The sequence below is a fragment of the Isoptericola nanjingensis genome (assembly GCF_050311635.1).
GTDB lineage: Bacteria > Actinomycetota > Actinomycetes > Actinomycetales > Cellulomonadaceae > Isoptericola > Isoptericola nanjingensis.
The window spans coordinates 220,686-275,301 of record NZ_JBNOZL010000003.1 but is presented as its reverse complement, the minus strand read 5'-3'; the positions used below and the strand labels follow the sequence as shown (position 1 = coordinate 275,301).

Genomic DNA, 54,616 nt, shown 5'->3' with positions numbered 1-54,616 from the left:
GTCGTCGAGAGCTTCACCAGCGGCGCGTCGACCTGGGCGACAAGCCGGTAGTCGTCGGTGAGCTCGTAGACGTCCGAGCGCATGAGCAGCAGGTCGCTCGTCGTCTTCACCGGCAGGAACCGCTCGCGCCCCACCTCGATCGCCGTCGCCCCCTCGAAGACGGCCACGGCCGCGCCCATCGCGGACTCGATCTGGACGACGGCGGGCGACGACGCGTCCGTCGGGTCCACGGTCTTCTCGTTCCGGATCAGCGGGAGCTCGAGCACCCCGCCGGTGCGGTCGAGCTCGGCCGCGAGCGCCTCGAGGTCGAACCACAGGTTGTTCGTGTGGAAGTAGCGGTGCACCGTCGGGTCGAGCGAGATGTCGACGTCGTCGGGGTGCGTCTGCGCCGTCTCGCGCTGCACGATGCGGCCGTCGCTCTTGCGCACGACGAGCTGGCCGCCCTTGACGTCGGCGGGCGACTTGAGGCACATCTCGGCGGCGTACGGAGCCCCGGACGCCGCGAACCAGGCGGCGATCGCGCCGTCGGGGGCGGCGCCGAGGTTGTCGGAGTTGGAGACGTTGGCGTAGCGGAAGCCCGCGTCCAGGAGCGCGCGCACGACGCCGGACGCGTGCAGGGCCGGGTAGAGGTCGCCGTGCCCGGGCGGGCACCACTCCAGGGTGGGGTCGGCGGGCCACTCGACGGGCTCGAGGGTGTCGGCGCGCAGTTTGGGCTCGCGGTTCTGGAGGAAGTCCAGCGGGAGGCCGTCGACGGCGATGTCGTCGTAGGGCGCGAGCGCGGCGAGGGTGTCGTCGCGGGTGCGGAACGAGTTCATCAGCACGAGCGGCAGGCGGGCGCCCGTCGCCTCCCGGGCGGCGCGCACCTGGCGGACGATGACGTCGAGGAAGGTGAGCACTCCGCCCTCCTCGCCCCGTGCGTCGTCACGCACCGTGAGCAGCGACTTCGCCTTGTCCATGCCCATGGACGTGCCGAGCCCGCCGTTGAGCTTGATGATCGCGGTCCGCGCGAGGGCGGCCTGGGCGTCGGCGTCAGGGACCGCGAGGTCGGCGTGCCGCGGCAGGTCGGTCAGGGGGTCGACGTCGGCCTCGCGCACGAGCCCGGTCTCCCCCGACTCCAGCAGGTGGTAGAAGCGGGTGAAGGTCTCGATCGCGGCGGGGGCGACGCCCTCCGCCTGCATCTTGGATCGGGCCAGGGCAAGTCCGCGGTCGCTCATGGGCAGCACCCTAACCGCGCCCGGGGAGGCCTGCGGGGAGCGTCCGGCCGCCCGGGACGCCTGCCCGGGGTCGGTGCTCGGACCCTTACTCGAAACGGGACGGGTCGCCGGCCCCGACGCGGACGACGTCGGAGTATCCCTCGGACCAGTCGACGACGGTCGTGGGCTCGGCCAGGACCTCGCCCGCGTCGACGACCGCGTCGACCACGTGGTCGAGCTCCTCCTTGACCTGCCAGCCGTCGGTGAGGGGCTGCTCGGCCCCCGGCAGGATGAGGGTCGACGACAGCAGCGGCTCACCCAGCTCGCGCAGCAGCGCCTGCACCACCCGGGAGTCGGGGATGCGCACGCCGATGGTCTTCTTCTTGGGGTGCGCGAGTCGCCGCGGGACCTCCGGCGTGGCCGGCAGGATGAAGGTGTAGGGCCCCGGGGTGGCCGCCTTGATGGCGCGGAAGGCGCTGTTGTCGAGGCGCACGAGCTGGCCGAGCTGGGCGAAGTCCGCGCACACGAGGGTGAAGTGGTGACCGGCGTCCAGGTGCCGGATCTGGCGGATCCGCTCCGTGCCGTCGTGCTGGCCGACGCGGCAGCCGAGGGCGTACCCGGAGTCGGTCGGGTAGGCGATGAGGCCCCCGTCGTTCAGCAGCGCGACGACCTGGCCGATCGCCCGGGGCTGCGGGTCGACGGGGTGGACGTCGAAGTAGCGGGCCATGCCGGGCAGCGTATCCCCGGGCCGTGCCACCCCACCCGGTGAGCGGTCGCCGCGCGGCGGTCGGGTCAGGCCGCCAGGGCGCGGCGGAGCTCGGTCTCGCTGGCGTTGCCCCCGGAGCAGACGACGCCGACGCGTCGCCCGGCGAACGCGGCGGGGTGGCTGAGGACGGCGGCGAGGGCCGCGGCGCCGGCGCCCTCGGCAACGGTCCGCGCGCCGGTGAGGTAGTGGCGCTGCGCGGCGGCGATGGCGTCGTCGTCCACGAGCAGGAAGTCCGCCAGCCTCTCGCGGAGCACGGCCTGGGTGAGGGCGAACCCGCACCCGACGGCGAGCCCCTCCGCGCGGGTGGCGTTGGCGGCGGTGCGCAGCTCGCCCGCGCGCCAGGAGTCGTGGGCGGCCGGCGACGCCGCGGCCTGCACGGCGACCACCCGCAGCCCCGGGGCGAGCGCGCTCGCGACGAGACAGGCAGCTGCGGCGCCGGAGCCCCCGCCGACGGGGACGACGAGCACCTCGAGGTCCGGCGCCTGCTCCAGGAGCTCGAGCGTCGCGGTGGCCACGCCGGCGACGAGGACCGGCTCGTTCGCCGCGCCCACGAGACGTGCCCCGGTGGCGGCGGCCACCTCGCCGGCGTGGGCCCGGGCGTCGTCGAAGGTCGCCCCGTGCAGCACGACGTCGGCGCCGAGGTCGCGCACGGCCCGCTCCTTCAGGGGGTTCGGGCGGTCGGGCATGACGATCGTGCAGGCCGTGCCGGTGCGGCGGGCGGCATGGGCCAGCGCCTGGGCGTGGTTCCCCGTGGAGTAGGCGACGATGCCGCGCCGGCGCTCGTCGTCGTCGAACCCGAGCAGGAGGTTCAGCGCCCCGCGCACCTTGAACGCGCCCGTGTGCTGCAGGTTCTCGTGCTTGACGACGAGGCTCGCTCCGGCGGCGCCGGCCGACGCGGCGGCGCGGTCGAGCTCCGGGTGGGCCAGGGCGGGCGTGCGGACGACGAGCCCCTCGATCCGCCGGGCGGCGGCCAGCACGTCGCGCATCGTCGGCGGCGCGGGCACCGCGTGGGCAGGCTGCGGAGTCGTCGTCATCACAGCAGGATCGCCCCGTGTCGATCGATAGGTCCAATGCCTGTTCTGACTGTCCGTCATCGATACGGCCGATGATTGGTCGTAGGCTGGCGCCGTGTCCGTCGAACCCGCTCCCCCGCCCCACCTCGACCTCACGCGCCTGCGCGTCCTGGCCGCCGTCGCGCGCACCGGGTCCGTGACCGCGGCGGCGCGCGAGCTGCACTACGCCCAGCCGTCGGTGAGCCACCACCTGGCGCGGCTCGAGGCGGAGGCGGGGATCGCCCTGCTGCAGCGCGCGGGCCGCGGCGTCCGCCTCACCGAGGCAGGCCGCCTCCTCGCCGCACGCGCGGAGGAGATCCTCGGCCGCGTGGAGGGCGCACGGCGCGAGCTCGACGCCCTGGTCGGCCTCCGCGCCGGCCGCGCCCGGCTCGCCGCGTTCCCCTCCGCGCTCGCGACCCTGGTGCCCGCCGCCGTCGCCGGGCTGCGGGCCGCGCACCCCGGGCTGGGGGTCGGCCTGGTCGAGGCCGAGCCCCCGGAGGCGATCGCCGCGCTCCAGGCCGGCGACGTCGACGTCGCCCTCGTCTTCCGGCACACCGACGCCCCGAACGCCCGGCCCGGCGCGGACCTGTCGCGGTTCGAGGTGACCGTCGTGCACTCCGAGCCCATCGCCCTCGTCCGGCGGACCACCGACGCGACCCCCGACGGACCGGACGCGTCGAGCCGCTCCGGCGACGTCCCGCCGCCGCTGGCCGACCTGCGCGACGCCGCCTGGATCGCGGGGTGCGAGCGGTGCCGCGCCGACCTGGTCGCGCGCTGCGCCACCGCCGGGTTCGCCCCTCGCATCGCGTTCGAGACCGACGACTACGTGGCCGTGCAGGCGCTCGTCGCGTCCGGCGCGGGGGTGAGCCTGCTGCCGTCGCTCGCGTTGCGGGCGCACCGGAACCCGGACGTCGTGGCGCAGCCCCTGCCCGGCGCCACCCGCGAGGTGCTCGCGCTCACCGTCGGCGCGCCGACCCCGGCGGCGCACGCCCTCGTGCAGCGGCTGGTGGAGGCGGGTGACGCCGCCCGCGACTAGCGTGGAGGCGTGCCTGAGCAGCTGGGACGGCAGCTGGAACAGCTCGGTGGCTGGTGGGCCACCGCCGACTACGACGTCGCCCGCGAGGTGCTGCAGCGCGGCGTCGGCGCGCTGCTGTGCCTGGCCTTCCTCCAGGCCCTGGGCCAGTTCCGCCCCCTGCTCGGGGACCGCGGGCTGCTGCCGGTGCGGCGGTTCACGGCGCGGGTGCGGTTCCGCGACGCGCCGTCGCTGTTCCACCTGCACTACTCCGACCGCCTGCTGGTCGTGGTGGGGGTGCTCGGGGCCGCAGGGGGCGCCGCCGTGGTCGTAGGGCTGCCGCAGGCCGGGCCGTGGTGGGTCACGACCGTCGTCCTGCTCGCGCTGTGGGCGGGCTGCCTCTCGCTCGTCTCGGTCGGCCAGCGCTTCTACGCGTTCGGGTGGGAGACGCTGCTGTGCGAGCTGGCGTTCCTGGCCGCCTGGTTCGGCTCCCCCGCCGTGCCCGTGCCGATCCTGCTCGCGCTCGCCGCCCGCTGGCTGCTGTTCCGGCTGGAGCTGGGCGCGGGCCTCATCAAGTGGCGCGGCGACCCCGCGTGGCGCGACCTCACCGCCATGGACCACCACCACGAGTCGCAGCCGATGCCCGGCCCGTTCAGCTGGCACGCGCACCACCTGCCGCGCTGGTGGCACCGCACGGAGGTGGTCGGCAACCACGTCACCCAGCTGCTCGTGCCGTGGCTGCTCTGGCTGCCGCAGCCGTTGCCGAGCGTCGCGGGCGGCGTCGTCGTCGTGACCCAGGGCTGGCTGGTGCTCACCGGCAACTTCGCGTGGCTGAACTGGGCGGCGATCGTGCTCGGCGCGGCCATGGTGTCCGACGACGCGTGGCGCGCGCTCCTCGGCGGCCTCGCCCCGGACCCGGCCGCCGGCCCGGGGACCGCGGTAGCCCCGGGACCGACCGGCTACCTGGTCGCCGTCACGGTCGTCGTCGCGCTCCTCGCGGCGCTGTCGGTGCGCCCCGCCGTCAACCTCGCCTCGTCGCACCAGAGGATGAACGCGAGCTTCGAGCCGCTGCGGCTGGTGAACGCGTACGGGGCGTTCGGGAGCGTGACGCGGCGCCGCGACGAGGTGATCGTCGAGGGCACGCTCGCCGACGAGCCCGGGCCCGACGACTGGCGGGAGTACGGGTTCCGCGGCAAGCCCGGGGACGTGGGCCGGCGCCCGCCCCAGGTCGCCCCGTACCACCTGCGCCTGGACTGGGTGCTGTGGTTCGTGCCGCTCGGTGCGCCCGCACCATGGCTCCCGACGCTGTGCCGGCGGCTGCTCGAGGCGGACCGGGCGACGCTCCGCCTGCTGCGCCACGACCCGTTCGACGGCGCCAAACCGCGCTGGGTGCGGATGCGGCTGTTCCGCTACCGCTACACGACGCCGGAGGAGCGGCGACGCTCCGGCGACTGGTGGGTGCGGCGTGAGCTCGAGGTGCTCGTCGACCCGGTGGACCTCGCCCTCTTGTCCCGGCTGCGGCGGTCGTGACACGATGCCGAGCGACGGGGAACCGGTTTCTCAGCGCTCGGTCCCCGGCGTACCCCTCGCACCGCGGGTCGACGGCGACCCGCCCGAGCCCCGGAGGCGACGTTGCCCGCACCGCACGAGAGCTCCCACCCGTCCCCTGCCGACCGTCCCGCCTCGGACCCCACGTCCGCGCCCCGCACCGTCCGACGCCGGTCGGTGCTGGCCCTGCCCGGGGCGCTGGCCCTGGGCGCCGTGCTCGCCTCGGCCACGCCCGCGTCCGCGGGCGGCCGCGGCCCGCGCCCGGCCGCGGCGACGCGGATCGTCGTGGCCGCTGACGGCACGGGCGACGCGACCACGCTCCAGCAGGCCGTGGACCTCGCGCCGGCCGGGTCGGCCGAGCGGGTCGAGATCCTCGTGCGACCCGGCCGGTACCACGGCCGTGTCGACGTCGGGTCGGACAAGGTGAACCTGACGGTCGTCGGGTCGACGGGCGACCCCGAGGACGTCGTCTTCACCGACGACCGGGCCGCCGGGACCCCGAAGCCCGGCGGCGGGACCTGGGGCACGACCGGCAGCGCGTCGGTCACGGTGTCCGGTGCCGGCTTCGAGGCCCGGCACGTCACCTTCGAGAACGCGTTCGACGAGGCCGCCCACCCGGACCTGCCCGGCCACCAGGCGGTCGCCGTCAAGACCCGTGCCGACCGCGTCGCGTTCGACCACTGCCGCTTCCTCGGCAACCAGGACACCCTCTACCTGGACACGCCCAGCGCCGACGTGCCCGCCCGCGTCTACGTCACGAACAGCTGGATCGAGGGCGACGTCGACTTCGTGTTCGGGCGCGCGACCGCCGTCATCGAGGACTCCACCATCAAGGCGCTGCGCCGCGACAGCACGCCGTCGGGGTACGTGTTCGCACCGAGCACCTCCTCGGGGTTCGCCCACGGCTTCCTCGTCACCGGGACCCGGTTCCTCACCAACGCCGGCGCCGGCACGTACTACCTCGGCCGCCCGTGGCACCCGAGCAGCAACCCCGACACCGACCCCCGCGTCGTCGTCCGCGACTCCTGGCTGGGCGTGCACCTGCGGCGCGACGACGTGTGGACCACCATGTCCGGCTTCGACTGGGTCCCGGGCAGCAACGCCGAGCACGCCAACACGGGCCCGGGCGCCCTCACCGGCCCCGGGCGCCCGCAGCTCACCGCCGCGCAGGCCGCCGCGCACACGCGTGAGACCTACCTCTCCGGCGACGACGGGTGGTCGCCGAGTCACGCCCGCTGAAGCCTCCGTACTACCTCGCCGCAGGCTGGACTACCTCGCCGCGATGAGTACTACCTCGCGGGAATCCGTACTACCTCGGCCGAACGGGCGTCCCTCACGGCCGCAACCCGTCCCCCAGCCACGGACAGCAACCACGTCGCAGGACTACACCAGCGAGTCCTGCCACGCCGCGTTGAGGGCCGCATAGTGCCCGTCCCCCGCCGCCAGCTCGTCGGGCGTGCCGTCCTCGATCACCCGGCCGTGCTCCATGACGAGCACGCGGTCGGCGATCGCGACGGTCGACAGCCGGTGCGCGATGATGATCGCCGTCCGGTCGGCCAGCAGGGTCTGCAGGCCGTGCTGCACGAGCCGCTCGCCCGGGATGTCGAGGGACGACGTCGCCTCGTCGAGCACCAGCACCGCCGGGTCGGCGAGGAACGCCCGCGCGAAGGAGAGCAGCTGCCGCTGCCCCGCCGAGACGCGGCCGCCGCGCTTGTTGACGTCGGTGTCGTACCCGTCGGGCATGTCCATGATGAACTCGTGCGCCCCGACCGCCCGTGCGGCGGCCTCGATGTCCGCCTGGGGGGCGCCGGGCCGCCCGAGCGCGATGTTCTCGCGCACGGACCCGCTGAACAGGTAGGCCTCCTGGGTGACCATGACCACGGCGCGCCGCAGGTCCGTCGTCGACAGGTCGCGCACGTCGACGCCGTCGAGCAGCACGCGGCCCTCGCTCGCGTCGTAGAACCGGGTCACGAGCTTGGCGAGCGTGGACTTGCCCGCGCCCGTCGTGCCGACCAGCGCGACCGTCTGCCCCGCCGGGAGCGTGAGGTCGAGGTCGGGCAGCACGACCGGGCCGTCGCCGTAGCGGAACGTGACGTGGTCCAGCCGCAGGGCGCCGCGCGCGTGCGGCAGCGCCACGGGGCGGCGCGGCTCGACGACCGTCGGCTCCTCGGCCAGCAGGCCCGAGACCTTCTCCAGCGCCGCCGTGGCGGACTGGAAGGAGTTGTAGAAGTTCCCGAGCTGCTGGATCGGCTGGAAGAACCGCTTCACGTACAGCAGGGCCGCCACCAGCACGCCGACGTCCAGCCCCCCGGAGTAGACCCGCCAGCCGCCGATCGCGAGCGCGATCGCGACCGCGACGTTCCCGATGAGCACGAGGCCCGGCTGGTAGCGGCCGTTGAGCCCCATGGTGTTGAGGTTGGCGTCGCGGTACTGCTCGCTGAGCCGGCCGTACTCCGCCTCCGTGGTCGACTCCCGGCGGAACGCCTGCACGGCGCGCATCCCCGTCATCGTCTCGACGAACTTCACGATGAGCCGCGCGGACGTGGTGCGCTGCTCGCGGTAGAACACCTGCGAGCGCTTCTGGAACCACCGGGTGAGCAGCCAGGCCGGCACGAGGGCCACCGCGAGCACGAGGCCCGAGCGCCAGTCGAGCAGGAACAGGCTCAGCCCGGTGAAGACCATGAGCATGAGCGAGGAGACGACGCCGGTGAGCCCGCCGTCGAGCAGCTCGCGCAGCGCCTCGAGGTCGGACGTCTGGCGGCTGATGATGCGGCCGGACGTGTACGACTCGTGGAACTCCAGGCTCAGCAGCTGCGTGTGCCGGAAGACCCGACGGCGCAGGTCGAGCAGCACCCCCTGGGCGATGCGCGCGGCCTGGCGGACGTAGGCCCCGGCGCACAGGCCGCCGACGACGGCGGCGACCAGGTAGACGGAGCCGACCAGCACGAGGGTGCCCACGTCGCCGTCCATGAGGTCGGGCACCGCGGAGTCGATGGCGAGGGACACGAGCCACGGGCCCGCCACCTGGCCGAGCGTCGACACCACGACCAGGAGGCCCGCGACGGCGAGGGCCCCGCGGCGCGGCCTCAGCAGCGCGCCCAGCAGGCGCAGCGACCGGGACCTGACGTCGCGGGACGCCTCGGCGTCGAGCCGGGTGGCATCGTCCGCGCTGGCGTCGGTGGGGCGACGGCGCTCGTCCGGCCCGGACGTCGCGGGCCGGGGCGATTCCGGCGTGCTGGGGCGGCTCACCGCTGGACCTCCTTCTCGTCGTGCCCGGTCCGGGCCTGCTCGGGGTGTTGCTGCTCGGCCTGGGCGCGGTCGGGCTCTTCCCGGCCTGGGTGCTCGGCGCACTCCTCCCAGTCCTGCTCCAGGCTGGAGATGACGTGCCGGTAGTGGGCGTCGGTGGCGAGCAGGTCGCGGTGGGTGCCCACGGCCGTGATCCGGCCGTCCTGCAGCACGGCGACCCGGTCCGCGAGCGCCACGGTGGACGGCCGGTGCGCGATGACGAGGCTGGTCGTGCCGTCGAGGACGTCGCGCAGGCGCGTGGTGACGGCCTCTTCGGTGGCGACGTCGAGCGCGGACAGCGGGTCGTCGAGCACGAGCACGGCGGGGTGTGCCGCGATGGCCCGGGCGAGCGCCAGCCGCTGCCGCTGCCCGCCGGACAGGGACAGCCCTTCCTCCCCGATGCGGGTCTCGACGCCCTGCGGCAGGTCGGCGACGAAGCCCGCCTGCGCCACCTCGAGCGCCTCGTGCAGGCGCCGCTCGCGCTCCTCCTCCGGCACGGCGTCGGGGCCGGCCTCCGGGACGCCGAGCAGCACGTTGTCCCGCACCGACGCGGAGAACAGCGTGGGGTCCTCGAACGCGACCGCGACGGCGCGGCGCACGTCGTGCCGTCGCAGGCGCCGCACGTCCACGCCGTCGAGCAGCACCTCGCCGCCGGTGACGTCGAAGATGCGCGGCACCACCATCGCGAGGGTGGACTTGCCCGAGCCGGTGAGGCCGACGAGCGCCGTCGTCGTGCCGACGGGGAGCTCGAGGTCGACGTGCGCGAGGACCGGGCGCGCCGCGTCCTCGTAGCGGAACGTGACGTCGCGGAGCTCGACGTGGCCTCGCGCCGGGCCGGGCTCGGCGGGGTCGGCCGGGTCGGCCAGCGGGTTCGGGGTCTCCATCACCTCGAAGAAGCGGTCGACGGCGGTGCGCGCGTTGAGCGTCATCGACAGGGTCATCCCGAGGTCGACCACGGGGCCGTTGATCACGGCCGTCGTCAGGAAGAAGGCGACGAGGCCGCCGACGGTGATCTGCCCCTGGGCGGCGAGCACCGTGCCGAGCACGAGGCAGACGGCCAGCGTGACCTCGGGGATGAGCTGCAGCGACGTGGTGACGGTGGCCTGGTTCCCCGCCTTGCGGATCTCCGTGCGACGCAGCTCCTCCGCCTGGTCGGTGAACGAGTCGAGGGCGTCGCGCCCGCGGCCGAACGCCTTGAGCACGCGGATGCCGTGCACGGACTCCTCGACCGTGGTGGCGAGGTCGCCCGACTGGTCCTGCGACAGGCGTGCGATGACGCGGTACCGCCGCGAGAAGCGGAACGCGATGACCGTCACCGGGATCGCGCCCGCGAGGTACACGAGGCCGAGCCAGCCGGCGGTGGCCAGCAGGATGCCCACGCCGACCACGATCGTCACGATGCTGACGACGAGCTGCAGGACGCCGAAGACCAGCCAGCGGCGCAGCAGGCCGAGGTCGCCCATGATCCGGCTCAGCAGCTGCCCGCCGGGCCACCGGTCGTGGAACGCGACGGGCAGGTCCTGCAGGTGGCGGAACAGCGCCATCCGCAGCTCTGCCTCGACCCGCGTGCCGGGGTACATCACGAGGTTGCGGCGCAGCAGGACGAACCCGGCCTCCGCGATCCCCAGCACGAGCACGAGGAGCACCGGCACCACGAGGGCGCCGAGGTCGTGGGCGGCGGCGCCCTCCGCGAGGGGGCCCTCGACGAGGGCCTGCAGCACGCGGGGGATCGCCAGCGCGGCGAGGCTCGCGCCGAGCGCCGAGAAGAGGCCGCCGACCATGCGCGGCAACGCGGGCCGGACGTATGGGTAGAGCCGGCGCACGGACGCGAACGTGGAGAGCTCGGAGCCCGCGGGGGCGACGGCCGCCGCGGGGACGACGGCGGCCGCGGGGGCGGCGCCCGGCCGGCCGGGCGGGCCCTCGGCGCGACCCGGCGGTGTGCCGGGCGCGGCGGGACGGCGGGGAGCGGAGGAGGCGGGGCTCCTCCTGGGACTTTCGGAGGGATCGGCGCGGCGTGCGCCTCGGCTGCGGCTGCGCGAAGTGCGCTTCGTGTCGGGCATCACATCCATTCTGTCACTCGCCTCCGACACGCTTGCCCCGATCACGCGGTGGGTCCCAGAACCGGGACACCGCTTACCGCCGCGTGATCCCGCCGTCCGGCAGGACGGCGGGGCCCGCGACCGGCCCCACGACGGGGCCGGCGAGGCTGCGGTCAGCCCACCGCGACGCGGTCGGCGGGGCGCCCGTCGACGTCCTCGGCCGCGCCTTCCGTGCCCGCTGTGCCGGGGAGGCCCGTCTGGTCGAAGAACGCCAGCTCGTGCTCGCACGCCGCGCGGAACGCCGCCGCCATCCGGTCCCGGGTGGACGCGTCGGACGCCGCGGCGGCGCGGCGCAGGATCGCGACGGCCTCCCGCGTCGCGCCCGCGAACGCGTCGTCCGCGTAGGTGCCCAGCCACGCCGCGTACGGGTGGCCCGCGTGGTTGCGGGCGGCCAGCCGCTCCCCCACGTCCTGGTAGATCCAGTAGCAGGGCAGGACGGCGGCCACGAGGGTCGCGTAGTCGTCGCCGGCCGCGCGCAGGTGGTCGAGGTAGGCGGCCGTCGTGGCGCTGGCGGGCACGTCCTGCGGCTCCCCGCCCAGCCAGCGCGTGTGGAGGTCGAGCTCCGTCACCAGGGCGCCGTGCGCGCCACCGGCCCAGAACGCCTGCTCGGCCCGCGTGGGCGCGAGCTCGCTCGCCCGCGCGAGGCAGCGCGCGTAGTCGCGCAGGTAGAGCGCGTCCTGCTCCAGATAGGTGCGGAAGTGGTCGGGGTCGAGGGTCCCGTCGCCCAGCGACCGGACGAACGCCAGGTCGTCGATCGCGGCACGCACGTCCGCGGCGTCGTCCCACCACCGGGCGACGACGTCCTCCGCGCCCGCACCGGCCGCACGGGCCGCACGGGACGGCGCCTGGGGTTCCGCGCCGCCCGCGCGCAGCCCCACCAGGTGGTCGACGGGGCCGTTCCCGCCGCCGACGCGCAGGGCCTCCCCCGCCCGGATCGCCCTGGTCAGCCAGGCCTTCGTGCCGCGCAGCGCCTCCGCCCAGTCGCCCGTGCGCGCGTACCGGGCGGCCAGCCCGCTGGACAGCGAGCAGCCGGTGCCGTGGGTGGAGGTGCTGGTCAGGCGCGGGCCGGGGAGCTCCACGAGCACGCCCTGCGGGCCGACGAGGGCGTCCGGGGCGCCCTCCTCCCTCGCGTCCGGACGCGCGAGCAGGTGGCCGCCCTTCGCCACCACCAGGACCCCGTGCCGGGCGGCCAGCCGTCGCGCCTGCTCGAGGGCGGCGGGCCAGTCCGCGGCGGGGGGCTCCTGCGCGAGGACCGCGAGCTCGGGCAGGTTCGGCGTCACGACGTCCACCCGGCCGAGCAGGTCCCGCACGGCGTCCTCGGCCGCCGGGTCGAGCAGCCGGTCCCCGCTGGTCGCCACCATGACCGGGTCCAGGACGACGGCGGGGCGCGCGGTCGTGCCCGACCGGTCGGACGTGGCGTGCGACAGCGCGTCGAGCCACGCGGCCACCGCCCGGGCCACCGGGGCCGAGGCGAGCATCCCGATCTTCACGGCGTCGACGGTCACGTCGTCGGTGACGGCGTCGAGCTGCGCGGCGAGGAACGCGGCGGGCGGCAGGTGCACGTCGCGCACGCCGCGGGTGTTCTGCACGGTCAGAGCCGTGACGGCGGCCATCCCGTAGCCGCCCGCGGCCGCGATCGACTTGAGGTCGGCCTGGACGCCCGCGCCCCCGGACGGGTCGGACCCGGCGACCGCCAGGACGCGGGGCCGGCTGCCCGTCCGGAGCGCCCTCGTCGGCGACGAGACGGGAGCGGGGGCGGCGTGAGCAGGGGTGGTGCTGCCGGCGCGGCCGGCGGAGCTGTCTTCAGGTGCGCGCGCACTCATGTCGACATCCCTTCGCTAGTACGAGCTAGATCAGGTTCGACGGGTGTGTTCTCAGCGCCCGCCGGCCGGCCGTGACGAAGTCGCGGCGATGACCGGTCGGGACGCACCCCGTGTCGTGGCGCCCACCGTAGCCCAGGTCGGCACCGGCGGGTCCGGCGTCCCGCGCGGGTGCGTCGTTCCTGGCTCCGCCGTCGTCCGGGCGGCCGCCCGGGGCGAAACTGCAGGTCCCGGCCGACGCCGCGGTAGGGTGCGGGGGTGCCCGTGGTCGTCCGTCGTGTGCGCGAGCTCCTCGTCGCCGGCACGACGCTCAGCATCGCGGCCGCCGCCCACCTGCTGGCCGGCGGCGCGCTCCCCGGGGCACCCCTCGCCTGGCTCGTCGTCGCGGCGCTCACGGCGCCGCTCGCGGTGTGGACCGCGCGCCGCAGGCTGACCCTCCAGCGCCTCCTGCCGGCGATGGTCGCGCTGCAGCTCGTCCAGCACACGACGTTGTCCGTGCTCGGCGCGGCGGGCACGGGCGCTCCCTCGGCACCGCTCCCGACCCCGGGCACCACCCTGGACGGGCACGCGCTCCACGCCATGGGCCCGGGCTCCCTCGCGCCCGCGACGGGCGGCGGGCTGCTGCATCACGCGGGCGACGCCGGGACGACGTCCTGGATGCTCGCCGCGCACGCCGCCGCGGTGCTGCTCACCGCCCTGCTGCTCGCGGCGGGCGACCGGGCGGCCCTCACCGTCGTCGGGCACCTGCGGCACGTCGCGCTCCTCGTGCAGGAGCCGCCGGTGCTGCCGGTGGTCCGCGAGCCCGCCGTCGTCGTCGGGCGCACCTGGCGCCCCCACCCGGCCCGCGTCCGCCGGCGCACGCCCCCACGAGGACCCCCGCTGCTCCCGGGCGCCCTCGCGCGCGCCGCCTGACCCTGCCCTGGTCCGTCGTCGGACGGGGGCGGGTCCCTCGCCGTCCCACGACCGCCTGACACACCTGACAGCCAGGAGCAGAAGAACCCATGTCCAGGACCACCCCTGTCATCACCCGTGCCCTCCGCCCGCGCCGCCTCGTCGGCGCGGCCGCGCTCGCCCTCCCCGCCCTCGTGCTCGGCGCGACCGCCGCGTCCGCGCACGTGACCGTGACCCCCGACGCGGCCGAGGCCGGGTCGTACGCCACCCTCACCTTCAAGGTCCCGAACGAGTCCGCCGAAGCGTCGACCACCGCGGTGCAGGTCGACCTGCCCACCGACACCCCCTTCACCAGCGTGTCCGTCGAGCCCGTGCCGGGCTGGACCGCGAAGGTCACCCAGGCGCCCCTGCCCGAGCCCGTCGAGGTGCACGGCACCACCGTCACCGAGGCGCCGGCGAGCATCGAGTGGACCGCCGACGACGCCGACGCCGGCATCGCGCCGGGCGAGTTCCTCCGGTTCACCGTGTCGGCCGGCGCGGTCCCGGACGGCGTGGAGGAGATCGTCCTCCCCGCCACCCAGACCTACTCCGACGGCGAGGTCGTCGCCTGGGACCAGGAGGCGTCCGGCGACGCCGAGCCCGAGCTCCCGGCCCCCGTCCTGCAGGTCGTCCCGGCCGCCGAGGACGGCGGCCACGGCGCGGCGTCGGCGGCCGGTGCCGGCGACGCCGCCACGGACGCGCACACCGACGCGGCGGCCGAGGACGGCGGCTCCGGCACCCTCCCGCTCGCGCTCGGCGCCGCGGGCCTCGGGCTCGGGCTGGTCGGCGCCGTCACCGGCGTGACCGCCCTCGCCCGGACGCGCGCACGGGCCACCGACACGGACGGCACGGACGGCACGGAGCAGCGATGAGCGCGCCGGACGGCCGCCCCGCCGCGCGACGCGCCCTCGCCGCGGCCGGGTCCTTCGCGCTCGCCCTGGGCCTCGGCGCGGCCGGCGTCGTCGGCGCGGCGGGGCCCGCGAGCGCCCACAACGTCGTCGTCGGGACCTCGCCCGCCTCGGGGACGACCGTGACCGAGCCACCGGAGTCCGTCGACGTGACGTTCGACGACGTGGTGCTCGACCTGTCCGCCGAGGGCTCCAGCACGGTGATCACCGTGACGGACGCCGACGGCACGGACCACGCGACGGGGTGCCCCACGACGCAGGACCGCACCGTGTCCGTCCCCGTCGCGCTGGGCGAGGGCGGCGAGTACACGGTCGACTGGCGGATCGTGTCGGCCGACGGGCACCCCACCAGCGGCGAGTACTCGTTCACCTACGAGCCGCCCGCCGGGACCGAGGCGGCCCCCGCGGCGGACGCGACGCCGTGCGCCCCGGCCGGGGGCGCGGACGAGGCGTCCGACGGTGCCGCGGAGGGCGCGTCGGCCGCCGCGGACGCCGGGGGCGGCGACGCCTCCGAGCTGGTCGTGGTGCTCGGCATCGCAGGCGGCGTCGTCGTGCTCGCCGGCGCGGCGGTGCTGGTGGCGCTGCGGCTCGCCCGACGTCGCGGCTGACGCGCCGCACCCCGCGACCTGTCAGGGCCAGGGCCGGAATGACCGCCGCGCCCTGGCCCTGACGGGTCGCCGTCGTGATGCTCCCGGGCGTCCGCGTCGTCGTCGGGTCGTCGTCGGTCGTCCCCGGACCCCGCCGGAGCCGCCTACGATGCCGAGCATGGATGCGGGGCAGATCGTCGGGATCGTGACGGGCCTGGTCGTGGTGGTCGTGCTGGTCACGGCGGTGGTCTTCTGGGCGGCACGACGCCGCAGGGCGGCGCGCGGGCGGGCAGAGGACCTCGAGGCGGAGCTGCAGCGCCTCGGCCTGGAGGCGGGCTCCGCCCTGGTGCGCGCGGACGAGCGGGCCCGCCTCGCGGAGGACGAGCTCGCCTTCGCCCAGGCGGAGCTCGGCGACCGGGAGACGCGCGAGCTCGCGCCCACGCTGCGGCGGGCACGCGAGCGCCTCTCCGAGGCGTTCCACCACAACCAGCTCCTGCACGACCACGTCCCGGACACCGACCAGCAGCGCCGGGAGTGGTCGGCGCGGATCGTCGACCTGTGCCGGTCGGCCGACGCGTCCTTGGACGAGCTCGACCGCGGGCTCGCCGCCCTGCGGCAGACGGTCCGCTCGACCCCCGACGCCGTCGACCGGGTCGACGCCGAGCTGGCCCGGGTGCGCGAGGCCGTACCCGCGGCACGCGCCGACCTCGAGCGGCTGCGCGAGCAGTACGCCGAGCGGGCCCTGCTGCCCGTCGCGGACAACCCCGAGCAGGCGGAGCGCCTGCTCGAGTTCGCGGGTCGCAGCACGGCGGCGGCCCGCAAGCGCCTCACGACCCAGCAGGTCGCGGAGGCCGGTGCCGCGGCCCGCGCGGCGGAGGAGGCCGTGCGCCGCGCCGAGGGGCTGCTGCGCGCCGTCGACGACTACGAGGCCGAGGCGCTGCGCGCGGAGGCGGCGCTCGGCGCGATCGTGGCGGAGTCCCGTGCCGAGCTCGCCGTGGCGCGCGCGCTCCCGGCGGCCCAGCGGGCGGGGCGCATCGACGGCGCCGTCACCGCGCTCGAGGACGCCCTCTCGGCGCTGCCCGCCCCGGGCGACCCGGGCGACCCGGTGGGCTCCCTCACCCGCGTCCGGGAGGCCAACACCGCCCTCGACGACGCCGTGGCCGAGCGGGCGGAGCGCGACGAGCGCGCGCGCCGGGCGGCGTCGCGGCTCGGGCCCGCGCTCGACGACGCCGAGCGCCAGCTCGCGGCGGCGCGGTCCGTCGTCGACGACTACCGCGCCCCCGTGGGCCCCGACGCCCGCACGCGCCTGGCCGAGGCCGAGCGCGAGGTGGCGCAGGCCCGCGCCGCGGAGGACCCCGAGCGCGGGGTGGCCGCCGCCCGCCGGGGCGCGGCGCTCGCCGCGGAGGCCGCGACCCTGGCGCACCGCGACATCGCCCGGTCGGGCCAGGGGCAGCGCTGGGACGGCGGCTACAACGGCGGACCGGACGGGTACGGCGGGGGGTACGGCTGGCAGGGCGGCCGCCGCCCTGGCGGCCGGGGCGGCTCCGACGTCTTCGGCGCCGTCCTGGGCGGGATGGTGCTGGGCGGTATCCTCGACGACATCGGGGACATCGGGGACATCTTCGACTGACGTGGACGGCGCCGCCGGGGTACGCGCGGGGGACGACGGCGCGGGGACGGCGAGCACGGGAGGGCGGATGACCACCACGGTGCGGCGGCGGGTGCGGGTGCACGGCCGCGTGCAGGGCGTCGGGTTCCGCTGGTCGACCCGCGAGGCGGCCCGCCGGGCGGGCGTGGGCGGGCTCGTGCGCAACCTCCCCGACGGGACGGTCGAGGCGGAGGTCGAGGGCACGCCCGACGCGGTGGACGCGATGCTCGCGTTCCTGCGCGAGGGCCCGCCCGGGGCCCTCGTCACGGGGGTCGACGTCGAGGACGTGCCGCCGGTCGGCGAGACCGCCTTCGACGTCAGCGGCTGACGCCCCTCACGGTGGCCGGCACGCGCGCCGCCACGAGCTCGACGACGCCGGCCCGGGTGCGCGCGTGCTCCTCGATCGCGAGCCCCCGGTCGAGCACCCACCGCATCGGCCGTCGCCGGAAGTGCTCCCCGGCCAGCGGGACGCTCACCGCGTCCGCGAGCGCCTGCAGCGCCCGCACCGGCCAGGCGCTCGAGGCGACGTGGTCGGCCAGCAGCAGCAGGCCGCCGGGGCGCAGCACCCGCGTCATCTCGGCGAGGGCCGCGCGCTCGTCGGCGATGCCGCACAACGAGAACGTGCACACGACGGTGTCGAACGCGGCGTCGGGCAGGTCGAGCGCCTGCGCGTCGCCGACGCGGAGGTCGGCGTCCGGGTCGATCCCGAGCCCCAGGCGGGCGACGCGGCTCCGCGCGACGTCGAGCATCCCGGCGCTCTGGTCGACGCCCACGTAGCCGTCGGGCCGGGCGGTCACCGCGGGCGGGAAGTGCTCGAGGTTGAGCCCCGTGCCGACCGCGACCTCGAGGGTGCGGCCCTCGGCCAGCGCGCAGAGCCTCTCCCGCACGCCGGGGAACATGCGTCGCTCGGCGGCCGTGAACGCCCGGTCGTAGCCCGCGGACTCGCGGTCCCACCGCCGCCGCAGCCGCGCCGCCCGCCCGCGCTCTGCGCGCCCGCGCTGCGCGCCGTCGTCGCTGGTCACCGCCCCAGGTTCCCACGGCCGCCGGGACCCGCGACAGGGCCGCGGACCACGTAGCATTTCGCAGGTGACGAGTCCCACCCATGCCCGACCCGCCCGACGCCGCGGCGCCGGCAGCGCGATCGTGGGCGGCGTCGGCGAGATCCTCATCACTCTCGGGGTGGTGCTCGGGCTGTTCGTCGTCTGGCAGCTGTGGTGGACGTCCGTCGAGGCCACGGCCCAGGCCCAACAGGTCATGCAGGAGTTCGAGGCGACGCTGCCGCCCGCCAACCCCGAGCCCGCCGAGCTGCGCACGGACGACCCGCCGGTGCCCGACGCCGTCGGCTACGGGGAGACGATCGGCACGCTCATCGTGCCCGCCTGGTACGGCCTGACGAACAACGCGATGCCGATCGCGGAGGGCACCGGCATGGACGTGCTCGACCGGGCCATGGCGGGCCACTACGAGACGTCGCAGCAGGTGGGCGACATCGGCAACTTCGCGCTCGCCGGGCACCGGCGCACGCACGGCAACTCGTTCCGGCACGTCGACAAGCTGGAGGAGGGCGACCAGATCATCGTCGAGACGGCGAAGACCTGGTACGTCTACGAGGTCACCGACCACGAGATCGTCACGCCCGACCAGGTGGACGTCGTGGCGCCGGTGCCCCACCACCCGGACGAGAAGCCCACCGAGCGGCTGCTGACGCTCACCACGTGCCACTCGCTCACCCTGGGCGAGTACGGCAACGACCACCGCTGGATCACGTACGCGACCTTCGTCGGCTGGATGGACCGCGCCGACGGCACCCCCGACCAGGTGCGCTGACCGGTCCGCTGGAGTTGGAGACGACATGTACGCGTGGATCTTCCACCACCTGCCGGGCAACGTGTTCTGGCGCGTCCTGCAGTCGCTGGTGCTGGTCGCCGCCGTCGTGGCGGCCCTCTTCCTGTGGGTGTTCCCCGCGATCGCCCCGTACCTCACGCTGCTGGAGGGCGACCCCGCGGTGGGCTGACGCCCGGCCCGACCACTCAGCTGCTCGCGCGCACCACCAGCTCGGGGTCGAACAGCACCTCCTCGGGCGCCGACGCGGGGTCGTCGATCTCCCGCAGGAGGATCTCCGCGGCGGTGGTCCCGATTTCCTCGGCCGGCTGGCGCACCGTGGTCAGCGGGACGGCGCCGGTGGTCGCGAACGGGATGTCGTCGTAGCCCACGAGCGCGACGTCGTCCGGCACCCGCACCCCGCCGTCCAGCAGGGCGCGCACGAGGCCGAGGGCGTGCATGTCGTTGCCGGCCAGGACGGCGTCCGGTCGCCGGCCGGGGGCCGCCGCGGCGATGCGGCGGCCCACCTCCGCGCCCTCGGCCATGCCCAGGTCCGCCGAGTGCACGACCTCCAGCGTCGCCCCCGCGGTGCCGTCCACGACCTCCTGCATCCCGGCGAGCCGCCGGCGGACCTGCTGCACCCGGGCCCGGCCGGTCGCCGCGAGCAGCCTGCGGCGGCCGCCGTCCACCAGGTGCTGCGCCGCGAGGCGGCCGCCCTCCCGGTGCCGCAGCGAGACGGTCGACAGCCGCCCGGCCGGGTCCTGCTGGTCGACCACCACGACGGGGCTGCCGCGGTCCTTGCGCGCCGTCAGCGCGACCATCTGCGCGTCGTGCGGGGCCACCACCATGCCGTCGAAGCGCAGCTGCTCGAACAGGGCGACGAGGCGCTCCTGCTGGTCGGGCGACTCGTGGGTGCTGCCCGTGACGAGGGTGAGGTCCGCGCCCGCGACCACGCGCTCGACGGCGGTCACGACGTCCGCGAAGAACGGGTTGGACGCGTTGATCACCGAGACGCCGACGATCCCGGACCGCTGCCAGCGCAGCTGCCGGGCCGACAGGCTCGGCACGAAGCCGAGCTGCTCCACGGCGGCCCGGATGCGCGCCGTCGTCGCCGGCGCCACCTTCTCCGGGCGGTTGAGGTAGTTGGAGACGGTCGCCGCCGACACGCCGACGTGCCGCGCGACGTCGTGGATGGTCACCACCGGGGCTCACCCGCCAGGACGGTGCGGTGCAGGATGGGCGGATGGACACGCGACCGACGCCCCGCGCCCCGCTGCGCTTCGGGGTCAAGCTGACGCAGGACGCCCCGGTCGACACCTTCCGCCAGGTCTGGCAGGTCGCCGACGAGGCCGGGTTCGACCACGTGTGGGTGATGGATCATCTCGCCTCCCTGGGCGCGGACGACGACCGTCCGATCTTCGACGCGTGGGCCATGCAGGCGGCGATGGCCGTGGCCACCTCGCGGGTGCGGATCGGCTGCATGGTGTCGGGCAACTCCTACCGCCACCCGGTGATGCTGGCCAAGCTGGCCACGACCGTCGACCACCTCTCGGGCGGCCGGCTGGAGCTCGGGATCGGCGCCGGCTGGAACGAGCACGAGCACACGATGTACGGGCTCGACCTCGGCACCGTGCGCGAGCGCATGGACCGGCTCGAGGAGTCGCTGCAGATCCTCACCTCGCTCTGGACCGAGCCGCGGACCACGTTCGACGGCGCGCACTACCGCCTGGCGGACGCGGTCGCCGAGCCGAAGCCCGTGCAGCGCCCGCACCCGCCGATCTGGGTGGGCGGTTCCGGGCCGCGGCGCACCCTGCGGCTGGTGGCGCGGTACGCCGACGCGTGGAACGACACGTCCAGCACGCCGGAGCAGGTGGCGGCGCTCGGCGAGGTGCTCGAGCGGCACTGCGCCGACGTCGGCCGGGACCCGGCCGAGATCCGGCGCACCGTGCAGCTGCGGCTGCGCGAGCACCCGCTCGCCGAGCTCCCGGGCCTGGTGGAGCGGTACGCCGCGGCGGGCGTGTCGGAGTTCGTGGTCGTGCTGTCCTCGGGCGAGGCGGCGCTGCGGGAGCTCGACGGCGTGGTCGCCGCGCTGCCCGCGCTGCGCGGCGCCGCCTGAGCCGGCCCGCACTACGCCGCGCCCGCCTGCGCGGCGTGCAGCGCGGCGTACCGGGCCCCGCGCCGCAGCAGCTCGTCGTGGCTGCCGACCTCGACGACGCGGCCGTGCTCGAGCACGACGATGCGGTCCGCCGCGCGCACCGTCGAGAGGCGGTGCGCGACGACCAGGGTCGTGCGGTCGCGCATGAGGCGGTCGAGGGCGTCCCGGACGACCGCCTCCGCCTCCGGGTCGAGCGCGCTGGTGGCCTCGTCGAGGAACAGGACGCGCGGGTCGCGCACCAGAGCCCGCGCGATGGCGAGGCGCTGGCGCTGGCCGCCCGACAGCCGGGCGCCGCGCTGCCCGACCACCGTGTCCCAGCCGTCCGGGAGCGCGTCGACGAACTCGAGGGCGTTGGCGTCGCGCAGGGCGGCGCGGACCCGGTCGTCGGTGGCGGCGTCGTCGTCCAGCCCGTATGCGACGTTCTCCCGGATCGTGCCCTCGAACAGCACCGACTCCTGCGGCACGACCGACACCCAGCGCCGCACGCTGCGCAGGTCGAGCCCGGCCATGTCCGCGCCGTCGAGCAGGAGACGGCCGGCGGTGGGCCGCACGAACCCGAGCACGAGGTTGAGCAGGGTCGACTTGCCGGAGCCGGACGGCCCGACGAAGGCGACCGTCTCCCCCTCCCGGACCTCGAGGTCGACGTCGTGCAGCGCGTCCTGCGTCGCGTCCGCGTACCGGTGCGACACGTGCTCCAGGCGCAGGTGCCCGCGCACCTCGTCGACGCGCCGGCGTCCCTCGTTGCGCTCGAGGTCGGGCTCCGCGAGCACCTCCGCGATCGAGCGCACCGACTCCACGCCGCGCGCGGTCACGGGCACGAGGTTGAGCACCTGGGTGAGCCCCTGGGTGAGGAGGCCGAAGTACGTCGACAGCAGCACCACCTCGCCGGGCGTGACGGGGATGAGCCCGGTGAGGGAGACGACGGCCGCGAGCACGAGGCAGCAGACGCCGAGCAGCTGCATCGCGACCCACGAGACGGACGCGACGCGCCCGTTGAGCAGGTCCAGCCGCAGGGCGGCGCGGCGCACCTCGTCGGCGCCGTCGGCGACGCGGGACACGGCCGTGCGCTCCAGGCCGTGGGCGCGCGTCACGGGGATGAGGGACGCCATCTCCCCCACCTGGGCCGAGAAGCCCTCGATCTCGCGGCGGAACTCCGCGTTGCGCGCCTGCGAGCGCCGCGACATCGTGCGCCGGATGACCAGCGCCGTCGGGATGGCGAGCGCGTAGACGGGCAGGAACTCGGGGACCTTCAGCGCCGTCATGGTGATCGCGCCGACCATCACCATCGCCGCCGACAGGAGGGGGTGCGTGACCTGCTGCAGCATGAGCTCGACGTTCTCGACGTCGCGCACGACCTTGCTCTGCACGACGGCGGAGCTGGCCCGGGAGTAGTAGCCGATGGACAGCTCCTGGAGCCGCTCGACCAGCGCGTTGCGCAGGGCGGCGCCCGTGTCGCGCACGACGGTCATGAAGTTCCGCGTGTACACGATGTGGTTCGGGTAGTTCTGCGCGAGAAGCACGACCGCCACGGCGAACCAGATCAGTACGCTCGTCACCGGCCCGCCCTGGGCGACGACGTCGATCACGGCCCCCGTGATGACCGGCAGGAACCACAGGGGCGTCTCCTTCACCGCGAAGGCGAGGAGCGCCACCGTCATGCGGCGCGGCCGTGTGGCCAGCAGGCGCAGCAGCGAGCGCACCGGCCGTCGGCCGTCGAGGAGGGGCTGGTCGGACGTGCTGGCAAGGGCTTTCCGGCGCACGAATCGATTCTAGTCAGACCGGTCAGGCCCGTTCTCAGCGAGGCCCGTCGGGCCCGTAGGACCGCGACACGGTGGCAACGCGCACCTGATAGTCGGAGTACCAGGCGTCCCGGCCCCGCCGCTGCGCCACCACGTGCTCGGAGACCTGCTTCCACGCGGCGGCCGCGGCGTCATCGACCCAGTACGAGACCGTGATGCCCAGGCCGTCGCGGGCGGACTCGATGCCGAGGAAGCCCGGCTCGGCACGGGCGCGCTCCTCCATCCGTTCGGCCATGCGGGCGTACCCCTGGTCGCCCTCGGTGCGCAGCGACGTGAAGATGACGGCGGTGTAGGGCGGGGCGGGTGTGGTGGCGATCACGTCGGGATCGTAGCCGGACCGCGGGCGTGACGACGAGTCCCTGCGGTCCTCGCCACAGTCGGGCCCAGACGGTCGGAGGGCGCCCGCACCGCGACTAATCTGATGCCGTGGCTACCTTCTCGAGCGTGACGCGCCAGCACATCCTCCGGGCGATCGAGGAGCACGACGACCGCGGCCCCGACGCCTTCGTCGGCGTCTACGGGTTCACGCCCACGCCCGGCCACACGTTCGTCCACGAGGAGCGCACGTACGACTCCAAGGCCGTGCTCGGCGTCGCGCACAAGTACGCCACGGGCGTCCCGGCGCGCGCCGAGGACCTCGTCGACGCCAAGTGCGACGACGCCGCCATCCTGCGCAAGCACGGCTTCGTGGCCACCGCCCCCGCGTCGGCCGCGCCGGCCACGGCCCGCAAGGCCGCCGCCCCGCGCCGCAAGGCCGCGAGCGCCCCGACCCGCAAGCCCGCCGCCCCGGAGCCCGAGCTCGCGATCTGCCCCACCTGCTTCACCGCGCTGCCCGCCACCGGCATCTGCGACGAGTGCGGCTGAGCCCCGCCCGCTGACCCGGCGGCCCGCGAACCCCGCACCCCCGCAGGCGCGGGTGCGGCGGGCTCGGCAGCGGAGGGCTCGACAGCGGAGGGCTCAGCCGGCCTGCTGCCGCACGCGCGCGGCCTGCGCCGTCAGGTGCGTGCGCTCCGCGGTGCTCGTGGCCGCGTCGGCGGCCAGGGCGTAGCGCCGTGCCGCCTCGGCGAGGTCGCCCGCCCGCTCGTGCAGGAAGGCCGCAGCGGCGTCCCGGCGCGGGACGTCGGGCGGCAGGTCCTCGACCAGGCGCAGGCCGGCGAGCGGACCGTCCACCTGCCCGACGGCGACGGCGCGGTTGAGCTCCACCACCGGGTTGCGCGGCTCCAGCCGGACCAGCTCGTCGTACCACTCGAGGACCTGCGGCCAGTCCGTCTCCTCCGCCGTCGCCGCGTCGTCGTGGAGGGCGGCGATCGCCGCCTGCGCCTGGTACGGCCCGAGCCGGTCGCGGGCGAGGGCGCGCTGCAGCAGCGCGACCCCCTCCGCGATCGCCGCCGTGTCCCACCGGGAGCGGTCCTGCCGATCGAGCGGCACGAGCTCACCCGCCGCGGTCGTCCGGGCGTCGCGGCGGGCGTGGTGCAGCAGGAGCAGGGCCAGCAGGCCCGCGGCCTCGACGTCGTCGGGGACGGCACCGACGAGCTGGCGGGCCAGCCGGATCGCCTCGGCCGCGAGGTCGACGCCGTCGGCCCGGCCCGTGGGCCCGCCCGTGAAGCCCTCGTTGAAGATCAGGTAGAGCACGCGCAGCACGGCGCGCACGTCCCCGGGCTCGCCGAACCGCTCCCCCGCCACCGTCCGCTTCGCGCGCGAGATGCGCTGCGCCATGGTCGCCTCCGGCACGAGGAACGCGCGGGCGACCTGCGCCGTCGTCAGCCCGCCGACCGCACGCAGGGTGAGGGCCACCGCCGAGGCCGGGGAGAGCGCCGGGTGGCAGCAGCGACTGAGCAGCAGCAGGGTGTCGTCGGCCTGCTCCGCCGGGCCGGGCGGGGGCTCGAGCGTCACGCGGATCTCGCGCTGCGCGCGGGACGACGCCGACCGGCGCGCGTCCACGAACTTGCGCCACGCGACCGTGACCAGCCACCCCTTGGGGTCCGACGGCGCGCCGCCCGGGGCGCCCCAGCGACGCACCGCCTCCAGGAGCGCCTCCTGGACGGCGTCCTCGGCCGTCGCGAAGTCGGCGCCCCGCCGGACGAGGACGCCGAGGACCTGGGGGCCCAGGTCTCTCAGCGCCTCGTCCCGGTCGGTCGGCGTCATCCGGTGACCTCGGCGTCGTCCGTGAGGAAGGGCCGCACCTCGATCCACTCGTGCAGCGGACGCCCCCCGGGGCCAGGGGCCGAGGACAGGTACGCCGCGGCCTCGTACGCCCGGTCCTGGGAGTCGACGTCGATCGCCATCCACCCGGCGATGAGGTCCTTGGTCTCGGCGAAGGGCCCGTCGGTGACCGGCGGCCGCCCCTCGCCGTCGTACCGCACGAAGTCTCCTCGCGGGGAGAGCGCCTGGGCGTCCACGAACTCGCCGCGCTCCTTGAGGTCCTCGATCATCCGGCCCATGAACTCCATGTGCGCGGTGACCTCGTCGGGCGTCCACCGGTCCATCGGCACGTCCGTGCCGGGCACCGGCTCCGGGATCCCGCGGTAGTGCTTCAGCAGCAGGTACTTGGCCATGGTCCACATCCTGTCGTCGCGGGCGGCGCCTGTCACCGCCGACACCCCAGGGACGGAGCCGCGCGCCGGTTCTCGACATCCGCCCGGGCCTCCGCACCGGCGGCGCGGGTCAGCGGCCGAGCAGGCGCGACAGGAAGCTGCCCCCGGACCTCGTGGACGGCTCGTCGTCGTGACCGGGGCACCACTGGCCCGCGGGGACAGCGCGGCGGACGTCGTCGACGTGCTGGCCGCAGCCGTTCCAGGTCGTCTTGCCGCACGTCGTGCAGGTCACGGGATAACACACGGTGGGGGATCTCCTTCGGTGGTGCGGGGAGCCGCAGTCGCGGGTGCGCTGGGCGGGAGGGTCGGGACAGACGCCGGCTCAGGCCAGCGTGAGGAAGAGCTTCTCCAGCTCCTCGGTGGTCAGGCCGTCCTCGCCGGAGCCGGCGTCCGGGTCGGCGAGGCACTCCTTCATCGCCGTCGAGATCACGGCGAAGCCGGCACGGTCCAGGGCGGCCGAGACGGCGGCGAGCTGGGTCACGACGTCGCGGCAGGAGCGCCCCTCCTCGACGGCCTCGATGACAGCGTTCAGCTGGCCGCGGGCGCGGCGCAGGCGGTTGGCGATGCGGCGCTGGGCGTCGCTGTCGGTGGTGAGCATCGGTCCTCCGTGTCGGGCGGGTGGCGGTGGGTCAGGCGTGGACGGGCACGACGAGCAGGTCCTCCGCCCGGTCGCCGAGGACGGCGCGCAGGGTGAGCGTCCCGCCGGAGAGCGAGGCGGAGTCGAGCCCCGCCTGAGCGAGCACCCGGTGGGCGATCGCCGACCGCACGCCGGACGCGCACAGGACGCGCACGGGCCGTCCGGCGGCGGCCTCCCGGACCTCGGCGAGCCGGCCGCGCAGCTCGGTGTGCGGGACGAGCAGCGCGCCGGGCAGGTGCCCGGTCGCGACCTCTTGCGGGGTGCGCACGTCGAGCACCAGCGCCTCGGCGAGGACCGCGTGCACGTCCTGCGCGTACCAGAGCCGCAGGGTGCCGTCGAGCACGTTGGAGCCGACCATCCCGGCGAGGTTGACCGCGTCCTTCGCCTGCCCGTACGGCGGGGCGTACGCGAGGTCGAGGTCGACGAGGTCGCCCACGGTCATGCGGGCGCGGAGCGCCGTGGCCAGCACGTCGACGCGCTTGTCGACGCCGTCGCGCCCCACGGCCTGGGCACCGAGCAGCAGCCCGTCGTCCGGGCGCACGTGCAGCACGAGGTGCACCTGGCCGGCGCCGGGGAAGTACCCGGCGTGCTGGTGGGGGTGCAGGTGCAACGTGCGGTAGGCGATCCCGGCGGCGTCGAGCGCCGCGCGGTTCGCGCCCGTCGTGGCCGCGGTCAGCTCGCCGACCCGCACGATCGCCGTGCCCAGCGGCGCCGGCAGGGGGCGGGCCGTGCCCGGGCGGACGACGTCGTCGGCGACCAGGCGGCCCGCACGGTTGGCGGGGCCGGCCAGGGCCACCGGGCGCCTGAGGCCCGTGACGGCGTCGGGCTGCACGACCGCGTCGCCCACCGCCCACACGCCCGGGGCGGAGGTGCGGCCGTGCTCGTCGACGACGATCGCGCCGCGCTCGCACTCCAGCCCGGCGGCCTCGAACGTCTCCGTGTCCGGTCGGACACCCACGGACAGCACCACGACGTCGGCCGGCACCCGGGCGCCGTCGCCCAGCACGACGACGTCCTCGTCGGGCCCGCCCTCGACGGCCTCGGCGGCCACCCCCGTCCGCACGGCCACGCCGAGGCGGCGCAGCTCCTGCGTGACGAGGTGCGCGACCTCGTCCTCCAGCGGCGGCAGCACGTGCGGGCCGAGCTCGACGAGGGTGACCTCGAGACCGGCGGAGGCGAGCACCTCGGCGGCCTCGACGCCGATGAACCCGGCGCCGAGCACGACGGCGCGGCGTGCCCCGTCCTGCACCCGCTCCCGCAGCGTCCGGGCGTCGTCGACGGTGCGCAGCGTGCGCACCCGCGCGGAGCCGAGCCCGTCGATCGGCGGGCGCACGGCGCGCGCGCCCGGCGACAGCACGAGGGCGTCGTACGGCAGCTCGACGACGCCGTCGGCGGTGGTCGCGGTGACGACGCGCCGGTCGGTGTCCAGGGTGGTCACGTCGTGGCCGGTGCGGACGTCGAGGGCGAGGGACGCACGCAGGGACTCCGGGGTCTGCACGAGGAGCCGGTCCGAGTCGGGGATCTCGCCGCCCACGTGGTACGGGAGGCCGCAGTTCGCGAACGAGACGTGCGCCCCGCGCTCGAGCACGACGATCTCGGCCGACTCGTCGAGGCGCCGGGCACGGGCGGCGAAGCTCATGCCGCCGGCCACTCCCCCGACGACGACGATCCGCCGGCGGGCGGGCGGGGCGACGGCGATCGGCGCGGTGCTGCTGTCGGTCATGGGTCGAGAATACCCCGGGGGGTATTGTGTGTGCCAATCCGCTGGTCAGCGCCGCGCGCGCCGCGCACCGACGTTCAGGCCTCCCCGTCGCGCTCCGCGTCCCGCGCGGACAACGGGGTCGCCACGTCCTCCAGGGAGCGCCGCTCGGCGCCGACGCCGAGGAACATCGCCACCACCCCGCCCGCGACCATCAGCGCGGCGCCGACGTAGTACCCCACCGCGATGCCGGAGATGTCCTGCGCCTGGCTCGCCGACTCGATCAGCCGCCCGAACAGCAGCGGCCCGGTGATGCCGCCGACGGCGGTGCCGATCGCGTAGAAGAACGCGATGCACAGCGCCCGGGTCTCCATCGGGAAGACCTCGCTCGCCGTGAGGTACGCGGAGCTCGCCCCCGCCGACGCGACGAAGAAGACCGCCATCCCGAAGAACGTCAGCGTCCACGCCGTGAGGCCGCCGAGCATCAGGCCCGCGACGGCGAGCAGGACCCCGGAGACGATGTACGTCCCGGAGATCATCCGCACCCGCCCCACCTTGTCGAAGAAGGGGCCGAGGACGAGCGCCCCGAGGAAGTTGCTCACCGCGAAGAGCGCGATGTACGCGCCGGTCTGCCCCACCCCGAGGAACGTCTGCAGCGTGTCGCCGAACGTGAAGAAGAACGCGTTGTAGAGGAACGCCTGCCCCACGAACAGCGCGAGGCACAGCACCGTGCGCCGCGGGTACTCGGCGAACACGGTGCGCGCGACCCGCGCGAGGCTCACCGTGTGCCGCTGCTTGACCGTGAGCGAGCCCTCGGGCTCCGCCAGCTCCACGCCGTCCTCCTCGGCCACCCGCCGCTCGATGTCGGACACGATCCGCTCGCTGTCCCGCTCGCGCCCGTGGATGAACAGCCACCGCGGGCTCTCCGGCACGTTGCGCCGGACGAACAGGACGCACAGCCCGAGCACGGCCCCGAGCGCGAAGCACAGGCGCCACCCGAGCCAGGCCGGGATCAGCTCGGGGTTCAGCAGCGGGATGGTCAGCAGGGCGCCGCCCGCGGCGCCGAGCCAGTACGACCCGTTGATGGCGATGTCGATCCGGCCGCGGTACTTCGCGGGGATCAGCTCGTCGATCGCCGAGTTCACCGCCGCGTACTCGCCCCCGATGCCCAGCCCGGTGACGAAACGCATCGCGAAGTAGTACAGCGGGTTCATCGAGAACGCCGTGAGCACGGTGCCCGTGAGGTACACGAGCAGCGTGAGGATGAACAGCCGCTTGCGGCCGAACCGGTCGGTGAGCTGGCCGAACACGAGGGCCCCGAGGCACGACCCCGTGACGTAGACGGCGCCCGCCAGCCCGATGTCCGCGCTCGTCAGGCCGAGGCCGGTGTCGCCCTTGAGCGCGTCGGACAGGTTGCCGACGATCGTCACCTCGAGGCCGTCGAGGATCCACACCGTGCCCAGCCCGACGACGATCATCCAGTGCCACCGCGCCCACGGGAGCCGGTCGAGCGGGGCGGGGATGTCGGTGGTGATGGTCCGCAGCGTCGTCGCGCCGCCCTGGGTGGAAGGCATGCTCCGTCGTACGCCGCCCCCGGGATGCACGCACGACGACGGCTCATGCTTTGGTCCACGTGGTTGCTCACCCGAACGGACCACGGGTCCAGCGCGCCCGCACGTGAGGAGACCGACCACCGTGGGCATCGCCGCCGCGGCCCGGAACGTCTCGACGTCCGACGCGAAGGGCAAGGTCGCCGTCACCGGCCTCGGCACGCCGAACCAGATGCGGGAGTACGTCGAGGACGGCACGGTCACCGAGTTCGCGCTCTGGAACCCGGAGGACCTCGGCTACCTCGCCGCGTTCGCCGCCGACGCCATGGTCGAGGGCACCATCACCGGGGCCGAGGGCGACTCCTTCACCGCGGGCAAGCTCGGCGACTTCACCGTCGACGCCGACGCGACCGTGCTGCTCGGCGACCCTACCCTTCACCAAGGACAACATCGACGACTTCGACTTCTGACACCCGCCACCGAGGACGGTCCGCCCACGCCCGGTAGGTTGGCGGCGTGGACGGACCGGGCGGGGCAGACGACGACGCGGCGCCCCGGCGCGGCTACGCGAAGGGCGCGGCGCGCCGGGCGCAGATCCTGGACCAGGTGCTGCGGATGGTCGCGGAGCACGGGGTGGACGCGTCCTCGCTCCGGTCGGTGGCCGACGCCGTCGGCGTCTCGCACGCCACGCTGCGGCACTACTTCCCCTCGCGCGACGACCTGCTCGTGGCCGTCTACCACGAGCACGAGGTCCAGCGGGGCGACGCCGGCGGCCCGCCCACGTCGGCGGTCGGCGGGATGCGCGAGAGCGCCGTCCTCAACCGCGAGGTGCCCGGGCTCGTCCAGCTCTACACGACGCTCGCGGGCGACGCCGCGAGCGAGGGCCACCCGGTGACCCGCGAGTTCTTCCGCGAGCGCTTCGCGCGCCTGCGGGCCGAGCTGTCCGACCGGGTCCGCGCCGACCAGGAGGCGGGGCGCATCGACCCCGCCGTCGACGCCGGCGACCTCGCCGCGCTGGCGATCGCCGCATCCGACGGGATCCAGGTGCAGTGGCTGCTGGACCCCGACGCCGTGGACGGCGCGCGCGTGCTCGAGCTCCTCGAGCGGCTGGTGCCGCCGCCTCCTCCCGCGTCCTGACATGACGAGGGGCCGGGTCCGCAGGACCCGGCCCCTCGTCGCGGGCGGCGTCAGAAGGTCGACGCCGCCGGGTCGAAGTCCTCCGTCAGCGGCGGCGGCGCGTCGACCGTGGACGCGACGTCGACCGCCGTCCCGGACTCCGCGGCGTCGCGGATCGCGAGGAGCACGTCGAGCACGTGCAGCGCGACCGCGCCGGAGGCCCGCTCGGGGCGCCCCTCACGGATCGCGCGCGCCAGCTCGACGACGCCGGTGCCGCGGCCCCAGGTGGAGCCGGTCGCGGCGACCGTCTCGGGCTCCTCCTGCCCGTACCGCCACAGGGTCGAGTCGCCGTCGAACACGTTCGGGTCGGGCAGCACGATGGTGCCCGTCGTGCCGTTGATCTCGACGAACCCGGCGCGCGGCAGGGCGTGCTGGAACGAGAACGTCGACTGGGCCGACTGCCCGCCCCGGAACTGGATCAGCGCCGCGTGGTGGGTCGGCACCTCCACGGGGAAGGTCGCCCCGGCGCGCGGGCCGGACGCGATCGTGCGCTTCTCGAGCGACTTCGACGACACGGCCTGCACGCGGGCCGCCGCACCGAGGGCGTGCACGAGGGTCGTGACGTAGTACGGCCCCATGTCGAACAGGGGCCCGGCACCCGTCGCGTAGAGGAAGTCGGGGTCCGGGTGCCACGCCTCCGGGCCGGGGACGTGGAACATCGTCGTCGCGGTCAGCGGCTCGCCGATGTCCCCGCGGGCGATGGCCCGCAGCGCGGACTGGATGCCCGCGCCGAGGACGGTGTCCGGGGCGCACGCGACACGCAGCCCCTTCGCCTCGGCGGCCGCCAGCAGCGCGGCGGCCGACGCGTGGTCGGTCGCGATCGGCTTCTCGCTCCACACGTGCTTGCCGGCCGCGACGATCTGGTGCCCGACCTCGGCGTGCACCGCCGGGATGGTCAGGTTGACGACGATCTCGATGTCGTCGCGGGCCAGCAGCTCCTCCACCGTGCCCGACGACGCGACGCCGTAGGCCTCGGCCTGCGCGCGAGCCCGGTCGAGCAGCACGTCGGCCACCATCCGGACCTCGACGTCGGCGAACTGCGTGAGGTTCTCGAGGTACTGCGTCGAGATGTTCCCGGCACCGACGATGCCGACGCCCACGCGGCTCACTTGTCGTTCTCCTGCAGCCAGGCGAGGGACGCGGCGACGCCCTCGAAGACGTCGCCCGCGTAGGAGTCGAACTCCACGACCCGGATGGCCTGCGGCGCGGCGGCGAGGATCGCCGGCACGTCGACGTCACCCTGGCCGGCGGGGACCTGGTTCTCGTAGGCGGCCTTGAGCGCGGGCGGCACCTCGAGCGCGCTCTCGCTGGAGGGCAGCACGGTCGCGATGTCGCCGGACACCTCGCCGTCCTTGACGTGGATCGCGACGACGCGGTCGCCGAGCGTCTTGAGCACGGCCGGGGCGTCGGCGCCGCCGACGGTGGCCCAGAACGTGTCGACCTCGAGCACGGCCTCCGGGTCGAGCTGCTCGGCGAAGATCTCGAAGACCGGCCGGCCGTCGACCTTGTTCGTGAACTCCCACTGGTGGTTGTGGTAGCCGAAGCGCAGGCCGTGGCCGGCCGCCCGGACGGTCAGCTCGTTGACGCGGTCGGCGAGCTTCTTCGCGTCGTCCGCCGTCTGCCACCGCTCGGTCGGGACGAACGGGTCGATGACGATGCCGATGCCGAGGCGGGCGGCGGCCTCGAAGACGACGTCGGGCTCGGCGACGTCGATGACGGCGGCGTGGCCGGACGGCGCGGCGAGCCCCGTGGCGGCGAAGGCGCGCTCGAAGTCGGCGACGCGCTCGACGAACGCGTACGGCTCGACGTTCTCGTACCCGATCTCGCGGACGCGCGCGACGGCGGCGTCCAGGTCGGCGGCGATGGCATCCCGCAGCGAGTACAGCTGCACGGACGTGATGGGCATCTGGGGGCTCCTTCGCGTGGTCTGCGGTCCGACTTCCGTCGATGCCCGTACAGAAGTACGCCGCACCGCGCCGGAAGCCGTGGACGAGCCTACCCCCAAAACCTCACAGTGGAAGGTTTCTCTCCCGATCTCTGTGCCGATGAGTTCTCCCGACCGACCCGGTCTCCCCCGTGAGCCGGCCGACCGTCCAGCGCCGGACGACCTCCGGAGGACACCATGGGACTCATCCACCTCGAGCTGTTCGCCACCCTCGACCTGGTCGCCCAGGCCCCGGGCGGTCCCGACGAGGACCCGCAGGGCTTCCCGTTCGGAGGCTGGCAGGCCCCGCTCATCGACGAGGTCGCCGGCGAGCAGATCGACGCCGCCTACGGCGAGGGGACGGACGCCCTCCTCCTGGGCCGGCGGACCTACGACATCTTCGCGGGCTTCTGGCCGCACCAGAGCGGCGACGGCCAGGACGGCGACATCGCGACCCTCTTCAACAGCATCCCGAAGTACGTCGCCTCTCGCGGCACCCCCGACCTCTCCTGGGCCGGCTCCACCCAGCTCGGCCCGGACCTGCCCGCCGCCGTGCGGGAGATCCGCGACCGGCACGAGCACGTCCGCGTCGTCGGGAGCCTCGATCTCGTGCAGACGCTCCTGCACGAGAAGCTGTTCGACCGCATCGACCTCTGGGTCCACCCCATCGTCCTGGGGGTCGGCAAGAAGGTCTTCGACGGCGGGGAGGTGCCCACGAACCTCCGGCTCCTCGAACCTCCCGTCGCCGGCCCCAGCGGCACCGTGTACCTCCACTACGGCCTCGCCGACGGCGTGCCCGCGACCGGCGACATGGCGGCACCCGACCGCGGCGCCTGACGACCGCCGTCCTCGCCGGTCTCAGTCCTGCGGCGGGCGCCGCATCCGCTTGACGCCCGCGCGACGCTTCTTCGCGTCGATGCGCCGCTGGGCCGACCCCCGGGTCGGGCGCGTCGGGCGCCGGCTCGGCCCGGGCGGCGCGAGCGCGTCGGCGACGAGCGCGGCCAGCCGGGTCCGGGCGGCGTCCCGGTTGCGCAGCTGCGCGCGGTGCTCGGACGCCACGACGGTCAGCACGCCGTCGGGCGCCCGCCGTCCGAGCCGCTCGAGGATCCGTGCGCGCTGGGTCTCGGTGAGGACCCGCGACGCCGTGACGTCCCACGACAGCTCGACGCGCGAGTCGGTCGTGTTCACGCCCTGACCCCCCGGCCCCGAGGAGCGCGAGAAGCGCCAGGACAGCTCCGCCTCGGGAAGGACGAGAGCTGGCGTCACGCGCAGGCCGCTTCGGGCGTGGTCGGGCATCCGACCATCATGCCCGGCACGCGTCCGCGGGGCGTCGCCGGTCACGTCGCCGCGGTGCGCCAACCGGTCCTCACCCCGCTCGCACGCGGGTCGGTTCGCGCTACGCCAGGACCAGGTCCGTGCCGTCGGCCGGATGGTCGGCCAGCGCGACGCAGCGGATCGCCGGGTCGTCGTAGGTGCTCCAGTAGTACGTCGAGGTCCGGGAGGAGAAGAGCCCCGTGTAGATCGTGATCTCGAACTCGCCCGAGCCCATCGCGGCGCATCCGTCGACCATCGCCACCTGCTGCAGGGTGTGGAAGGCGCGGCTGACGTTCTCCGTCTCGCTCTCCCTGGAGGGGTAGTGCGCGTTGACGTACGCCGCGCGGACGAACCGGGACGGCGAGTAGTAGTCGCCGGGGATCCCGCGCATGTGCGAACCCGACCCGAACGGGCTGAGGACCGCCCTGCCCAGCGCGACGTCCTGAGGGAACTCCGGCGAGGTGTTGAGGTAGTTGCGCAGGTTCTCGTGGTGCCAGGCGAACCCGGGCTGGTTCGTCAGCACGTCGACGTCGTCGTCGAACACGTGCATGCCGTCGCTCGTGTGCTCCACCACGATCGCCCGCGTGCCGTCGCCGACGATCCAGTGGAGCAGCGAGCTGGGGTACCTGTCGTTGATCGGCCGGTCGACGATCACCACGTCCGCGAGCGCGGCCTCGACCTCGTCCACGCTCGCGAACTGCGAGCACACCCACAGGGGGAACTCGAACGCGGCGACGTTGACGGCGCCGTCCACCGGGGCGGGGGCGTAGGCCGCGTATCCCGGGAAGTTGAGCCCAGCGACCGCCAGTCCCACGTCGTTCCCGCAGTCGAAGTAGAGCGGCGTCGACTCTTCCACGATGCCCATGCCGATGGTGGCGTGCTTGATGTCGGGGACCGCACCGAACGGTGAGCTCGGCGCGAAACCCGTGGGCGTCATCACCACCTGCTGCCCGTAGCCGCTGGTCCAGTCGAGGTTCCGCGCCAGGTAGACGCTGCCGTGGCCGTCCGAGAACCGGATTCCCGTGCACATGTCGTGTTTCCCATCGTCGTGCCGATGCGACGTGCCTGAGGCGTGCTCGCTCATGCCGTGTCCCGCCCCGTCTCGTGGCCATCGTGACCCGCAGCGGACATGCGCGCCCGTGGGGCGATGCACGGGGCCGAAGACGCGTCCGTCCGGTACCGGCGTCAGGACACGTCGGCAGCAGGTCCGGCGGAAGCGAGTGTCGGCAGCCTGTACCGGGCGTACGAGCCCACGTGGATCGCGTGCAGCCCGCCCACGACGGCGGCGGGGATCAGGTACTGCCGCAGCTCGCCGTCGATGACGAAGAAATCGTCGATTTCGTCCGGGTCGTACGTACGCCGTTCGCCACGAGAGGTCGAGAGGTAGACCTTCCAGGTCGCGCCGGCGCGCGTGGTCGTCGTCTTCACCTGGACCCGGCGCGTGCCGGACCGGGTCGTCACGAGCAGGTCGTAGCGAGCAGGTTCGAGCGGCCACGAGACATCGGCGCCGCACAGGGTGAACCACGCTGCGGCGAGGAGCGACCCCGCACGGTCGAGGCGAGCGATATCGGGCCGCGGAGCATCTTTCACATCGACGTCCGACGTCGTGAGGTGGTCGGTATCCAGGCCGAGCCGCGCGGCGTGCCCCTTCGCCGTGACGATCCCGGACCCACCCCTGAGACCCAGTCGAACGGCGACATCCGTCCACATGGTCGCCTCGCGGACCGCCGTCATCAGTTCGCCCTCGGTCCACCCGCGCTGCCCGGTGAAGTGGCGGTAGTCGAGGCCGAGCGCGTCCGCGCGCCCCCGCACCGATCTCATCGACCCCGCCGACCTGCCCGACATCCCGAGCTCTCGAAGGGTCCCGCGCCATGACCGCGCGCTCGCGACGGCCTCGGCGAGCTGCTCGTCGGTGTACCGGCGTTGCCGTCCCCTGGGAGGACCGTAGGGCGCGGGACCGACGGGGACCGCAGGGCCGACCGACGCGAACGACGAGAGGCTCGGACCACCTCCGGTCCGAGCCTCTCGTTCGCGTGCTGGTCGGGCTGACAGGATTTGAACCTGCGACCCCCTGGTAGAGGTTCTGGCGAAACGCTCGATCTTCTGACCTGTATGAAATAGCTCTGACCTGCATCGATGGCACGCATCGGGTGGCCACGTGATGGTCGATCACTGGCGCCAATGGGCCTTGGCAGTCGTAGTTTCTTGACACTTTTTGGACACCTCAACGAGAGCCGGCTCGGGCGGCCGAGATGCACGGCCGAGGCCCCTCCACCCGCTCCCGAGAGCCCCTTAACGACCGCACGGGGGTTAGCCGCGGAGTCCGTACGGGCGGGGACGGTGAGCACGCCTTGGATGCTAGTTGGCGACTCCACGTTGAGTCGCCCTCCAAGTTGTCGGCGCTGCAAGGATCACCCGGCCGCGTTGCCGGGTCGTACCCCAATCGTGCGCACTTACGTGCGATGGACGGTCGGTGGGCCGGATGTCGCCCGTCGGCGTCGTAGTCGGTGCACCACGCGGGTGTCCGAGACCCCGAATCGGGCCAAACCAGGTATGACGGTCGTTCTGCGACAGGCCGTAGCGCAGCGATGGCTCGAGCGCTCAGGTCGCCGCGAGCATCTGTTCTGTGAAGTAGCGCCAGTAGGCGCTGACGATCCCTTGCAGCAGGTCGGCGTCGTTTTCGCGGACCGCCGCGATGATTGAAGCGAATTGCTGCGCCTGCTCCAAGCGGACAAGGCGGTCTTGCCGGGCGTGCACGAGCCGGTCTATGTGGGGCCGCAACCCAGCCGTCACTTTCTCGAGCACCGCGTTGTCCGCTCGGGCTATGAATAAGTCATGCAGCTCGATCGCGTGCAGTTCGTAGTTCTCAGGAGCCCGAAGCGCGGTCCGCATCTGCTTCTCGCCCAGCGTGGTCAGCCAGCTGACGTCCTGGCCGGACAGTCGCGGGAGGGCCAGACGGCTCGCGTATCCGACGAGTTCAGCCAGCAGGTCGCCTACCTGCCTCAGGTGGTTGGGATCAAGGTCTGCGATCCGACTCCCGCGGTTGACCTCGATCCGGAGCATGCCGATCTCGGCCAGACGGCGGAACGCCTCGCGCACCGGCGTGCGGGAGACGCCGAGGAGTTCTCCGACCTCCGACTCCTTGACGACCTCGCCCGGCGCCAGCTCGCCCTCGACGATCGCGTCGAGCAGGACCTGGTACACGCCGTCCACGAGGGCGCTCGTGGCGGGCAGGGGACGGCGGGGTGGGCTGAGCGGCACGGTTCCTCCTCGGGTTCGGCACGAGACTAGAGGCTGCGGGCCCCCGCGCCCCGGTCGGGCGCGCTGGCCCGGGCGAGCACAGGACGACGGCGGGCCGACGCCCCGAGGACGACCGGCCCGCTGTACCGCTCCTGCTGTCTCATCCGCGCCGTGCGGCACGTCTGCTGCGCAGGCGCAGCAGGACCGCGCCCACGAGGACGAGCCCCGCGGCCGCGAGGGCGAACCATCCCAGGCCCGCTTGCGCCCCGGTCATGGCCAGCACCGCCATGCCACCACCGGTCGCCATCGGCATCCCATCGCTCATGATCTGTGTCACCTCCCTTGTCCGTATCCGTGTATACATGCATACTAGAGGTGTCAGCACGAAGAGTTCAACCCCGAACCTCGAAAGAAGCGCGATCATGACCACCGTCACCACCAACCGCCCGGCCACGTCCCCGGCGCCCGCCCTCCCCAGCACGAGCACCACGTTCGACCTCGCCGTCGTCGGGCTCGGCTACGTCGGCCTCCCCCTGGCGCAGGAGGCCGTCGCCTCCGGCCTGCGCGTGGCCGGCTTCGACATCGACGAGGCCCGGGTCGAGGGGCTGCGCGCCGGCCGCTCGGCCGTGGACGACATCTCCAACCGGCAGGTCGCCGAGATGACCGCGGCAGGCTTCGTTGCCGGCACGGACGAGCGGCTGCTACGCCGCGCCCGGGCGGTCGTCATCTGCGTTCCCACCCCGTTGGGGGCGGACGGCGGGCCCGACCTTACCGCGGTGCGCAGCGCCGTCGTCACGGTGGGCCGTAACCTCCAGCCGGGCACGCTTGTCGTGTTGGAGTCCACGACGTTCCCCGGTACCACCGAGGACATCGTGGCGCCCATCCTCTCGGAGCACTCCGGGCTCAGCGCCGGCACGGACTTCCACCTCGCCTTCTCGCCGGAACGGGTCGACCCGGGCAACGGCACGTTCGGTGTCCGGAACACGCCCAAGGTCGTCGGCGGGCTCACCCCGGCCTGCACCGACCGCGCGACCGCGCTCTACTCCGCGTTCGTCGACCGCGTCGTCCCGGTGTCCTCGCCGCGCGAGGCAGAGACTGCGAAGCTGCTGGAGAACACCTACAGGCAGGTGAACATCGCCCTCGTGAACGAGCTCGCCCAGGCGTGCCACGACCTGGGCATCGACGTGTGGGACGTGATCGGGGCCGCCTCTACCAAGCCGTTCGGCTTCCAGCCGTTCCGGCCGGGGGTCGGCGTCGGCGGGCACTGCATCCCGATCGACCCTATGTACCTCAGCGCCCACCTGCGCGAGCAGACCGGGCGTCCCCTGCGGATGGCGGAGCTGGCACAGGAGATCAACGTCGCGATGCCCTCGTACGTCGCGCGCCGCAGCCAGGACCTGCTCAACGACGCGGGGGTCCCGCTGCGCGGTGCCCGCGTGCTCCTCCTCGGCGTCGCCTACAAGCGGGATATCTCCGACGACCGCGAGACACCCGCCCGACCGCTGGCCCAGGCCCTGCTGAGCCACGGCGCCCAGGTCGAGTACCACGACCCGCACGTCCCGGAGTGGGGCGAGCCCGGCGTCGGGCGGGTCGACGACGAGGAGCTGCGCGCCGCCGTCGCCGAGGCCGACCTCGTCATCCTCGTCCAGAAGCACAGCGCGTACGACCTGGCCGGCCTCGCGGCGACGGCGCAGCGCTTCTTCGACACGACCGGCACGCTTGACCAGGCCTCTGACCGGCTCTGACCGGCCCGCCAGGTCTGCACCGTCCCGTCCACCCGCGCCATCACCGCCGGAGAGAGCATCATGACCGCATCAACGCACGCACCGCTCGCCGCCACCCGCGTCCCGGGACGCGTCCGCTGGGTCCTCGTCGCCGGGGCGGTCCTCGGCATCGTCTGGGCCACCCATCGTCTGGCCTTCCTCCTGACCGGCCATAGCCCGGTGCTGTGGGTGTACGTCGCCGGCATGCTCTTCCTCGTCTGGCAGCTCGCCACCGCCGCGTTCGACCGGCCCGTCGCCGCATCCACCGAGGGCGCCGCGCGGATGGCCACCGCGCGGGTCGCCGTCCTCGTGCCCGTTTACAACGAGGCCGACGACATCCTGCGCGGCAACCTCGAGGCGCTCCTGCGCCAGACGCACCCGCCGGCCGCCGTCTGCGTCGTCGACGACGGGTCGACCACCGGCGACTACGCGCCGGTGCGCGACTGGTTCGTCGAGGCCGCCCCGAGGGCCGGTGTCGCTGCGACCTGGCAGCGGCAGGAGAACGGCGGCAAGCGGAGTGCCCAGGTCGCCGGGGCGCGCGCGTTCCCGGACGCCGACTTCTACGTCACCGTCGACAGCGACACCCAACTCGACGCGCGGGCCATCGAGGAGAGCCTCCAGCCGTTCGCCGACCCGCAGGTCCAGTCGGTGGCGGGCACCATCCTCGTGACCAACTACCGCACGAATGTGCTGACCCGGATGCAGGAGGTCTGGTATCTGTCCATGCAGATGGTCGACCGCGCGGCCCTGTCCCGCGCGGGCGCCGTCCTGGTGAACTCCGGCGGCCTGGCGACCTATCGCGCCGCCGTCCTGTGGGACCACGTCGAGGACTACCTGACCGAGACCTTCCGCGGCCGCCCCGTGCACACCTCGGACGACAGCCTGCTGACCCTCTTCGCCCAGCAGCGCGGACGCACGGTGCACCAGCCCAGCGCCTTCGCGTTCACCGCGATGCCGTCCACCTTCGACGGGCACCGGCGCCAGCAGCTGCGCTGGATGAGGGGATCCTTCCTGCGGTCGGGCACCCGGCTCCGCAGCTTGCCCCTCGGCCGGTTCTCCTACTGGTACCACGTGGCCCGCTGGATGCAGTACACCGCCGCCACCGCCGCGCTCGTCGTCCTCCTCGTCTCCGGCACGCTCCTGCAGCCCGCCACCCTGGCGCTCGGCGCGTGCATCGTCGGGGGCGTCCAGCTCGTCGTCGCCTCCCCCTACCTCGCGCTGCGACGCAGCGACCAGACGACAGCCCAGCGGCTGGCCGTCTACGCCTGCGCACCCCTCGTCGGCCTGTGGAGCGTGACCTTCCTCCGTGTCCTGCGCTGGTACGCGATGGCCACCGTCAGCAACGTCTCCTGGGGAACCAGGCAGTCCATCGAGATCACCGCTCCTGTCACGGGGTGACGATCGGGAAGTTCGGGTCGAACTTGTCGAGCAGGGTGGCGTAGGAGTCGCGCCGGCGTCGCCCTCGATCGTGATCTTCCCGGCGGCGGCGAGCCCATTACCGACACCACGCCGCTCCGACTACCGTCGAAGCGTCAGTTCCGAGCCTCCACTGAACCCGGGGCGCAACAAGGTCTTGATAAAGCGGCCGATGAGCAGCCTCGACGGCGCCCTAGAGGCGATGGCGAGAGCCCTCCCCGTCAACGGTACGGAAGCCCTAGCGACCACGGACCTCGTCAAGGGGTTGCGCGCCTCCGGTCGGGCGAGCTCGACACCCGAGGCGCTTCGGCTCGTGCGCAACGACCTCGCCCAAGGCAACCGTGGCTACCCGGCCGACGAACTCGACGAAGCCGTCGCGGTGCTTGAGCGGATCGTGCGGGGCCACGCACTTCGGCTCCTTGGATGTCCGGACCTCGTGGTTACCCGGCTATTCGACGAGCACTGACAGGCAAAGTCCTCGAAGCCCTCCAAGTCCGCGCTTGCCAACGCGAGCAATTCGTTTGCGATCGACGGCTGTAGCAGGGCCGCCAAGGCGAAGGTACGTTCGGCGCTGGATAAGGGGTGAACGCCGGAGGGCCCGGCCCGACAAGTTCGGTCCGTGCCCTCCCTCACCTGAATACCTCAGGCGACGTGTCCCCACCTCGATGTGAGGCGACCGCTGACCCGAGCCGGGGTCAAGCCCCTGGGAGTGGTGTAGCGCTCGGTGATCCTTCTTGGGTTACGCGCTGAGTTCGAGCATGGGGTCGGTGTTCACCTCCGTCGACGTGTTGGTGACCGGGCTCAGGCGGCATCGGGCGAGGACTTCGAGGCCGAGGTAGCGGCGACCTTCGGCCCATTCGTCGGTCTGTTCGGCCAGCACGGCCCCGACCAGGCGCACCACCGCGCTTCGGTTGGGGAAGATGCCCACGGCGTCGGTGCGGCGGCGGATCTCGCGGTTGAGTCGTTCGGTCGGGTTGTTCGACCAGATCTGGGACCACACGTCCTTCGGGAAGTCGGTGAACGCGAGGATGTCGGCGCGGGCGGCGTCCAGGTGCTCGGCGACCTCGGGCAGCTTGCCGCCGACGTAGTCGAGCAGCCGGTCGAACTGGGCCTGCACCGCCTTGGCGTCGGGCTGGTCGTAGACCGAGTGCAGCATCGCCTTCACGGCGGGCCACATGCTCTTGGGGCAGATGCTCATCAGGTTGGCCGCGTAGTGCGTGCGGCATCGCTGCCACGTGGCGCCGGGCAGGTTCGCGGCCACGGCCTCGACGAGGCCGGCGTGCGCATCGCTCGTGACGAGGCGGACTCCGGCCAGACCGCGGGCGACGAGGTCGGCGAAGAACTCGTTCCACGCCGGCCCGGTCTCGCTCGTGGCGACCCGCATGCCCAGGAATTCGCGGTGACCGTCACCGTTGACCGCGGTCGCGAGAAGCACGACGGCGTTGATGACGCGCCCGTTCTCGCGGACCTTCATCGTCAGGGCGTCGGCGGTCACGAACGTGAACGGGCCCGCCTCGTCCAGGGGACGGTGACGGAAGGCCTCGACCTGTTCGTCCAGGTCGGTCGCCATCCGCGAGACCTGCGACTTGCTCAACGAGTTGATCCCGAGGGTCGTGACCAGCTTGTCCATCCGGCGGGTGGACACTCCGGCCAAGTAGCAGTCCGCGACCACCGTGATCAGTGCGGACTCGGCCCGCTTGCGGCGCTCGAGCAGCCACTCAGGGAAGTACGAACCGGACCGCAGCTTCGGGATCGCGACATCCAGGGTCCCGACCCGGGTGTCCAGGTCGCGGTGGCGGTAGCCGTTGCGCTGCGTCGTGCGCGTCGCCGATCGCTGGCCCCATTCCGCGCCCACCACCGCGTCGGCATCGGCACTGAGCAGGGCGTTGATCACCGTCTGCAACAGCGATCGCATCAGGTCCGGCGAGGCCTCGGTCAGGGCCTCGCCAAGCAGGCCGGCAGGGTCGACAATGGCAGGTGCGGTCATCGTGATGCTCCGTTCGAGGGTGCTGTGAAGGGTTTCTCTCGAAGGATCACGCGGTGGCCGCACTTCGTCTCGTCGAAGACGATCCCGGCGACCGCGCTACACCACTCTGCGGGACTCAACTCAGCCCAGCCCTACCCCATGTGAAGCCCGGGATTCCGCGGATTTTGCAGTCTCATCGCCGTGAGATCAGGCACCAGCGCCACGATCGACCACCCGGCAAGGACCCGAGTTTCCTGCGAGTTGCCGTCAAACAACGACCGGAAACGACAAATGCCCAGGTGAGAAACAGCTCTCACCTGGGCTTTTGTCGGGCTGACAGGATTTGAACCTGCGACCCCCTGACCCCCAGTCAGGTGCGCTACCAAGCTGCGCCACAGCCCGTCGACCCCACACGTGGCACCGTGGTGCCACCCCGCAGGGCCGACCGAAATACTACCCCAGGTCGGACACTGCTCCTGCATCGACGCGGGCACCGCCGACCGCTGCCTTCCGGACGTCACCGAGCACCCGCGCGGTGGCGAGCGCGGCGGCGGCGGCCTCGTAGCCCTTGTCCTCGTGCGAGCCGTCCAGCCCGGCGCGGTCGAGGGCCTGCTGCTCGTCGTCGCACGTCAGGAGGCCGAACCCCACGGGCACGGTGTGGTCGAGCGCCACCCGGCTCAACCCGTCGGTCGCGGCCGCGCACACGTAGTCGAAGTGCGGTGTGCCGCCGCGGATCACGACGCCCAGCGCGACGACGGCGTCATACCCGGAGGCCGCGAGCGCCTGGGCGGCCACGGGCAGCTCGAACGAGCCGGGCACCCGCACGACGCGCGGCTCCGCGACCGCGTGGTCGGCGCAGGCGCGCAGCGCGCCGTCGAGCAGACCGTCCATGACGACCTGGTGCCAGCTCGCCGCGACGACGGCGACGCGCAGGTCGGAGCAGTCGACGGGCGCGGCGGCGGGGGCGCCGGCGCCGCTCATCGGGCCGCTCCGGCGACGATCGGGGCGGTCGGGGTGCGGTCCATCGTGGTTCCTCCGGTGTCGTGCGGGATGTCGTGCGGGATGTCGTGCAGGGCGTCGGACACGTGGGGCAGGTCGTGCCCCATGCGGTCGCGCTTGGTGCGCAGGTACCCCAGCGTGCGCGGGTGGGCGGGCAGGACGAGGGGCAGCCGCTCGGCGACGGCCGCTCCCCCGGCGACGAGGCCGTCGACCTTGGCGGGGTTGTTGGTCAGCAGGCGCACGCCGGGTACCCCGAGGTCGCGCAGCACGTGAGCGGCGGCGGTGTAGTCGCGGGCGTCGGCGGGCAGCCCCTGGTCGAGGTTGGCGTCGACCGTGTCCCGGCCGCCGTCCTGCAGGGCGTAGGCGGCGAGCTTGGCGGCCAGGCCGATCCCCCGCCCCTCGTGCCCGCGCAGGTAGACGACGACGCCGCGGCCGGCCTCGGCGACCCGGCGCAGCGACTCGTCGAGCTGCGGCCCGCAGTCGCACCGGAGGCTGCCGAACGCGTCACCCGTGAGGCACTCGGAGTGCACGCGCGCGAGCACCGGCCCGTGCGCCGGGTCCGCGAGGGAGTCGAGGGACCCGGCCACCAGCGCCACGTGCTCGTTCCCCGTGCGGGTGTCCCGGTAGGCGACGGCGACGAGGTCGCCGTGCCGGGTGGGCAGGGTCGTGACGGCGACGCGCTCGACGAGGATCTCGGTGGCGCGCCGGTAGGCGGCGAGGTCGGCCACGCTGATCAGGGCGAGGCCGTGCTCGGCCGCGAACTCCCGCAGCGCGGGCAGCCGCATCATGGTGCCGTCGTCGTGCACCAGCTCGGCGAGCACGCCGGCCTCCCCGCGCCCGGCCAGCCGCGCGAGGTCGACGGCCGCCTCGGTGTGCCCGCGTCGCTCCAGGACGCCGCCGGGGCGCGCCCGCAGCGGCAGCACGTGCCCGGGCCGGGTGAGGTCCGCTGGCACCGCCTTCGGGTCGGCGAGCAGGCGTGCGGTGCGGGCGCGGTCGGCGCCGGAGATGCCGGTCGAGACGCCCGTGGCGGCGTCGACCGTCACCGTGTACGCCGTGCGGTAGGCGTCCTCGTTCGCCTCGACCATGAGGGGCAGCCCGAGCCGGTCGAGCGAGTCCCCGGCCACGCCCACGCACACGAGGCCGCTCGTGTGCCGCACGAGGAAGCCCATGAGCTCCGGCGTCGCGGCGTCGGCGGCGAGGATGAGGTCGCCCTCGTTCTCCCGGTCCGCGTCGTCCGCGACGACGACGGGGCGGCCCGCCGCGACGTCGTCGATCGCCCGCGCCACGCGCTCGACGGCGCCGCTCATCGTGCCGCCACCGTCGCCGCGAGGTGCCGCTCGACGTACTTGCTCAGCACGTCGACCTCGAGGTTGACCCGCTCTCCGACGGCGCGGGAGCCGAGCGTCGTGCGGGCCCTGGTCTCGGGGATGAGGCTCACGGTGAACGCGTCGTCGCGGGCGTCCACGACGGTGAGGCTCACGCCGTCGACGGCGATCGAGCCCTGCGCCACCACGTACCGCGCCAGCGCCGGAGGCAGCGCGACGTCGACGACCTCCCACTGCGTGCCCGGCGTGCGGGCGAGCACCGTCCCGACGCCGTCGACGTGGCCCTGCACGACGTGCCCGCCGAACCGTCCGTCCGCCGCGAGCGCGCGCTCGAGGTTGACCGGGTCGCCGGCTCGCCGCCCGCCGAGGCTCGTACGGGCCAGGGTCGCGGCCATGAGGTCGGCGGTCCAGGTGGCGCGGCCGTCGTGCACCCCCGTCTCCGCCACGGTCAGGCAGCAGCCGTCGACGGCGATCGAGTCGCCGAGCCGGACGCCCTCGAGCACGGTGTCGGCGGCGACGGTGAGGCGGGCGCCGTCGGCGTGCTCGCGCACCGCGACGACGGTGCCGAGCTCCTCCACGATTCCGGTGAACATGGCTCAGCGCTCCTTCCGCGGCCGCAGGGCGAGCCGCACGGTGGGGATGTCGGTGGGGTCGTCCGGGTCCCGGGGCAGGACGGCGACGTCGAGGAGGTCGAGGCGCGCGGCGTCGGCGATGGTCCCGATGCCGAGGTCGGCGACGGCCGACGCGCCGACCCCGAGCAGCACGGGCGCGACGTACGCGACCACGTCGTCGACGAGCCGGGCGCGCCAGAAGGCGGCGGCGAGCGCGGGCCCGCCCTCGAGCAGCACGTGCCGGTGCTCGCGGTACCAGAGCAGGTCCAGCACCTCGTGCGGGTCGTGGGTGCGCAGGTGGATCACTGCCTCGCCGGCCGCCGCGGCGCGCGCGAGCCGGGACGACGCGGGCAGGTCCCGCAGCCCGACGACGACGCGGTCCGGCTGCTGCCCCGTCAGCGGGGCGTGCCGCACGGTGAGGTCGGGGTCGTCGGCGAGCGCGGTGCCGGTGCCGACGACGACGGCGTCCACCCCGGCGCGCAGGCGGTGCACGTCGTGGCGCGCGGCCCGTCCCGTGATCCAGCGCGAGGTGCCGTCGGCGGCCGCGGAGCGCCCGTCGAGCGTGCTCGCGACCTTCCAGGTGACGACGGGACGGCCGAGCTCCTGCGCGCGCGTCCAGACGGCGTTGAGCGCGCGCGCCTCGTCCGCCAGCACGCCGCCGACGACCTCGACGCCCGCGGCGCGCAGGCGTGCGGCGCCGCCCGACGCGGCAGGGTTGGGGTCGTGCTGGCCGTGCACGACCCGCGCGACCCCCGCGGCCAGAAGCGCGTCGGCGCAGGGACCGGTGCGGCCGTGGTGGTTGCAGGGCTCGAGCGTGACGACGGCGGTGGTCCCGCGCGCGGCGCCCGGGCCGCGGGACTCGGTCGCGCGGCGCAGCGCCTCGACCTCGGCGTGCGGCGTGCCCGCGCCGCGGTGGAAGCCCTCCGCGATCGAAGCACCGTCGGCGTCGAGGAGCATGCACCCGACGCGCGGGTTGGGTCCTCGTGCCGGCCCCTGCGCGGCCAGCTCGAGCGCACGCTGCATCGCGGCGCGCTCTGCCGTGGTGGCGCTCATCCGTCCTGCCCCTGTCGTCCGGTCGCGGACCCCGGGGCAGGAAGGCGGGGTCGGACGTGCTCGCACCGACCGGTCGCGGACGGTCGTCACGAAGGACGACACCGGCCGAGGGGCCGGGGGTCGGACCGGACGGGGAGCCGTCGCGTGCGCTTCCCATCCGGACTTTGACCGTCGGTCCAGGAGTTCCACCTGGTCAACCGGTCACAGGCTGTGACCGGGTCGCGGACTTTCACCGCCGGCTCGGAATTTCACCGACCCCAGAGCACGCGAGCAATTCGCTCGTCATCGCCGACCGTGCCACGGCCCGCGCCCGCGTGGCAAGCCCGAGTGGCGCACGTCTCACCCGCGACCGCGCGCCGTGCGCCGCTCGTCGTCCCGCCCCAGCGCGACGCCGAGGGCGACGAGCACGAGGAGATCCACCACCAGGCCCGCCACCGCCACCCAATGCACCGCGCGGAACGCGAGCAGCTGGGTGACCAACAGGCTGACGAGGACCCCGCGCCGCACCCACACCGCCCCCGCGCGGTGGTCCCGCGGGCCGACGACGAGCGCCCACACGACGCACGCCACGGTCGCGGCGACGGCCACGAGGATCCCGACGCCGACCCAGGACGGCACCGCGATCCCGCCGAGCAGCACCCGCAGCGCCACCACGACCGACCCGGCACTGGTGGCGAGCACCGCCACCGTCACGACCGCGGCGGCCCACCGGTGCTCCATCGCCTCGGCGAACCACGCGGACACCCGGACGACCAGCGCCCGGACGGGGTCCGGCACGGTCACGTCGTCGCGCGGCACGGCCTCCACCAGCGCGGCGACCTCCTCCGCCGCCGGCTCGCCGCGGCCCCGCTCCACGAGCGCCCGCGCCTCCTCGCGCTCCACGTCCGTGAAGCCGCCCGCCACGCCGGCCACGGCGCGGTCGGTCGCCACCGCGAGGTACTCCGCGGGGTGGTGCGCCCGTCGCCCGTGCAGGGCCTCCACGAGCAGCACGAGCACGACGACGACCGCGTAGATCAGCGCCGCCGTCGGCTCGTAGAAGTAGTCGTTGTCGGAGGTGACGAACTTGCCGATCTCGTCGACGAACAGCCCGAAGCCGACGCCGCCCAGCACCGCACCGAGCGACCGCGGCGCCGGCCCGACCCACGACAGCAGCACCACCACCGCGAGCGCCATGCCTAGCCCGCCCCACAGGACGTGCGCCACGTGCAGCCCGCCGCCGCCCACCTGCGGGTACCCGGACGCCGCGAGCAGGAACCGCGTGACGAGCACCGTCGCCACCGTCACGACCAGGAACGTCACCAGGTGGCGCACCGCGGACGTGTCGCGCGCCGCGCCCAGGCGCAGCAGGCGACCACGGCGGGCCAGCGGGGCCCGGCTCATCGGCGACTCATCGGCGGCTCATCAGCGACTCGTCGGCGGCTCACCGGCGCGTCAGCGCCGCCGCTTCTCCCGCACGCGGACGCTGATCTCGATGGGCGACCCCTCGAACCCGAAGGTCTCGCGCAGGCGGCGCTCGATGAAGCGTCGGTACCCGGCCTCGAGGAACCCGGTGGCGAAGATGACGAACCGCGGCGGGCGCGTCGAGGCCTGGGTGCCGAACAGGATGCGCGGCTGCTTGCCGCCGCGCAGCGGGTGCGGGTGGGCGGCCACGAGCTCGCCGAGGAACGCGTTGAGGCGCCCGGTCGGGATGCGGGTGTCCCACGACTCGAGCGACGTCTCGAGCGCGCGCGTCAGCTTGTCGGTGTGCCAGCCCGTGCGGGCCGAGACGTTGACGCGCGGCGCCCACTGCACCTGCACCAGGTCCCGCTCGATCTCGCGCTCGAGGTACGGGCGACGGTCGTCGTCCATGAGGTCCCACTTGTTGTACGCGATGACGAGCGCCCGGCCCGCGTCGACGGCCTGCGAGATGACGCGCGTGTCCTGCTCGGTCATCGGCTGCGAGGCGTCGACGAGCACGACGGCGACCTCGGCCTTCTCGATCGCGGCCTGGGTGCGCAGCGAGGCGTAGAAGTCGGCGCCGCGCGTCTGGTGCACACGGCGGCGGATGCCCGCGGTGTCGACGAACCAGTAGGGCACGCCCTTGATCTCGACGAGCTCGTCGACCGGGTCGCGGGTGGTGCCCGCGGTCTCGTCGACGACGACACGCTCGGCGCCGGCGATCTTGTTCAGCAGCGACGACTTGCCGACGTTCGGGCGGCCGACGAGGGCGACGCGGCGCGGGCCGGCGGGCCGCAGCTCCCCGTGCTCGGAGACCTCGGGCAGCACCTTCATCGCGGCGTCCAGCAGGTCCCCGGTGCCGCGCCCGTGCAGCGCGGAGACCGGGTGCGGCTCGCCGAGGCCGAGGGCCCAGAGGTAGGCGGCGTCCGCCTCGCCCGACGGCCCGTCGACCTTGTTGGCGCACAGCACGACCGGCTTGCCCGAACGGCGCAGCAGCTCCACGACGCGCTCGTCCGTCGACGTCGCGCCCACGGTGGAGTCGACGACGAAGATGACGGCGTCGGCCAGCTCGACGGCGACCTCCGCCTGCTCGGCGACCTTCGACTCGATGCCCGCCACGTCGACCTCCCAGCCGCCCGTGTCCACGAGGGTGAACTCGCGACCGGCCCACTCGCCGGGGTAGCTCACCCGGTCGCGGGTGACGCCCGGGGTGTCCTCCACGACGGCCTCGCGGCGGCCGAGGATGCGGTTGACGAGCGTCGACTTGCCGACGTTCGGGCGGCCGACGACGGCGAGCACCGGCAGCGGCGCCTCGCCGGGGCCGAAGCCCTCCTCGTCCCACTCGGCGTCCAGCAGCGCTCGGTCGGCCTCGTCGAGCTCGAAGTCCTCCAGGCCGGCGCGCAGCGCGCGCTCGCGCGCTTCGTCGTCGCCGTCGGACTCGAGGACATCCGCCACGGCGTCACGGCCCTCGGTGTCCGCATGGTCCGCGGGCGCCGCGGCGACGCCGGGCGCAGGCGGGGCGGTGGGCTCGTCGGTGGGCTCGGCAGCGGGCACGGAGCCGTCGGCGGGAGTGGTCATGCGCACCATTCTCCCAGGCCGAGCGGCCTGTCACGAACGAGACCCGCGTCACCGGGTCCGGACGGTGCCGCGCGCACGCGCCGGGTGGCGGGTCAGGCGGTGACCTGCGCGACGACCGCGAGGACGGCGTCGACCGTCTGGTCGAAGTCGAGGTCGGACGAGTCGACGGTGGCGACGCCGTCGGCCGCGACCTGGAACTGGCTGACGGTGGAGTCGTCGCGGTCGCGGCGCAGCACCTGGTCGCGCGTCGCCTCGACGGCCGACTCGTCGGCCGCGCCGTGCACCTCGAGCGAGCGGCGGCGCAGCCGGGCCTCCTCGCTCGCGGTGAGCAGCACGCGGGCGTCCGCGTCGGGGGCGACGACGGTCGTGATGTCGCGCCCTTCCGCGACGACGCCCTTGCCGCCCGAGAAACCGCCCGGCGCGCTCTCGGTCTCGATCACGGCGCGCTGCCGGCGCCGGAGCTCGGCGCGCACGTCGAGATTGGTGGCCACCTGCGAGACGGCCGTGGAGACCTCGGTGGTGCGGATCGCCGCGGCGACGTCGCGACCGCCCAGGCGGACGGTCGGGGCAGCCGGGTCCACCCCCATCTCGAGCGGCATGGCGCGCACGGCGTCGGCCACCGCCGCCTGGTCGGCGAGGTCGGTGCCGCCGTCGACGCACCACAGCGTCGCGGCCCGGTACATCGCGCCGGTGTCGAGGTAGGCGAGCCCCAGCCGGGCCGCCACCGCCTTGGAGACGCTGGACTTGCCGGACCCGGAGGGACCGTCGACGGCGATGACGACCACGAGTGCTCACCTTCTGTTGTCGCGCGGAGTGTCGCGCGGGACTACGGGACTTCGGGGACTGCGGGGGCTGCGGGGACTGCTGGACGGGGTGCGACGACGTCACATGTCGACGTCGCGCATGAGGGTGCCGAGCTCGGTGCGCCCGAGCACCCGCGAGCGCCCGACCCGCAGGTCGCCCAGCACGATCGGGCCGATGCGGGTGCGGACGAGGCGCGTGACCGGGAACCCGACGGCGTCGAGCATGCGACGCACGATCCGGTTGCGGCCCTCGTGCAGCACCACCTCGAGCATCGTCTCGCCGGGCACGGAGTCCACCACGCGCACCTTGTCGGCGCGGGCGAGGCCGTCCTCGAGCTCGACACCGTCGGTGAGCTGCTTGGCGTGGCGGGGGTAGAACTCGCCGCCCGTCACGGTGACGAGGTACGTCTTGCGGATCTCGTACCGCGGGTGGGCGAGCCGGTTCGCGAGCTCGCCGTCGTTCGTGAGGAGCAGCAGGCCCTCGCTGTCGGCGTCGAGCCGGCCGACGTGGAACAGCCGCTCCGGCCGGTCCTTGACCAGGTCGGCGAGGGTGGGGCGGCCCTCGGGGTCGCTCATCGTGGAGACCACGCCGAGCGGCTTGTTCAGCGCGAGGGTGATCTTCGAGGTGTCGAGCTGCACGCGCATGCCGTCGACGTGCACGACGGCCTTCGCCGGGTCGACGCGCAGCCCGAGCTCGGTGACCAGGACGCCGTCAACCTCGACGTGCCCCTCGGCGATGAGCTCCTCGCACTTGCGGCGCGACCCCAGGCCCGCCTGGGCGAGCACCTTCTGCAGCCGGACGCCGTCCGCGACGTGCACGTCGCGGTCCGGCTCGCCGGAGCGCGGCGCCGGACGGCGGGGCGGGGCCTGGCGCTGCGTGCGCCGCGCGGCGGGACCCTGGGGACGGCTGGTGCGGCGGCTCCCGCCGCGGCGTTCGGTGCTCATGGTGCCCGATTCTCTCAGGTCGGGCCGGTCCTGCTCGACGACGCCGCACCACGCCCTGCGCCGGTGCGCCGGCACGGCCCTCAGGCGCCGGCCGCGGCCCCCCGGTGGGCGGCGAGCACCGCCGCGAAGGCCGAGGCGAGGCGGGGCGCGACCGCGCGGGCGTCGTCCACGTCGCCGCACACCATGGCCCCGTCGCGCAGCATCATCAGCTCGGCCGCCACCGCCTGCGGGTCGTCGGCGCCCGCGTCCCGCGCGACGTCGGCGAAGAAGCCCGCGTACCGGGCACGGTGGCCGGCGACGATCCGGCGCACCGGGTGCGCCGCGTCCGCGTACTCGGCCCCGGCGTTCACGAAGGCGCAGCCGCGGAACTGCGCGCTGCCGGCCACGGCGCCCAGGGCCTCGGCGAGGGCGGCGAGGGTCGCCGCCGGGTCGCCGGCATGGTCCCCGCGGAGCCGCTCGAGCAGCGCGCGCTCCTCGTCCGCGATCGCCTCGAGGTAGGCGACGGCGAGGTCGTCCTTCGTCGGGAAGTGACGGTAGAACGTGACCTTGGACACGCCCGCCGCGGCGATCACCTTGTCGGCGCTCACGGCGCGGACGCCGTCCGCGTAGAACAGCCGGCTCCCCTCCTCGAGGATCCGCTCACGCACCCGCCCGCGCCCCGCCGGCCGCTCCGGGGGCGAGGCCGCCGTCCTGGTTCCCATCGCACCAACCTCTCACGTCGAGACCTGCCCCGGGGGGCTCACGACGCGATCCGGGGTGCTTGCGACGACCGGCGTCGCGTGGTCTAGTAGACGAACTAGTAACTCTACTAGTTATCCGACCCAGGAGGACCAGCATGAGCGCGCTCTACACGGCGGTCGCGACCGCCACCGGAGACGGACGGGACGGCCGGTCGCGGTCCGACGACGGACTTCTCGACGTCGACCTCGCGATCCCCAAGGAGATGGGCGGCGCGGGCGGCGCCACGAACCCCGAACAGCTCTTCGCCGCGGGGTACGCCGCCTGCTTCCACTCCGCGCTGAAGCTCGTCGCACGGCGGGAGAAGGCCACCGTGAGCGACTCCGCCGTCGTGGCCGAGGTCTCCCTGCACCCGACGCCCGAGGGCGGCTTCGGGCTGGCGGTCGCGCTGCACGCCGAGCTCGGCGGCGTCGACCAGGCGACCGCCGACGCGCTCGTCGCCGCCGCGCACCAGGTGTGCCCGTACTCGAACGCCACGCGGGGCAACGTCGACGTCACGGTCGACGCGACGGTCGCCTGACCTCAGGCGTCGGGCCCGTCCTCCGCCAGGCCGCGACGGAGGGCCGAGGACGGGTCCAGGGCGATCGCCTCGGCGACGTCCGGCAGGTGCGGCGCCAGGGGCGGCAGCTCCTCGAGCGACGACCAGCCCATCCGATCGAGGAACTCACCCGTCGTGCCGAACAGCACGGCGCCGGTCATCGGGTCCTGGCCCGTCTCGGCGATCAGGCCGCGGGCCAGCAGGGTCCGCACCACGCCGTCGACGCTCACCCCGCGCACCGCCGAGACCTGCCCGCGGGTGACGGGCTGGCGGTACGCGATGACGGCGAGCGTCTCCAGGGCCGCCTGGCTGAGGCGGGACGACTGGCCCTCGAGCACGAAGGCGCCCACGACGTCGGCCTGGGCACGCGCCGAGTAGACGCGCCACCCCTCCGCGCCCTCGCGGAGCTCGAAGCCGCGCGGGCGCCCGCCCGTCTCCCCGCGGTACTCCGCGGCCAGCTCCTCGAGCACCTCGGCAACCTCCGGCACGGGCCGCGCCACGCCGGCCGCGAGCCGCTCGACCGCCACCGGCGACTCCGCGACCATGAGGACCGCCTCCAGCGCCGCCGCCAGCCCGCCCGGCAGGGCGTCGACGTCGACGTCGACGTCGAGCACCGGCTCGGGCGCGGCCGCCGGCTCCGGCTCGGCGGCCTCCGTCTGCTCGTCCGTCTGCTGCGTCATGCCACGACCTCCGTCACGCCGGCGGCGCCCGCGGCGGGCCCCCCGGTCCCCTCGTCCTGCCCGGGCGTCCCGTCGAACTCCTCGAAGCCCGCCGCGAGCTCGCCGTCGTCCTCCTCGTCCGGGCCGTGGTCGCCGCCGTCGTCCGCCGTCCACCGCACGGTCAGCTCGCCGAGCGCCGTGGCCTGCTCGAACGCCACCCGGCCGGAGCGGAACAGCTCCAGCAGGGCGAGGAACCTCGCGACGGCCACGAGCCGCTCCTCCCCCGCGACGAGCGCGCGAAAGGTCGCGACGTGCTCGCGCCGCAGCCGGCGCGCCACCACGCCCGCCTGCTCCCGCACGCTCACGGTGGAGGCGTGCAGGTGGTCGAGCCCGACGACGGGCGGGGGCTTGGGCTCCAGGGCCCGGGCCGCCAGCTCGGCGAGACGCGCGCCGTCGAGGGTCCACACCAGCTCCGGCAGCAGCGCCGTGAGGTGCGGCTCGAGCGGCACCGAACGCGGCACCCGGCGCCCCTCGGTCTCCAGCCGCTCGGCGAGGAGGCCGGAGACCTCCTTGTACGCGCGGTACTGCAGCAGCCGGGCGAACAGCAGGTCGCGGGCCTCGAGCAGCTCCAGGTCCTCGGCGTCCTCCTCGACGACTCCTGGCAGCAGCCGCGCGGCCTTGAGGTCCAGCAGGGTGGCCGCGACGACGAGGAACTCGCTCGCCGTCCCGAGGTCCCACGACGGGTGCTCCTCGCCGCGGGCCGTCGCCTCGCGGGACGCGGCCTCGGCCTCGCGGATGTGCGCGACGAACTCGTCCGTCACGGCCGCGAGCGCCACCTCGGTGACGTCGAGCTCGTGCTTCGCGATCAGCGACAGCAGCAGATCGAACGGGCCGGTGAAGTTGTCGAGGTGCACCTCGAACCCCGGCCGGGCGTCGGAGCCGTCGACGGCGTCGACCGCCTCCCCCTGCTCCGGGGCGACGTCAGGCAGCGTCACCACGGGCGACGAGCTCCCGAGCGAGCTGCCGGTACGCGGCCGCTCCGGCGTGGGTCGGCGCGTAGTTGGTGATCGGCTCGGCCGCCACCGACGCGTCCGGGAACTTCACCGTGCGCCCGATGACCGTGTGCAGCAGCGTGTCCCCGAACGCCTCGTGCACGCGCGCCACGACCTCGCGGGAGTGCAGGGTGCGCGAGTCGTACATCGTCGGGAGGATGCCGTCGATCTCCAGGGCCGGGTTGAGCCGGTCGCGCACCTTCTCGATCGTCTCCACGAGCAGGGCCACGCCGCGCAGGGCGAAGAACTCGCACTCCAGCGGGATGAGCACGCCGTGCGCGGCGGTGAGGGCGTTGACCGTGAGCAGGCCGAGCGACGGCTGGCAGTCCACGAGGATCACGTCGTAGTCGTCGAGGGCAGGCCGCAGCGCGCGGGCGAGGACCGACTCGCGGGCCACCTCGCCGACGAGCTGGACCTCCGCGGCCGACAGGTCGATGTTCGCGGGCAGCACGTCCATGCCCTCGATGTTCGTGGGCTGCAGCACGTCGGTGAAGCTGACGTCGCGCTCCATGAGCAGGTTGTAGACGCTGAGGTCGAGGTCGTGCGGGCTGACGCCCACCCCCACCGAGGCAGCGCCCTGCGGGTCGAAGTCCACGAGCAGGACGCGGCGGCCGTACTCGGCCAGCGCGGCGCCCAGGTTGATCGTCGTGGTGGTCTTGCCGACCCCGCCCTTCTGGTTGCACATCGCGACGATGCGCGCGGGCCCGTGGGAGGCCAGCGGCGCCGGGTCGCGGAAGTCGGGCAGCGGCCGCCCGACGACGTCGGTACGCGGCTCCTCGAGCCCGCCGGCCGGACTGCCCGGGGCGGGGCTGGTCGCGGTGGCCGCGGCCGGTGAGGCGTCGCTCGTGGTCGTCTGCGTCATGGTGTCGCTCCCGAGTCCCTCGCTCACCTGCGTCACGCTACCTCAGGGCCTCCTGGGGTCCGGGCGGCACGCCGGGCGCGCCGTCCTTCCGGGAGCTCCGCCGCGCCGAGCCGC

54 protein-coding genes, 1 tRNA gene, 1 pseudogene and 2 riboswitches (1 of these 58 running past the window's edge) are annotated in these 54,616 nt (G+C 74.4%); of the genes and pseudogenes, 19 read left to right on the top strand and 37 right to left on the bottom strand.

The window, feature by feature from the left end; translation table 11 throughout:
• From ACQP6G_RS06740 to ACQP6G_RS06730, 3 genes are all read right to left on the bottom strand, one after another.
• Nucleotides 1-1,214, bottom strand: the 5' portion of a protein-coding gene (locus ACQP6G_RS06740) for a UTP--glucose-1-phosphate uridylyltransferase (RefSeq protein ID WP_429763469.1). It extends 202 nt beyond the left edge of the window; the window shows 1,214 of its 1,416 coding nt (coding positions 1-1,214); its start codon is at nucleotides 1,212-1,214; its stop codon lies beyond the left edge, outside the window.
• 85 nt (nucleotides 1,215-1,299) lie between these two features.
• Nucleotides 1,300-1,920: an L-threonylcarbamoyladenylate synthase gene (locus ACQP6G_RS06735; protein ID WP_429763468.1), complete on the bottom strand. Its 621-nt coding sequence runs from the start codon at nucleotides 1,918-1,920 to the stop codon at nucleotides 1,300-1,302.
• 65 nt (nucleotides 1,921-1,985) lie between these two features.
• The gene (locus ACQP6G_RS06730; RefSeq protein ID WP_429763467.1) at nucleotides 1,986-2,993 is read right to left on the bottom strand and encodes a threonine ammonia-lyase; all 1,008 of its coding nucleotides are present in this window, start codon (nucleotides 2,991-2,993) and stop codon (nucleotides 1,986-1,988) included.
• Between the two features lie 94 nt (nucleotides 2,994-3,087).
• Between ACQP6G_RS06730 and ACQP6G_RS06725 the strand changes: the two genes are divergently transcribed.
• The 3 genes from ACQP6G_RS06725 (at nucleotide 3,088) to ACQP6G_RS06715 (ending at nucleotide 6,810) form a co-directional block, all read left to right on the top strand.
• Complete coding sequence (locus ACQP6G_RS06725) at nucleotides 3,088-4,047, top strand: LysR family transcriptional regulator (protein WP_429763466.1); 960 nt, start codon at nucleotides 3,088-3,090, stop codon at nucleotides 4,045-4,047.
• A gap of 9 nt (nucleotides 4,048-4,056) precedes the next feature.
• Nucleotides 4,057-5,553, top strand: coding sequence for a lipase maturation factor family protein (locus ACQP6G_RS06720; protein ID WP_429763465.1), 1,497 nt, complete (start codon nucleotides 4,057-4,059; stop codon nucleotides 5,551-5,553).
• A gap of 195 nt (nucleotides 5,554-5,748) precedes the next feature.
• A complete protein-coding gene (locus tag ACQP6G_RS06715; protein WP_429763464.1) occupies nucleotides 5,749-6,810 on the top strand; it encodes a pectinesterase family protein in 1,062 nt (353 codons plus the stop codon).
• Nucleotides 6,811-6,954: 144 nt separating this feature from the next.
• On the opposite strand, the gene ACQP6G_RS06710 is transcribed toward ACQP6G_RS06715, so the two are convergent.
• The 3 genes from ACQP6G_RS06710 to ACQP6G_RS06700 form a co-directional block, all read right to left on the bottom strand.
• The gene (locus ACQP6G_RS06710) at nucleotides 6,955-8,820 is read right to left on the bottom strand and encodes an ABC transporter ATP-binding protein (RefSeq protein WP_429763463.1); all 1,866 of its coding nucleotides are present in this window, start codon (nucleotides 8,818-8,820) and stop codon (nucleotides 6,955-6,957) included.
• Nucleotides 8,817-10,916 (bottom strand): ABC transporter ATP-binding protein, encoded by a 2,100-nt coding sequence (locus tag ACQP6G_RS06705; RefSeq protein WP_429763462.1) that lies wholly within the window; start codon nucleotides 10,914-10,916, stop codon nucleotides 8,817-8,819. Before ACQP6G_RS06705 ends, ACQP6G_RS06710 begins: the two co-directional genes overlap by 4 nt.
• A 152-nt stretch (nucleotides 10,917-11,068) precedes the next feature.
• Nucleotides 11,069-12,778 carry a bifunctional hydroxymethylpyrimidine kinase/phosphomethylpyrimidine kinase gene (locus ACQP6G_RS06700; RefSeq protein WP_429763461.1) on the bottom strand — a complete coding sequence of 570 codons (1,710 nt, stop codon included), beginning with the start codon at nucleotides 12,776-12,778 and terminating at the stop codon, nucleotides 11,069-11,071.
• Nucleotides 12,769-12,899, bottom strand: a riboswitch (TPP riboswitch). Its footprint overlaps the gene before it by 10 nt.
• 134 nt (nucleotides 12,900-13,033) lie before the next feature.
• Here ACQP6G_RS06700 and ACQP6G_RS06695 point away from each other — a divergent pair.
• The 5 genes from ACQP6G_RS06695 to ACQP6G_RS06675 all read left to right on the top strand — a co-directional run bounded on the left by ACQP6G_RS06695 (nucleotide 13,034) and on the right by ACQP6G_RS06675 (nucleotide 17,176).
• Nucleotides 13,034-13,687, top strand: coding sequence for a hypothetical protein (locus ACQP6G_RS06695; protein WP_429763460.1), 654 nt, complete (start codon nucleotides 13,034-13,036; stop codon nucleotides 13,685-13,687).
• An 89-nt stretch (nucleotides 13,688-13,776) separates the two neighbouring features.
• Nucleotides 13,777-14,577 carry a YcnI family copper-binding membrane protein gene (locus ACQP6G_RS06690; RefSeq protein ID WP_429763459.1) on the top strand — a complete coding sequence of 267 codons (801 nt, stop codon included), beginning with the start codon at nucleotides 13,777-13,779 and terminating at the stop codon, nucleotides 14,575-14,577.
• Entirely contained in the window at nucleotides 14,574-15,221 is a 648-nt protein-coding gene (locus tag ACQP6G_RS06685) for a copper resistance CopC family protein (protein ID WP_429763458.1), read from the top strand. Before ACQP6G_RS06690 ends, ACQP6G_RS06685 begins: the two co-directional genes overlap by 4 nt.
• Before the next feature lie 157 nt (nucleotides 15,222-15,378).
• Nucleotides 15,379-16,830, top strand: coding sequence for a coiled-coil domain-containing protein (locus tag ACQP6G_RS06680; protein WP_429763457.1), 1,452 nt, complete (start codon nucleotides 15,379-15,381; stop codon nucleotides 16,828-16,830).
• Nucleotides 16,831-16,897: 67 nt separating this feature from the next.
• Nucleotides 16,898-17,176 (top strand): acylphosphatase, encoded by a 279-nt coding sequence (locus ACQP6G_RS06675; RefSeq protein ID WP_429763456.1) that lies wholly within the window; start codon nucleotides 16,898-16,900, stop codon nucleotides 17,174-17,176.
• On the opposite strand, the gene ACQP6G_RS06670 is transcribed toward ACQP6G_RS06675, so the two are convergent.
• Nucleotides 17,166-17,870 carry a class I SAM-dependent methyltransferase gene (locus tag ACQP6G_RS06670; protein ID WP_429763455.1) on the bottom strand — a complete coding sequence of 235 codons (705 nt, stop codon included), beginning with the start codon at nucleotides 17,868-17,870 and terminating at the stop codon, nucleotides 17,166-17,168. The genes ACQP6G_RS06675 and ACQP6G_RS06670 overlap by 11 nt on opposite strands.
• Nucleotides 17,871-17,934: 64 nt before the next feature.
• Here ACQP6G_RS06670 and ACQP6G_RS06665 point away from each other — a divergent pair, with 64 nt between their 5' ends.
• Together ACQP6G_RS06665 and ACQP6G_RS06660 are read left to right on the top strand one after the other, a co-directional pair.
• Nucleotides 17,935-18,675, top strand: coding sequence for a class E sortase (locus tag ACQP6G_RS06665; RefSeq protein ID WP_429763454.1), 741 nt, complete (start codon nucleotides 17,935-17,937; stop codon nucleotides 18,673-18,675).
• Between the two features lie 25 nt (nucleotides 18,676-18,700).
• The gene (locus tag ACQP6G_RS06660) at nucleotides 18,701-18,862 is read left to right on the top strand and encodes a hypothetical protein (protein ID WP_429763453.1); all 162 of its coding nucleotides are present in this window, start codon (nucleotides 18,701-18,703) and stop codon (nucleotides 18,860-18,862) included.
• A gap of 16 nt (nucleotides 18,863-18,878) precedes the next feature.
• On the opposite strand, the gene ACQP6G_RS06655 is transcribed toward ACQP6G_RS06660, so the two are convergent.
• Nucleotides 18,879-19,868 carry a LacI family DNA-binding transcriptional regulator gene (locus ACQP6G_RS06655; RefSeq protein WP_429763452.1) on the bottom strand — a complete coding sequence of 330 codons (990 nt, stop codon included), beginning with the start codon at nucleotides 19,866-19,868 and terminating at the stop codon, nucleotides 18,879-18,881.
• A gap of 44 nt (nucleotides 19,869-19,912) precedes the next feature.
• On the opposite strand from ACQP6G_RS06655, the gene ACQP6G_RS06650 reads away from it, so the two are divergent.
• A complete protein-coding gene (locus ACQP6G_RS06650) occupies nucleotides 19,913-20,785 on the top strand; it encodes an LLM class F420-dependent oxidoreductase (protein ID WP_429763451.1) in 873 nt (290 codons plus the stop codon).
• 11 nt (nucleotides 20,786-20,796) lie between these two features.
• Here the strand turns inward: ACQP6G_RS06650 and ACQP6G_RS06645 are convergent, their stop codons facing one another.
• Both ACQP6G_RS06645 and ACQP6G_RS06640 read right to left on the bottom strand, forming a co-directional pair.
• On the bottom strand, nucleotides 20,797-22,584 hold the full coding sequence (locus ACQP6G_RS06645; protein WP_429763450.1) for an ABC transporter ATP-binding protein: 1,788 nt from the start codon (nucleotides 22,582-22,584) through the stop codon (nucleotides 20,797-20,799).
• A gap of 34 nt (nucleotides 22,585-22,618) precedes the next feature.
• Nucleotides 22,619-22,942, bottom strand: coding sequence for an antibiotic biosynthesis monooxygenase family protein (locus ACQP6G_RS06640; protein ID WP_429763449.1), 324 nt, complete (start codon nucleotides 22,940-22,942; stop codon nucleotides 22,619-22,621).
• Nucleotides 22,943-23,067: 125 nt separating this feature from the next.
• Here ACQP6G_RS06640 and ACQP6G_RS06635 point away from each other — a divergent pair, with 125 nt between their 5' ends.
• A complete protein-coding gene (locus tag ACQP6G_RS06635) occupies nucleotides 23,068-23,487 on the top strand; it encodes a ScoMcrA-related endonuclease (RefSeq protein WP_429763448.1) in 420 nt (139 codons plus the stop codon).
• 93 nt (nucleotides 23,488-23,580) lie between these two features.
• Here the strand turns inward: ACQP6G_RS06635 and ACQP6G_RS06630 are convergent, their stop codons facing one another.
• From ACQP6G_RS06630 to ACQP6G_RS06605, 6 genes are all read right to left on the bottom strand, one after another.
• On the bottom strand, nucleotides 23,581-24,768 hold the full coding sequence (locus ACQP6G_RS06630) for an RNA polymerase sigma factor (protein ID WP_429763447.1): 1,188 nt from the start codon (nucleotides 24,766-24,768) through the stop codon (nucleotides 23,581-23,583).
• The gene (locus ACQP6G_RS06625; RefSeq protein WP_429763446.1) at nucleotides 24,765-25,178 is read right to left on the bottom strand and encodes a YciI family protein; all 414 of its coding nucleotides are present in this window, start codon (nucleotides 25,176-25,178) and stop codon (nucleotides 24,765-24,767) included. Before ACQP6G_RS06625 ends, ACQP6G_RS06630 begins: the two co-directional genes overlap by 4 nt.
• A 109-nt stretch (nucleotides 25,179-25,287) precedes the next feature.
• Complete coding sequence (locus ACQP6G_RS06620) at nucleotides 25,288-25,449, bottom strand: hypothetical protein (protein WP_429763804.1); 162 nt, start codon at nucleotides 25,447-25,449, stop codon at nucleotides 25,288-25,290.
• A gap of 90 nt (nucleotides 25,450-25,539) precedes the next feature.
• A complete protein-coding gene (locus ACQP6G_RS06615; RefSeq protein ID WP_429763445.1) occupies nucleotides 25,540-25,815 on the bottom strand; it encodes a metal-sensitive transcriptional regulator in 276 nt (91 codons plus the stop codon).
• 31 nt (nucleotides 25,816-25,846) lie between these two features.
• On the bottom strand, nucleotides 25,847-27,577 hold the full coding sequence (locus ACQP6G_RS06610; protein ID WP_429763444.1) for an FAD-dependent oxidoreductase: 1,731 nt from the start codon (nucleotides 27,575-27,577) through the stop codon (nucleotides 25,847-25,849).
• Nucleotides 27,578-27,651: 74 nt separating this feature from the next.
• Nucleotides 27,652-29,127, bottom strand: coding sequence for an MFS transporter (locus ACQP6G_RS06605; protein ID WP_429763443.1), 1,476 nt, complete (start codon nucleotides 29,125-29,127; stop codon nucleotides 27,652-27,654).
• A 109-nt stretch (nucleotides 29,128-29,236) separates the two neighbouring features.
• Between ACQP6G_RS06605 and ACQP6G_RS06600 the strand changes: the two are divergent.
• Nucleotides 29,237-29,573, top strand: a pseudogene (locus ACQP6G_RS06600) (substrate-binding domain-containing protein); the annotation flags it as partial.
• A gap of 46 nt (nucleotides 29,574-29,619) precedes the next feature.
• On the top strand, nucleotides 29,620-30,240 hold the full coding sequence (locus ACQP6G_RS06595; protein WP_429763442.1) for a TetR/AcrR family transcriptional regulator: 621 nt from the start codon (nucleotides 29,620-29,622) through the stop codon (nucleotides 30,238-30,240).
• Nucleotides 30,241-30,290: 50 nt separating this feature from the next.
• On the opposite strand, the gene ACQP6G_RS06590 is transcribed toward ACQP6G_RS06595, so the two are convergent.
• Both ACQP6G_RS06590 and ACQP6G_RS06585 read right to left on the bottom strand, forming a co-directional pair.
• Nucleotides 30,291-31,388, bottom strand: a complete 1,098-nt coding sequence (locus ACQP6G_RS06590) for a Gfo/Idh/MocA family protein (protein ID WP_429763441.1) — start codon at nucleotides 31,386-31,388, stop codon at nucleotides 30,291-30,293.
• A complete protein-coding gene (locus ACQP6G_RS06585) occupies nucleotides 31,385-32,185 on the bottom strand; it encodes a sugar phosphate isomerase/epimerase family protein (protein ID WP_429763440.1) in 801 nt (266 codons plus the stop codon). The genes ACQP6G_RS06590 and ACQP6G_RS06585 overlap by 4 nt, the downstream gene beginning before the upstream one ends.
• 216 nt (nucleotides 32,186-32,401) lie before the next feature.
• Between ACQP6G_RS06585 and ACQP6G_RS06580 the strand changes: the two genes are divergently transcribed.
• Complete coding sequence (locus tag ACQP6G_RS06580; RefSeq protein ID WP_429763439.1) at nucleotides 32,402-33,040, top strand: dihydrofolate reductase family protein; 639 nt, start codon at nucleotides 32,402-32,404, stop codon at nucleotides 33,038-33,040.
• A gap of 21 nt (nucleotides 33,041-33,061) precedes the next feature.
• Here the strand turns inward: ACQP6G_RS06580 and arfB are convergent, their stop codons facing one another.
• From arfB to ACQP6G_RS06555, 5 genes are all read right to left on the bottom strand, one after another.
• A complete protein-coding gene (gene arfB / locus ACQP6G_RS06575; protein WP_429763438.1) occupies nucleotides 33,062-33,499 on the bottom strand; it encodes an alternative ribosome rescue aminoacyl-tRNA hydrolase ArfB in 438 nt (145 codons plus the stop codon).
• Between the two features lie 100 nt (nucleotides 33,500-33,599).
• Nucleotides 33,600-34,547, bottom strand: coding sequence for a choloylglycine hydrolase (bsh, locus tag ACQP6G_RS06570; protein ID WP_429763436.1), 948 nt, complete (start codon nucleotides 34,545-34,547; stop codon nucleotides 33,600-33,602).
• A 155-nt stretch (nucleotides 34,548-34,702) separates the two neighbouring features.
• Nucleotides 34,703-35,329 (bottom strand): group I intron-associated PD-(D/E)XK endonuclease, encoded by a 627-nt coding sequence (locus ACQP6G_RS06565; RefSeq protein WP_429763435.1) that lies wholly within the window; start codon nucleotides 35,327-35,329, stop codon nucleotides 34,703-34,705.
• A 789-nt stretch (nucleotides 35,330-36,118) separates the two neighbouring features.
• Nucleotides 36,119-36,730, bottom strand: coding sequence for a GntR family transcriptional regulator (locus ACQP6G_RS06560; RefSeq protein WP_429763434.1), 612 nt, complete (start codon nucleotides 36,728-36,730; stop codon nucleotides 36,119-36,121).
• A 187-nt stretch (nucleotides 36,731-36,917) separates the two neighbouring features.
• Nucleotides 36,918-37,082, bottom strand: a complete 165-nt coding sequence (locus tag ACQP6G_RS06555) for a hypothetical protein (protein WP_429763433.1) — start codon at nucleotides 37,080-37,082, stop codon at nucleotides 36,918-36,920.
• Between the two features lie 97 nt (nucleotides 37,083-37,179).
• Here ACQP6G_RS06555 and ACQP6G_RS06550 point away from each other — a divergent pair, with 97 nt between their 5' ends.
• From ACQP6G_RS06550 to ACQP6G_RS06540, 3 genes are all read left to right on the top strand, one after another.
• Nucleotides 37,180-38,502, top strand: coding sequence for a nucleotide sugar dehydrogenase (locus ACQP6G_RS06550; protein WP_429763432.1), 1,323 nt, complete (start codon nucleotides 37,180-37,182; stop codon nucleotides 38,500-38,502).
• Nucleotides 38,503-38,562: 60 nt separating this feature from the next.
• Nucleotides 38,563-39,918 (top strand): glycosyltransferase family 2 protein, encoded by a 1,356-nt coding sequence (locus tag ACQP6G_RS06545; RefSeq protein WP_429763431.1) that lies wholly within the window; start codon nucleotides 38,563-38,565, stop codon nucleotides 39,916-39,918.
• A gap of 190 nt (nucleotides 39,919-40,108) precedes the next feature.
• On the top strand, nucleotides 40,109-40,402 hold the full coding sequence (locus tag ACQP6G_RS06540) for a hypothetical protein (RefSeq protein WP_429763430.1): 294 nt from the start codon (nucleotides 40,109-40,111) through the stop codon (nucleotides 40,400-40,402).
• 273 nt (nucleotides 40,403-40,675) lie between these two features.
• On the opposite strand, the gene ACQP6G_RS06535 is transcribed toward ACQP6G_RS06540, so the two are convergent.
• The 11 genes from ACQP6G_RS06535 to ACQP6G_RS06485 form a co-directional block, all read right to left on the bottom strand.
• Complete coding sequence (locus ACQP6G_RS06535; RefSeq protein WP_429763429.1) at nucleotides 40,676-41,923, bottom strand: IS256 family transposase; 1,248 nt, start codon at nucleotides 41,921-41,923, stop codon at nucleotides 40,676-40,678.
• 307 nt (nucleotides 41,924-42,230) lie between these two features.
• Nucleotides 42,231-42,304 (bottom strand) — tRNA-Pro (locus ACQP6G_RS06530).
• Nucleotides 42,305-42,355: 51 nt separating this feature from the next.
• On the bottom strand, nucleotides 42,356-42,883 hold the full coding sequence (gene ribH / locus ACQP6G_RS06525; protein ID WP_429763428.1) for a 6,7-dimethyl-8-ribityllumazine synthase: 528 nt from the start codon (nucleotides 42,881-42,883) through the stop codon (nucleotides 42,356-42,358).
• A complete protein-coding gene (locus tag ACQP6G_RS06520; RefSeq protein ID WP_429763427.1) occupies nucleotides 42,880-44,208 on the bottom strand; it encodes a bifunctional 3,4-dihydroxy-2-butanone-4-phosphate synthase/GTP cyclohydrolase II in 1,329 nt (442 codons plus the stop codon). Before ACQP6G_RS06520 ends, ribH begins: the two co-directional genes overlap by 4 nt.
• Nucleotides 44,205-44,819, bottom strand: a complete 615-nt coding sequence (locus ACQP6G_RS06515) for a riboflavin synthase (protein WP_429763426.1) — start codon at nucleotides 44,817-44,819, stop codon at nucleotides 44,205-44,207. Before ACQP6G_RS06515 ends, ACQP6G_RS06520 begins: the two co-directional genes overlap by 4 nt.
• Before the next feature lie 3 nt (nucleotides 44,820-44,822).
• A complete protein-coding gene (ribD, locus tag ACQP6G_RS06510) occupies nucleotides 44,823-45,890 on the bottom strand; it encodes a bifunctional diaminohydroxyphosphoribosylaminopyrimidine deaminase/5-amino-6-(5-phosphoribosylamino)uracil reductase RibD (RefSeq protein WP_429763425.1) in 1,068 nt (355 codons plus the stop codon).
• A 140-nt stretch (nucleotides 45,891-46,030) separates the two neighbouring features.
• A riboswitch (FMN riboswitch) is annotated at nucleotides 46,031-46,160 on the bottom strand.
• A gap of 69 nt (nucleotides 46,161-46,229) precedes the next feature.
• Nucleotides 46,230-47,270, bottom strand: a complete 1,041-nt coding sequence (locus tag ACQP6G_RS06505; protein WP_429763424.1) for a hypothetical protein — start codon at nucleotides 47,268-47,270, stop codon at nucleotides 46,230-46,232.
• A 51-nt stretch (nucleotides 47,271-47,321) separates the two neighbouring features.
• The gene (gene der, locus ACQP6G_RS06500; protein WP_429763423.1) at nucleotides 47,322-48,905 is read right to left on the bottom strand and encodes a ribosome biogenesis GTPase Der; all 1,584 of its coding nucleotides are present in this window, start codon (nucleotides 48,903-48,905) and stop codon (nucleotides 47,322-47,324) included.
• Between the two features lie 92 nt (nucleotides 48,906-48,997).
• Nucleotides 48,998-49,690, bottom strand: a complete 693-nt coding sequence (cmk, locus tag ACQP6G_RS06495; RefSeq protein WP_429763422.1) for a (d)CMP kinase — start codon at nucleotides 49,688-49,690, stop codon at nucleotides 48,998-49,000.
• Nucleotides 49,691-49,789: 99 nt separating this feature from the next.
• Complete coding sequence (locus ACQP6G_RS06490; RefSeq protein ID WP_429763421.1) at nucleotides 49,790-50,653, bottom strand: pseudouridine synthase; 864 nt, start codon at nucleotides 50,651-50,653, stop codon at nucleotides 49,790-49,792.
• Nucleotides 50,654-50,733: 80 nt separating this feature from the next.
• A complete protein-coding gene (locus tag ACQP6G_RS06485; protein ID WP_429763420.1) occupies nucleotides 50,734-51,354 on the bottom strand; it encodes a TetR/AcrR family transcriptional regulator in 621 nt (206 codons plus the stop codon).
• A gap of 134 nt (nucleotides 51,355-51,488) precedes the next feature.
• Between ACQP6G_RS06485 and ACQP6G_RS06480 the strand changes: the two genes are divergently transcribed.
• A complete protein-coding gene (locus ACQP6G_RS06480) occupies nucleotides 51,489-51,911 on the top strand; it encodes an organic hydroperoxide resistance protein (RefSeq protein WP_429763419.1) in 423 nt (140 codons plus the stop codon).
• Between the two features lie 2 nt (nucleotides 51,912-51,913).
• Here the strand turns inward: ACQP6G_RS06480 and scpB are convergent, their stop codons facing one another.
• The 3 genes from scpB to ACQP6G_RS06465 are packed head-to-tail and all read right to left on the bottom strand — an operon-like array spanning nucleotide 51,914 to nucleotide 54,538.
• Entirely contained in the window at nucleotides 51,914-52,609 is a 696-nt protein-coding gene (gene scpB / locus ACQP6G_RS06475; RefSeq protein ID WP_429763418.1) for an SMC-Scp complex subunit ScpB, read from the bottom strand.
• Complete coding sequence (locus ACQP6G_RS06470) at nucleotides 52,606-53,577, bottom strand: segregation and condensation protein A (protein WP_429763790.1); 972 nt, start codon at nucleotides 53,575-53,577, stop codon at nucleotides 52,606-52,608. The genes scpB and ACQP6G_RS06470 overlap by 4 nt, the downstream gene beginning before the upstream one ends.
• Entirely contained in the window at nucleotides 53,570-54,538 is a 969-nt protein-coding gene (locus tag ACQP6G_RS06465) for a ParA family protein (RefSeq protein WP_429729163.1), read from the bottom strand. Before ACQP6G_RS06465 ends, ACQP6G_RS06470 begins: the two co-directional genes overlap by 8 nt.
• Nucleotides 54,539-54,616: the final 78 nt, after the last annotated feature.

What these genes read in the sequence shown, in the direction of transcription:
- ACQP6G_RS06735 (WP_429763468.1), bottom strand. Translation starts at nt 1,920, where the DNA reads ATGGCCCGCTACTTCGACGTCCACCCCGTCGACCCGCAGCCCCGGGCG.
- ACQP6G_RS06730 (WP_429763467.1), bottom strand. Translation starts at nt 2,993, where the DNA reads ATGACGACGACTCCGCAGCCTGCCCACGCGGTGCCCGCGCCGCCGACG.
- ACQP6G_RS06705 (WP_429763462.1), bottom strand. Translation starts at nt 10,916, where the DNA reads ATGCCCGACACGAAGCGCACTTCGCGCAGCCGCAGCCGAGGCGCACGC.
- ACQP6G_RS06700 (WP_429763461.1), bottom strand. Translation starts at nt 12,778, where the DNA reads ATGAGTGCGCGCGCACCTGAAGACAGCTCCGCCGGCCGCGCCGGCAGC.
- ACQP6G_RS06690 (WP_429763459.1), top strand. Translation starts at nt 13,777, where the DNA reads ATGTCCAGGACCACCCCTGTCATCACCCGTGCCCTCCGCCCGCGCCGC.
- ACQP6G_RS06685 (WP_429763458.1), top strand. Translation starts at nt 14,574, where the DNA reads ATGAGCGCGCCGGACGGCCGCCCCGCCGCGCGACGCGCCCTCGCCGCG.
- ACQP6G_RS06680 (WP_429763457.1), top strand. Translation starts at nt 15,379, where the DNA reads ATGGATGCGGGGCAGATCGTCGGGATCGTGACGGGCCTGGTCGTGGTG.
- ACQP6G_RS06675 (WP_429763456.1), top strand. Translation starts at nt 16,898, where the DNA reads ATGACCACCACGGTGCGGCGGCGGGTGCGGGTGCACGGCCGCGTGCAG.
- ACQP6G_RS06660 (WP_429763453.1), top strand. Translation starts at nt 18,701, where the DNA reads ATGTACGCGTGGATCTTCCACCACCTGCCGGGCAACGTGTTCTGGCGC.
- ACQP6G_RS06650 (WP_429763451.1), top strand. Translation starts at nt 19,913, where the DNA reads ATGGACACGCGACCGACGCCCCGCGCCCCGCTGCGCTTCGGGGTCAAG.
- ACQP6G_RS06630 (WP_429763447.1), bottom strand. Translation starts at nt 24,768, where the DNA reads ATGACGCCGACCGACCGGGACGAGGCGCTGAGAGACCTGGGCCCCCAG.
- ACQP6G_RS06625 (WP_429763446.1), bottom strand. Translation starts at nt 25,178, where the DNA reads ATGGCCAAGTACCTGCTGCTGAAGCACTACCGCGGGATCCCGGAGCCG.
- ACQP6G_RS06615 (WP_429763445.1), bottom strand. Translation starts at nt 25,815, where the DNA reads ATGCTCACCACCGACAGCGACGCCCAGCGCCGCATCGCCAACCGCCTG.
- ACQP6G_RS06610 (WP_429763444.1), bottom strand. Translation starts at nt 27,577, where the DNA reads ATGACCGACAGCAGCACCGCGCCGATCGCCGTCGCCCCGCCCGCCCGC.
- ACQP6G_RS06605 (WP_429763443.1), bottom strand. Translation starts at nt 29,127, where the DNA reads ATGCCTTCCACCCAGGGCGGCGCGACGACGCTGCGGACCATCACCACC.
- ACQP6G_RS06585 (WP_429763440.1), bottom strand. Translation starts at nt 32,185, where the DNA reads ATGCCCATCACGTCCGTGCAGCTGTACTCGCTGCGGGATGCCATCGCC.
- ACQP6G_RS06580 (WP_429763439.1), top strand. Translation starts at nt 32,402, where the DNA reads ATGGGACTCATCCACCTCGAGCTGTTCGCCACCCTCGACCTGGTCGCC.
- arfB (WP_429763438.1), bottom strand. Translation starts at nt 33,499, where the DNA reads ATGCCCGACCACGCCCGAAGCGGCCTGCGCGTGACGCCAGCTCTCGTC.
- bsh (WP_429763436.1), bottom strand. Translation starts at nt 34,547, where the DNA reads ATGTGCACGGGAATCCGGTTCTCGGACGGCCACGGCAGCGTCTACCTG.
- ACQP6G_RS06555 (WP_429763433.1), bottom strand. Translation starts at nt 37,082, where the DNA reads ATGAGCGATGGGATGCCGATGGCGACCGGTGGTGGCATGGCGGTGCTG.
- ACQP6G_RS06550 (WP_429763432.1), top strand. Translation starts at nt 37,180, where the DNA reads ATGACCACCGTCACCACCAACCGCCCGGCCACGTCCCCGGCGCCCGCC.
- ACQP6G_RS06545 (WP_429763431.1), top strand. Translation starts at nt 38,563, where the DNA reads ATGACCGCATCAACGCACGCACCGCTCGCCGCCACCCGCGTCCCGGGA.
- ACQP6G_RS06540 (WP_429763430.1), top strand. Translation starts at nt 40,109, where the DNA reads ATGAGCAGCCTCGACGGCGCCCTAGAGGCGATGGCGAGAGCCCTCCCC.
- ACQP6G_RS06535 (WP_429763429.1), bottom strand. Translation starts at nt 41,923, where the DNA reads ATGACCGCACCTGCCATTGTCGACCCTGCCGGCCTGCTTGGCGAGGCC.
- ribH (WP_429763428.1), bottom strand. Translation starts at nt 42,883, where the DNA reads ATGAGCGGCGCCGGCGCCCCCGCCGCCGCGCCCGTCGACTGCTCCGAC.
- ACQP6G_RS06520 (WP_429763427.1), bottom strand. Translation starts at nt 44,208, where the DNA reads ATGAGCGGCGCCGTCGAGCGCGTGGCGCGGGCGATCGACGACGTCGCG.
- ACQP6G_RS06515 (WP_429763426.1), bottom strand. Translation starts at nt 44,819, where the DNA reads ATGTTCACCGGAATCGTGGAGGAGCTCGGCACCGTCGTCGCGGTGCGC.
- ribD (WP_429763425.1), bottom strand. Translation starts at nt 45,890, where the DNA reads ATGAGCGCCACCACGGCAGAGCGCGCCGCGATGCAGCGTGCGCTCGAG.
- ACQP6G_RS06505 (WP_429763424.1), bottom strand. Translation starts at nt 47,270, where the DNA reads ATGAGCCGGGCCCCGCTGGCCCGCCGTGGTCGCCTGCTGCGCCTGGGC.
- der (WP_429763423.1), bottom strand. Translation starts at nt 48,905, where the DNA reads ATGACCACTCCCGCCGACGGCTCCGTGCCCGCTGCCGAGCCCACCGAC.
- ACQP6G_RS06490 (WP_429763421.1), bottom strand. Translation starts at nt 50,653, where the DNA reads ATGAGCACCGAACGCCGCGGCGGGAGCCGCCGCACCAGCCGTCCCCAG.
- ACQP6G_RS06485 (WP_429763420.1), bottom strand. Translation starts at nt 51,354, where the DNA reads ATGGGAACCAGGACGGCGGCCTCGCCCCCGGAGCGGCCGGCGGGGCGC.
- ACQP6G_RS06480 (WP_429763419.1), top strand. Translation starts at nt 51,489, where the DNA reads ATGAGCGCGCTCTACACGGCGGTCGCGACCGCCACCGGAGACGGACGG.
- scpB (WP_429763418.1), bottom strand. Translation starts at nt 52,609, where the DNA reads ATGACGCAGCAGACGGACGAGCAGACGGAGGCCGCCGAGCCGGAGCCG.